Genomic DNA, 42901 nt, shown 5'->3' on the forward strand with positions numbered 1-42901 from the left:
AAACGCATCTACAATCATCGATAAGGCGATTCATATTAGAAATACAATTAATGAGAAGTTTGAAATCATTCATCCAGAGTATTCGTTTATAAGAGGATTAACACATGTTGAATTTTATACAGATCCTACTCATGAAAGTGCGCATGTGAAAAATACAGTTGTTGTTCCGCCAGGAGGAATTGATCGATCTCCATGTGGCACAGGAACATCAGCGAAGTTAGCTGTATTATACGCTCATAAAAAAATTGATATCGATGAAGAATTTGTTCATGAGAGTATTGTAGGTTCTTTATTTAAAGGGTGTGTTATGAATACAACATATGTAGAAAATATTGAAGCTGTAGTAACGAAAATTATGGGATCAGCTTGGCTTATGGGTATGCATAGATTTTTTTACAATGAAAAGGATCCACTTAAAGAAGGCTTCTTGCTAATTCCGCCGATGGAACATGAAACGGAGGATGTAAAATGAACATTCAAAAAATGTATACAGCAGTAGATGTGCACGTAGCTGGCGAAGCATTTCGTGTAATAAAGGACGTACCATGCAAATACTACTACAGTTTAGAACATTTAAATGAACAATTTTCAGGCGAATTAGCAGAAGAAATGCAGCTTTTATTAAATGAACCACGTGGTTTTATTGGGTTAAATGGATGTACTGTCGTTCCTTCTATTCATAAGGAAGTTGATGCAGCTGTATTATTTTTTAATCATGAAGGATCTATTCCTCTTCATTATGGAGGTATTGTTGCGGTAATAACAATGTTACTAGAAAGTGGATATTTAAAAAAGAGAGAGTCTAATCAATACAAAATTGAAACACTATCTGGAATATTTTCAGTCCATGCCTATGTAGAGAATGATGAAGTTATTTCGGTGTCGTTTGAAAGTAAACTATGTTATATGATTGAGAAAAATTTAAAGGTTGGTAATATAAGTTACTCTCTCATACAGGCAGATAAAGTATATGCAGTTGTAGAAAAGGATACGTATTCGCCAGAAATCAGTATTGAAAACATCTCTAAATTAAAAAAATGGGGTGAAGCTACACTTCAAGCTATACAAAAACAGTCATTAATAAAAAGACTTATTTTAGTAGATTCTATGCAAAAAGAAAAGAACCATATAAAGTCGATTACATTTCATGAAGATAACTTTATAGTGCGTTCACCAGGTTTTGTTTCTACTATTGTGTCTTATGTTCATGCTTTATTTAAAAATGAATATATAGCGGATAAAGCTTTTAAAAATGAAAGTATTTTTAATAGCTTTATAACAGTGGAACAAGTGAAGAAAGAAGAGCTAGGATACATTTTCCGTTTTAAAAGTAGAGGGTTTATTACAGGCATGCAGACGTTTCTATTAGACCCTACAGATCCGTTTCCAACAGGATTTCTATTAAAATAAAATGTTAAAGGGAGAGATAAAGATGCAAAATATTAAAGGGGCATTTCCAGTATTAATAACACCAATGGATGAGTTTCAAGAGATTGATTGGAAAGGTGTAAAGCAAAACGTAAACTACTTTATTGAGAAAAAAGTAGCTGGAATTATTATTAATGGAAGTACGGGAGAATTTGTTAGTTTATCAAAAGAAGAACGATTTAACATGGTAGAAACAGTATTAAAAGAAGTTGATGGCCGTATTCCAGTCATTGTTGGAACTGCTGCGGAGACGACGAAAGAAACGATTGAATATACGAAACATGCAGAAGCGCACGGAGCGGATTGTGCATTAATTATAAACTCTTACTATTGTAAACCGAAGGAAGAGGAAATCTATTTTCATTTTAAAGAAATCTCAAACGCTGTAAATATACCAATAATGTTATACAATAACCCATTTACTTCTGGTGTTGATATGAGTACAGAGCTAATGCTCCGTATTGGAAAAGAGTGTGAAAATGTTACACATATTAAAGAATCTAGCGGAGATATTCGAAAAGCGAGAGATTTAGTAAGACAAGGCGAAGGTGCTTTTCAAGTTTTCTGTGGGTCTGAAGATTTAGTTATGGAATCTTATTTAGTTGGTGCAACGGGATGGGTTTCAGTGGCTGGAAATATCGTTCCAGGTCTCGTTACGAAAATGTATGAGCATTTTCAAAATGGTGAATTAGAAAAAGCATGGGAAATAAACGATGCTATTTTACCTCTTTGTGAGTTTCTTGAAGGGTCTGGGAAATATGTACAAATCGTTAAACGTTCAATGGAATTACACGGGCAAGTCGGAGGGCCTTCACGTTATCCGAGATTAGGATTAACTGAAGGAGAAGATCAAAAGCTTCAAACGATTTTATCAGAAATTGCAGCTCATGCAGCTGTTTAAAAAAGGAGGAGAGCATATATGTTAACGACAAACATTGAGCTGAAACCAAAAGTGAAAGCGTTTTTAAATGAAGAAATTAAAATGTTCATTAATGGCGAATTTGTCCCTTCTATTAGTGGGAAGACATTTGAAACATACAATCCAGCGACAGAAGACGTTCTAGCGGTCGTATGTGAAGCACAAGAAGAAGATGTTGATATCGCAGTAAAAGCGGCAAGATTTGCTTTTGAATCAGGCCCGTGGGCAGAGATGACTACTGCTGAAAGAGCACATCTTATTTATAAATTAGCAGATTTAATTGAAGAACATAGAGAAGAATTAGCACAGCTTGAGGCTTTAGATAATGGGAAGCCATATCAAGTAGCACTTGATGATGATATTTCAGCGACTGTAGAAAATTATCGTTATTACGCGGGATGGGCTACAAAAATTATCGGGCAAACCATTCCAATTTCAAAAGATTATTTAAATTACACACGCCATGAACCAGTTGGTGTTGTTGGTCAAATTATTCCGTGGAATTTTCCGCTCGTTATGTCTTCTTGGAAAATGGGTGCCGCTCTTGCGACAGGTTGTACCATTGTACTAAAACCTGCAGAGCAAACGCCTTTATCTTTATTATATACAGCGAAGCTATTTAAAGAAGCTGGTTTTCCAAGTGGTGTCGTAAACTTTGTACCAGGTTTCGGCCAAGAAGCAGGAGCTGCAATTGTAAACCATCATGATATTGATAAAGTAGCTTTCACAGGTTCCACAGTTACAGGGAAATATATTATGCGTCAATCTGCAGAGACAATTAAACATGTAACTTTAGAACTTGGTGGTAAGTCACCAAATATCATTTTAGAAGATGCTGATTTAGAAGAAGCGATTAACGGTGCATTCCAAGGCATTATGTATAATCATGGTCAAAATTGTAGTGCAGGATCCCGTGTATTTGTTCATCGGAAGCATTATGAAACTGTAGTAGAAGAGCTTGTAAAAAGGGCAAATAATATTAAACTTGGAGCCGGGATGGAAACAGATACAGAAATGGGTCCACTCGTATCTAAAAAACAACAAGAGCGTGTGCTAAATTACATTGCACAAGGAAGAGCTGAAGGTGCTACTGTTGCAGCTGGTGGTGAGCGTGCATTTGAAAAAGGTTATTTTGTTCAGCCGACAGTATTCACAAATGTTACTGATGATATGACAATTGTTAAGGAAGAAATCTTTGGACCAGTTGTCGTTGTACTTCCATTTGATTCGACAGAAGAAGTAATTGAAAGAGCAAATTGCTCTTCATATGGGCTTGCTGCTGGGGTATGGACACAAAATATTAAAACTGGACATCAAGTTGCTAATAGATTAAAGGCAGGAACAGTGTGGATTAATGATTATAACTTAGAAAATGCAGCTGCACCATTTGGTGGATATAAACAATCAGGTATTGGACGTGAGTTAGGTTCATATGCACTTGATAATTATACAGAAGTGAAAAGTGTTTGGGTAAATATAAAGTGAAACGCTATTCAGTGAGGAGTTTTACTGCCTGCAAATAGTGGGATAATATAATATAGTAAGAGATGCGGACAACTGGAAGGTATGAAAAAGGTTGTCCGTTTTCTTATATATAAAATTGCTTTTTCAAAAGAATTATAAGGGGGATTTGGATGGAGCAGTTAGTAGAATGGTTAGTAGGGCAAGTATGGAGTATTGGTTTAGTTGTTTTCGCATTAGGAGCAGGAGTGTATTTTACAATTGCCACTCGGTTTTTACAAATTCGTTATTTTAAAGAGATGATTAAACTATTATTTGAAGGGAAGAGCTCGGAGACGGGAATATCATCCTTTCAAGCGTTTTGTTTAGCCTTATCAGGTAGGGTTGGAATAGGTAATATCGCAGGGGTAGCGACAGCTATCGCTTTTGGCGGGCCTGGAGCTGTATTTTGGATGTGGGGCCGCTAGTGCGTTCGTTGAATCAACATTATCTCAAGTGTATAAGAGTAAAGTAGGGAATGAATATCGCGGCGGTACACCATATTTTATTGAAAAAGGTTTAAAAATGAAATGGTTTGCAGTCATTGTAGCGGTCGTTGTAACACTTTCATATGGCGTTTTATTACCAGGTATTCAATCTAGTAGTATCGCAGTTGGATTTGAAAATTCTAATGGTATTAGCAAATATATAACTGGTATATTATTAGTTATATTATTAGCAGTGATCATTTTTGGTGGCGTAAAGAGAATTGCCGGCGTTTCGCAAATGCTTGTTCCATTTATGGCAATTGGTTATGTAATTGTTACATGTATCGTATTAATTGCGAATGTAACGGAAATTCCAAGTATGTTTGCATTAATTTTCTCTAGTGCTTTTGGTGTAAATGAAATGTTTGGCGGAATCGTCGGTGCAGCAATTGCATGGGGGGTAAAACGTGCTGTATTTTCAAATGTTGCTGGTGTTGGAGAAGCGACGTATAGCTCCGCTGCTGCTGAAGTATCGCATCCTGCAAAACAAGGGTTAGTTCAAGCGTTTTCTGTATATATCGATACAATTGTTGTATGTACAGCGACAGCGCTTATGATTTTAATAACAGGTATGTATAATGTAATACCTGAAGGGAAAAGCGCTATTGTAAAGAATATAGGAAATGTAGATGCAGGTCCAATTTATACACAACAAGCAGTTGAAACTGTTATGACAGGATTTGGTCCAATATTTATTTCAATCGCAATCTTCTTCTTCGCATTTACAACTTTACTCGCGTACTACTATATCGCGGAAACGACGCTTACTTATTTAGATCGTGACCTCAAATATAGCTGGTTAAAACCAGTATTGAAAATTGGGTTTTTAATCATGGTTTATATCGGTAGCGTAGAATCAGCGTCGCTATTATGGAACCTTGGAGATTTAGGAATCGGTAGTATGGCATGGTTAAACTTAATCGCGATTCTACTATTAAGTAAAATCGCATTAAAAGTGTTAAAAGATTATGAAGCACAGAAAAAAGAAGGGAAAGATCCAGTGTTTGATCCTAAAAATGTGGGAATTGAAGGTTTAACATTTTGGGAAGAAAAAAGTAAAGAAGTTGAAAGAAAAAACTCTACTGAAAAAGTAACAGTGGATGATAGTGTGAAATTTTAGGGTTTAAAAACTGAAAATTCAATCTTTTTAAGCGGGTAAATTCTATTTAACTGTAAAGAAACGACTTTAATGTAAGAGTGTGCAGCAAAATTAAAATCTTTAAATATAAAAAGTCTCTCCTTAAAATTAAATGAAAAGGGGAGACTTTTTATCCCGCATTAACGGGCAGCAAGCCCCCGCTTTAAAATTCAGCGAAAGCAAAGAAGTTAGATGGGGATCAACTGCCTGTAAAAGCCCGATTGGTTCAACTAGTAATCAGTGGGGGATGAACAAAACACCCACTGATTAAAGTTTCACTTTATTGTATTCTAATCTTTTCGAAATAGTTTTAACTGTTTCATATAGTCAATGGCCTTTGTTTTGTTTTTTGTTTAGATACATATTCGAATTCATTCTTATCTCTATAATAACTATTTATTATGTCTTCTGTAAGAACTCCGTTGGAAATAGCTTTTATAATTGCGCAGTGTGGTTCATTTGTATGAGTGCAGTTAGAAAATTTACATCTCTTAGATATCTCCTCGATATCTGCATAGCCAAGATCAAAGTTATCCTCATGATTTATTAAGTCAAATCCTATTTTACTAATAATTAACCCCTCCACTTTTCAATGAGTTCTTTAGAATTACACATACAAATTCTATCGTTTTCAAGTTGTATGTAATTTAATATTCCATATTTTGATAAATCGATTTCTCTACGTCAGGAAGAACTCTGTATATACTCTTACCGATTAATGATTCTAATTCATTCTTAATTGTGTAGAAACCTTTCCAATGTAAAGAGGAATGAGAGGTTGTTCCATGTCGTAAACCAACTGAAATCAATCTTTTTTCAAGAGTAGTAAAGCCTTCCGCATCAGCAAGTGCGTCACAAAGGGTAATCACCTTATTGTATAAGTCGTAGTCACTGTTTTTATTCAATATTTCAATTAATCTGCTTTCCATATAATCAGGAACAAGGCCCCACTCTGCCGCGATATCTAAATGCTCATTTTTGCAAGGAAATGAATGCGTCACACATATAATGGCGTTTCCTGTATACCCTAAATTATTCATATACATATAACCATCATAGGAATGAATAACAGATTTTAGTAAAACCTTTATATCTTCCTATATCATGCAGGAGAGCAGCGTTGTATGCTATGTCAGTATCTAGATCGTACCCATTATTAATAAGTTCAACAACTATCTTTTCAGTTGCAAGGGCAACATTACATGAATGTTCGAACCACGGACCTGGGTTTTGTTCATATGCCCACTGGAGTAATTCTCTTGCATATGTCCTATCTAATATATATTTCATATAGGTATCCTTTCTCTAAAAAATTATATATTTAATAATTTCATCTTAGAATTTAATTTTCCTTCTTTAAAAGTTGTTACAATGAAATAAAAGGGGGAAAAGTAATGCGAAATTTAGTAATTGAAGAAATTAAGCAACTAGAAAATGATATTGAAGAGCTTTCTAAACTATTGAAAACTGTAGTAGATGATGGGGCGTCAATTGGTTTTTTACCTCCACTTGAACAAAAAGAAGCAACAAATTATTGGCAAACTGTATTAGAACCAGAAGTGATATTGTATGTTGCTAAAATAAACAATGAAGTGGCAGGAAGTGTTCAATTACATTTAGTTACAAAGCCAAACGGAATCCATAGAGCTGAAATTTGTAAGTTAATGACTCATCCAAACTTTAGACGTAACGGCATAGGACGTTCACTTATGAAAAAAGCAGAGGAACGAGCAAAGCAAGAAAATAGGTCTCTTTTAGTGTTAGATACTAGAGAAGGAGATCCTTCAAATAAATTGTACAAATCATTAGACTATCGAGAAGTTGGAAAAATACCGGAATATGCAATTTCTCCAAATGGTGAGCTAGATGCAACGGTAATTTATTATAAAATGATTTAGTTTTTTTATTTGAAAAGAGGGATAATTTCAAACGACATGTTTGTTATTATGTCTGTGTATTGATTTGTAAAAAAAGATTGATAATTTCAAACAATGTTTGATACAACCCTGTATAATAGTGTTTTTCTTTTGACCCTTTACCTTCATCTGGAATGTTTAATTTAAAGGGACAGTCTGTACAGAGTTTTAACAGTTTTTTTTAGATTTTGATTTTGAAGTCATTTGGTGAATATTAAAATGTTAATCTAAAAAATGGAGGTTGTTGTGATGTTGAAACTGTTTCAATATAACTGGCAAGTTCGTGATGATTGGTTTACATTGTGCGAAGATATGTCGGCTGAAGAACTATTAAAGAAACGGGTTGGTGGATTTGGTAGCATCCTACATACCCTATTTCACATTGTAGATGTGGAATATATGTGGATTTTAGGTTTGCGAGGTGAACCAGTGCCTGAGGAGCCATTGTTTGAAGATTATGCTAGCTTGCAAAAAGTGAAAAATCTTTCGGATCAATACCACGAGAAAGTGAAGCCATTTGTGACATCTTGGACAAATGAAATGGATTCTCGGAAACTTTCAGAAACTGATTTCAATGAAGAACCGATAAGCTCTAGAGACGCCCCAATCAGGCGCAGAGTCATTGAATGTACACACGGAGAGATAATACGTCATGTCATTGTCCATGAAATCCACCATATCGGCCAGTTATCTATATGGGCACGTGAAATAGGAAAGGAGCCAGTTTCCGCAAATCTGAGAGGAAGAGGGCTATTCGATAATTAGACTGCCTTTGCCAATTTCGCATTTAACAACTTAGTGCAAGTACCACCTTTATTTTAACGAAAAGATAACTTTTGACCATCTAAATTATTTTAGATGGTCTTTTTTTGTGAAAACGATGAAAAATATAGAAGAAACTGCAATTATTTATAAAAAAATGTGTCTAAAATATTGTCATATTTGCTTCTTTAAGATATCCTTTTCATGAAGAGGTGGAAAACATGGAAAAAGTACTAGTTTTCGGGCATAAAAACCCAGATACAGATGCAATTTGTTCTGCGATTGCTTATGCAGAATTGAAAAAAGAATTAGGAATGAATGCTGAGCCTGTACGTTTAGGTGAAATCAGCGGTGAAACTCAATTTGCGTTAGACTATTTTAAAGTAGAAGGACCGCGTTTTGTTGAGACAGTTTCAAGCGAAGTGGACAATGTTATTTTAGTTGACCATAACGAGCGTCAACAAAGTGCTAACGATATCGAATCTGTTCGTGTGTTAGAAGTTATTGACCATCACCGTATTGCTAACTTTGAAACAAGCGATCCTATATACTACCGTTGTGAGCCAGTTGGTTGTACAGCTACAATCTTAAACAAAATGTACAAAGAAAATGGTGTTGCAATTCGTAAAGAAGTTGCAGGCTTAATGTTATCTGCAATCATTTCAGATTCTTTACTATTCAAATCTCCAACTTGCACAGAACAAGACGTAGCAGCAGCTCGCGAATTAGCGGAAATCGCTGGTGTAGATGCAGATAACTACGGCTTAGAAATGTTAAAAGCTGGTGCTGACTTAAGCGGAAAAACAATGGAGCAATTAATCTCCCTTGACGCTAAAGAATTCCAAATGGGTAACGCGAAAGTTGAAATCGCACAAGTAAACGCTGTTGATACAAACGATGTTCTTGTACACCAAGCGGAACTTGAAAAAGTTATCTCTACCGTAGTAGAAGAAAAAGGTTTAGACCTATTCTTATTCGTTGTAACTGATATCTTAACTAACGATTCTGTCGGTCTTGCGATCGGTAAAGCAGCAAACGTTGTTGAGAAAGCATACAACGTAACATTAGAAAACAACACAGCTACTTTAAAAGGTGTTGTATCTCGTAAAAAACAAATCGTACCAGTATTAACAGAAACATTCCAAGCTTAATATTATTGAGTATGGATAAACAGAAAGGACAAGTAGTCGGATTGGCTGCTTGTCTTTTTTATTATTAAGTTATAGACGATCCTATTGGATGGAAATAAAGAAGGATAGCAATAGCTATCCTTCTTATCGTTTATTCATAAGATCGCTTTTTATTTATATAAAATGTAATGATAGCAGTAATAATGAAAACAGGTATTGCGTACGCTTGCCCAACAAAGAATTTCCAACCTACAGTATTATAGCCGTCAGATGCTGGAAGGATAATCGCGATGATACAACCAATAATATAAGCGAATAATGCTGGGAGTATATTTTTCATACGTAATCACCTCCTTCTTATAATATATTTGCATATTGTACTATTTAATAGCGGTTGGAAGATTAATTGTACTCTTCACAAACTCACTAAAGGATGGGGTGTATGTATGCTGTATGAAAGTGACTTTAGTACGGTGTGTTTATGTAATAATATATATGCTTAATCAACTGTTCTAAAAGAAATCAAACTAAATATAGAAAATAATGTGATTTTTCCTTTCGGGATTATTATATATTATTCTGTAAAAAAATGTACTGAAAAATTTTATATTTCATAAAAAAGATAGAAGTGAGGTAAGAAATAACGATGAAAAGGTTATGCATAATTCCATGCGGAAAGAAGAAAATTTGGGATAAGTACTCAGATTACGGAGAGGCAGAGGCAAAAGATGTATATATTAGTCCATTCGGAAAAGCATGTCAGGCGTATGCAACTGAGTTTTTTGAGAATTGGGTTATATTATCAGCAAAGCATGGATTTTTAAGGCCAAATGATATTGTAAAGGAAAACTATGATCTTGCATTTGATTCAAAGAGTAATGAGATTATTAACATAGAACAATTAAAACAACAGATGATTGATAAAGGCTTACTTCAGTTTGATGAAATAGTTTTACTTGCAGGGAAGAAGCATAAAAAAGTTGTGACGAAGCTATATCCAGAAGAAATCATTACATATCCATTAGAAGGGTGTAAAGGAATTGGATATATGTTGCAGAGGTTGAAGGGGGCTGTGGAAGGGCATCAGGAAATATAGGCATGAATTAGTACTTGATTCAAATTATATCACATTTATACATTTAAATTAGACTATTAAACAAGCCGTTTTATACTTTCAATCATAGGATATGATGAATTCTATTTTATATTAGGGGGAATCATATTCATGTGTAATAATTGTGGTTGTAGACGTAGAGATTGTAATAGATTTTGGGATGATTTAATGTTTGGTAGATGTAGACGCAGAGATTTTGATGATTGTGGTTGTAGACGTAAACGTGACTGTGATTGTGATGATTGCCGTCGCAATCGTAAACGTGACGACGATGATGACAAATGCCGTAAGTGGTAAATTTCTTTGAAAGAGTACTTTGAAGTAAAGTACTCTTTTTTTGTATGAACCTTTTAAATTCCATTTTGAACGGATTTTTTTTCTATTTCCCATGAATCTTGCTTTTTAATTTTTAAAGATACATGGGTACCGTTAGCTTCTTTATAAAAGATATATCCGTGATTCGATTTTACGTAAGTTGAAGGTTCACCTATGCAATCTTGAGAACAAGATGTGTTAATAATTTCGATTAATGATAATTCACTCGGATCAGTTTTACTAGCATCTATAAGTGTATCAAGGTTCGTTTTGCGAAAGCCTTGTAAGTTTACATGGAAATTCTTTTCTATTTCTCCAGTAACGCTAGTATTCATTACTTCCACTGAATTTTTCTTTTCTAAAAGAAAACCATTTCCATAAAGGGATTTTGTATATCCAAGCCACGCGATTAAAAATAGTATAAAAAATACACCAACTGTTCTAAGTTTTCGAAGCCGTTTACTTACGATTGATTCTGAATATTTCATTCAGCCTAATCCTCCAATGTTTTTATTTTAAAGTATGCTTGGGTACATATATTTAGAAGGAGATGAAAGTTAGCGGGTTACTGATTCAAAAAAAGAAAGCATCTGAAGTTAGGTGCTTTCTTTTTGAATACTGTCCGCTATCTGTTAGTTACTTGTTTCATTAGAGGTCTTATTTCTTTAACAGGTGGTTTTTTATCATAGGCATCAACGTAAGAAAAGTAATAATTTAAATTTCTAAGAAGTCCCTTTCCTATTTTAGCGCTTAAGAAAGGGAATACTTGCCCAGTATAATCATCGAGAGATTTACAGTAGTATTTTTCATCTAAGTATATGCTGTATTTACATGTTAGTTCTACTAATGAGTTACCGTCATCATCAAATACTTCTTTAGAATCAATAATGTCTATTAATGCGAATTTTTCATTCAGATAAACTTTTTTCTTTTTCTCGTGCTTATTTGTGAGGATAAATACGAGACCAATTGCGTTAATCAAACTATTTCCTCCTATAAAAAACGGATATTAATAAAATATATCGATATAAGCTAAATGTAAAGAGGAGAGGTGTAAAATGTAAACTAGATAGAAACAATAATAAACCGATTTGCAGACAAATCGGTTTATTATTGAAATACTTGCGGAAATTGTTTTACGATTGCGTCTGTTATCATGTCGGCCATTTCTAATGCTTCTTTTTCAATTTTATCGTAAAGTTTTACTCCTGCTTCATAATCTTTATTTAGGAAGGCAAGTGCTTCTGCTTTCGTTAGTGCTAAATGTTCATAAAACATTTTTCTGAATTCTTCTTTATCTATATAGGGGTTGATACTGTTAAGAAATTCAGTAATTTCATCACCATTAGCGTACCATTTCTTCTCTATAGCGGTAGCTGCATTTTGATCACCAGCTTTTGCTGCTTTCACAAGATCGGCTGCAATTACTAAATGATCTTTAATTAATGCACTATATTTCTTTACTGCATTCTCGCCATAGAAGGGCTCAAGTGATAGTCCCATATGTGTTGCGTTTTGTAAAAGCCGTCCAACAGTAACATTAACATCTGGTAAATTAAATACAATACTTATAATAGCTAATCTCGTCCAAGCGACGTGTTGTTCCCATAAAGAACGCATATATCCTTTTAAAAAGTTTTCGTTTTTACTAACTCGGTAATTTCGTACAAATGAATCAAAGTTTCCATTAGTAATATGATAAGGGGAGTAATACGATTGCCAATAAGTATACATAAATAGTTACACTCCTTTGAACATGTATATCTCACAATATGATAAACGTTATTTTTAAGTTACGTGTCCAAGAGTTTTTTTGAGAGTTGGAAAAGGAGAGAGTTAAAGGGGAATAAAAAACACACTTATGATATATATGAATCAAAAGAATTTTAAAATAATAGAGGTCCTGCAAGGGAAATTGCAGGACCTTAAAAAGGGTATTGCCGAGATGTCGGACTCGACTACGTAATATTAACATAAAATTTTTTCGAAATAACCTGGTAAATGTGTCCAAATGAAAAGAGGACTATTTAAAGTAAAAGGAATCTGCTTCCCGCGGCAGATCCCTTTTACTAGATAATGTTGATGAGCAAAAACTCATCTAGAGTAACTTCATAGTAACAAATGAAATTCACTTTGTGTATTGAGAAAAAAATCAATTGCTTGTATGAATGTAAAGGATTTATATTTTGCTTTTTGGGATTATAATCATTTGTGGAGAGCAGAATAGGGTTCTAAAATGGAGAAAAGACTTTTCAATCAGGTTACGATATATAAGTATAAAAAAGACCTGCTAATTTAAGCAGGTCAACATAAGGGGTTTATCCAACAGATTATTATATAGGATAACAACTGTATTATAGTAAGTCTATAAGTTATATGTTGAGAAAATTTGTTTGAATGATATATATTTGGCACATGTATTAACGCCTAAAAAGTTGAGAAAGGAAATTAAATAGTTTTTTATAAGAAAATAAAGGCTGATACTTATAAAATGATTCATATTTCCACGCATCCTTATTAGAGAATTGGAGTTGTTTATTTGACGCTTTAGGTTTGTTGGAATTATTGTAACGACGCTTCATAATTTAACCTCCTCAAATTCATATGTATACGATTAGTAGTATTCTAGGAAGGTAAATTAAATGAATATTTATTTTGAAATTCTTTCTTCTTGTGTACTAGATTTGTTTTTTATGTTGGAAAACGTAGGAAGAAAATAGAACCCAAATACTTATAAAATTCAAAGTGGCGAGAATCAGTTTGATGATATAATGGGAATAGATGAAAGATAAAGAAAAGCAGGTGACTCTTTTTTGTTTACAAAAGCACAAGAACTTTTAGCGTCTTATTTCGGTTATTCGTCATTCCGAAGAGGACAAGATGAAACAATTAAAAATGTATTAGATGGGAAAGATACAGTTTGTATTATGCCAACGGGCGGTGGTAAGTCAATTTGCTATCAAATTCCCGCGTTAGTATTTGAAGGAACGACATTAGTTATATCACCTTTGATTTCACTTATGAAAGATCAAGTAGATACATTAATACAAAACGGTATTTCCGCTACATATATTAATAGTTCTATTTCTATTACAGAAGCGAATCAACGAATTCAATTGGCGAAACAAGGACATTATAAGTTGCTTTATGTGGCGCCTGAGCGACTTGATTCTATGGATTTTGTTGATCAACTTATCGATATGAAAATCCCGATGATTGCAATTGATGAGGCGCACTGTATTTCGCAGTGGGGACATGATTTCCGCCCGAGTTATTTACATATACATCGCATATTAGATTATCTTCCAGAAAAACCGCTCGTTTTAGCGTTAACAGCAACAGCAACACCACAAGTACGTGATGATATTTGTAGCACGCTTGAAATTAATCAAGAAAATACAATTATGACAACGTTCGAGCGCGAGAACTTATCATTTTCAGTAATTAAAGGACAGGATCGTAATGCGTATTTAGCCGATTATATTCGTCAAAATCAGAAGGAATCTGGGATTATTTATGCAGCTACAAGAAAAGTAGTCGATCAGTTATATGAAGATTTAGGGAAAGCAGGAGTTTCGGTATCGAAATATCATGCTGGTATGAGCGATCACGATCGAAATGAACAACAAGAACTCTTTTTACGAGATGAAATCAGCGTTATGGTAGCGACATCCGCGTTCGGAATGGGGATTGATAAATCGAATATTCGTTACGTAATCCATTATCAACTTCCTAAAAATATGGAAAGTTACTATCAAGAAGCAGGACGTGCTGGTCGTGACGGATTAGATAGTGAATGTATTTTGTTATATTCTTCTCAAGATGTGCAAGTACAACGCTTTTTAATCGATCAATCAACTGGAGAATCACGTTTTTCAAACGAACTTGAAAAATTGCAAAATATGACCGATTACTGTCATACAGAACAATGTTTACAATCATTTATTTTGCAATACTTCGGAGAAGAACCGAAGGAAGATTGCGGCCGTTGTGGTAATTGTACGGACGACCGTGAAAGTATTGATGTAACGAGAGAATCACAAATGGTTCTATCTTGTATGATCAGGACGAACCAACGATTCGGAAAACAAATGATTGCACAAGTATTAACGGGATCGAAAAATAAGAAAGTCATTGAATTTAATTTTCATACTTTGCCAACGTATGGTCTTTTATCAAACCGTAGTGTAAAAGAAGTCAGTGAGTTTATTGAGTTTTTAATTTCAGACGAGTTGATTGCAGTTGAACATGGTACATATCCGACATTAAAAGTAACGGAAAAAGGGAAAGAAGCACTACTTGGTAAAGTGAATGTTTTACGCAAAGAACGAGTAGAAACGAGACAAATTGTTCAAGACCATCCTTTATTTGAAGTGCTTCGTGAAGTGCGTAAAGAAATTGCGCAAGGAGAAGGTGTACCTCCGTTCGTTATTTTCTCTGACCAAACGTTAAAAGATATGTGTGCAAAAATGCCACAAAGTGACTCCGAACTCCTAACTGTAAAAGGAATCGGAGAACACAAACTTGTGAAGTACGGGTCTCACTTCTTACAAGCAGTTCAGCACTTCATTGAGGATAATCCAAACTATGCTGAAACAATTAAGACGGAAGTTGTTTCAGAGCGTAAAAAATCAGGAAAAGCTTCAGCGAATTCTCATTTAGAAACATATGAAATGTATAAACAAGGTATTGATTTAAATGAGGTTGCAAAGGAACGTGGGTTATCGAGACAAACGATTGAAAACCATTTAATCCGTTGCTTTGAAGATGGTATGGAAGTAGACTGGAACAGCTTTGTTCCAGCAGAGTATGAAGCTCTAATTGAAACTGCCGTACAAAATGCAGAAGGCGGTTTGAAATCTATTAAAGAACAGCTTCCAGATGAAGTGAGTTACTTTATGATTCGTGCTTATTTACAAATAAGAAAGTAGAGACATATAAAGGGGATAGGGATATATGCATCACGTTTTTGTGTATGGCACGTTAAGAAAAGAGCAAACGAATGCTCATTATATGCAAGATGCAACATGCATCGCAGAGGAAGCATGGACGTATGGTAAATTATTTGATACTAATGAAGGATATCCGGCAATGATTTGTTCAAACGGGGAAAAGGTATATGGGGAAGTTTACGAAGTAGATGATGAGGTTTTGCAAAAGTTAGATGAACTCGAAGAATATACAGGTAATGCAGAGACTGATTTATATGACCGGATAACGCAAACAGTATATTTTGCTGGTAAAGAAATACATGCATATGTGTATGTTGCTCAGGATAAAGAGATGTTGAAGAAGATTATTGATTTTGGTGATTGGATGGAGTATCAAAGAGAAAAATAAAAAATACTTATAGTTATGAGTAATATAAAACCTGGGTAGTGAACGCTTTGTAAAATGTTCATTATTCGGGTCTTATTTGTTTTTTAGTGTCAAGGTTACTTTTTGTCCTGATCCTGTATTAGTTCATTAATAGGGCAAGAGGACTTACGAACTAAACAGTGAATATATTTAAATAAAAGTTTTGACTAAAGGAAGGTGATGACAAATGGAAAGTTTAACAATACCTGAATTTTTCTTTTTATTAAGTATAGATGATGATACAGGAACGATACAAACTCCTTATCAATCTAATATAGAAATGTTAATAATGATAAATATTTTGTTAGAACTATATCTTCAAAAATTTATTTACATAGACCATGAATTTAATATACGGAGAACTGATAAGACATCAAATATTTCTTATTTGCAACAAACTTTAGATGCAACAGAGCATTTAGGAGATAAGCATGGTATAAAAGTATGGTTAATGATGATTTGCAGTAAACAACAATTAACTCACAAACTGTATAATTCAGTACTGGAGTGTATACAGCATAAAAAGCAAATAAAGATAATCGAAAAGCGTGTATTAGGTATATCTTTTCAAAAAAAATATAATTGTCTTCAAACGAAAGATCAAATTTTTACTTTTTTAAGACAAAGATCTTTGGAAGGTGAGAGACAATATTTATCTGTGTTAACACTTTTTCTCGTTATGGATTTGAACGGAATGTTAAAAAGTAAAATATTTCAAAGTAATTATGAGTATTTGATGCAATTAGAAGAATATAACGAGCAGCTGCAGGATGTTACAATTTTGCGCAAAGTAATAAGACATGTTAAAGAGGCATTGCCTAATCTTTTAATAAGAAAGCACGTTCCATTTTCGAGTATTTAAGTTTAGTTATTTAACATACTTTATAGATAGTATCATGTAATAGAGAAGTTGCAAGGAGTTTGGTTGTAATATTCAGTTTATTTTGATATTATATTAAATGTAGTTTAAAGGGAATATTTTACTATTTTTGAAATGGTAGTGTTAAGTGAAAGGGGATTATTATGGGTATCAGAAATTTAGTTTCTAACCTGTAGTAGAAAAAACTATTACAGGAGGAGAATAATAATGAACGAATTAAATGTGAAGGAATTTTACAAAAACAATTTGAACTGTCGAATTATGATGTAAATACAGAAAGCTGGATAGAGCAGGTTGCTAAAGAGGTGCAAGAACAAGTTGGATATCCGTTTCAAACGATGTTGGAACTTGGTGCAGGGAATGGTGGATTTGCACGAGCGATGTCTAAGTTACATGTGAGAATGACAACTGTTGAACTTGTATCAGAGTTGGTTTCCTTTGCAAAAGAACATTCTAGTAGTGATATTGCCATTCATTGTGGAGATTTTTATCAAATTAACTTTGAGGAAAAATTTGATGTGGTTAGTTATTTAGATGGATTTGGTGTAGGAACAAATGATGAGCAATTGTTTCTACTAAAACGGATTAAAGATTGGATGAAGGAAGATGGATGTGCACTTATTGATATTTATCAACCTTTGTATTGGAAAAAGGTAAGTGGACAAGAAATGCCATTAAGTTCAGCTATGAGAAAATATGAATATGATAGTATAAATGAAAGAATGTTAGATCATTGGTGGAACCCTAATCAGCCTAATGAGATTGTAACACAGTCTTTACGTTGTTATACACTTGAAGAGATTAGTGATTTATGTACTAAAGCAGGTTTAAGTATTGTAGGATTCTTCCCAGGGGGAGCATTTGATTTTGAAAAATTGCGATATAAAGAGCAAGCTTCTTTACATGAGTGCTTATCGTATCGTATAAAAGTAAAAAAGAAATAAAGAATAGATTTGGCCTCTCCCTCATACACATTAAGCTGAATTTATGTGAAGAAAATTTCAAATTTATAGAATCTAATAACGAAAATAGTTGGTATACAGTGTTGGCTGAGTGCTTCTATACTCATATAAATAGCTTTGTTAGCGTCTAAAAGACTGAAAGGTTGGGTTAATGAAGAATGAGCTATGTTTTGGCTAAATGAAACACAAAGGTATACTAGCTTTTGTGAAATATATTCACTAGTTTGTTAAACGAAACAAATCTTTCTAACTAATCACTTCAAATTATTAGGCGTCATATATCATTGTATGTCCTTAAAAACTAATACTAGTTCATTTGAAATCGATAAATTTATATTAAAAACGCCATCCTTTTTGTGTCTTTCTATAAAAAGAATAGCGTTTTTTTGTTATATGGATACAAGTTTACATTATCTTAATAATAGTAATAGGTTGAGAATCTATTATGTTTAACCAATAATAAAATGACACAATTGACAAAATATACATCGGTGTTATAATGATACATTGTTATCAAGGTAACAAAATAACGTTTTTACATTAAGGGTGTTAAATTATGAAACAAAATAATGAACAAATAAATGAAAAAACACAAAAATTAAAGTTGAACGTGTGCAAACTGGTATTAGGATGGAAAAAAGAATGGTAAAAGTTTTGAAAGCGATGGCAGAGTATCATGATATTTCACTAGGCGTTCTTCTTGAAAGAATCGTTCTACATTCTTTTGAAAATAAACCTGTGTTTAGCGATGAAAGTCTTGAAAAAGTTAAAGCTATAAAAGAAGTTTACGATATGGATTATGGGCTAGAAATAAGCCGTCAGTGGAATGATTCGGATAACTAGAATATTAATAATACCATTTAGATTTTATGTAAAAGATCTATGAAATATAGAAATGAATATAAAGTATCAGGAGCGATATTAAATGAAATTTAGTACATTAACCATATTTGATAATTACCCCAATCGATTATCCCGAACACCTATACAATTCTATAATGAGGTATTAGAGCAAGCCGTTCGGGCTGAAGAAGTGAATTTTGATGGGGTATGGTTTGCAGAACATCACTTCTCAGATTTTGGTATTAATCCTTCGCCAGCAGTTCTGCTCGCTGCGGTATCTCAAAGAACGAATAGAATTCGCCTCGGTGTGGGTGTTTCAGTACTGCCATTACACAACCCTATACGAGTTGCTGAAGATTATGCGATGGTTGATCTTTTATCAAACGGAAGATTAGATTTAGGGCTAGGTAGTGGATATGCACAGAAGGAATTTGATGGCTATAATATTTCATTGGAGGTCAAAACCGAGCGTTTTAACGAGTCATTAGAAGTGCTACGTAAGGCATGGTCAGGCAAGATTTTTTCTCATCAAGGGAACTTTTATCAATACAAAGACCTTAAACTTAGTGTTCAGCCCATACAAGCTCCGTTTCCGCCTCATTGGATTGCAACCTCTAGTGAAACAGGTGTTAGTCATGTTGCTAGTATGGGAAACAATTTCATGGGGCTTGGGTTTAGTAAATCACGAGATGAATTAGCAAAGCTGATTGATACTTACAAGAATACGTATCTAAAGTCAGGACACGGTAATCCAGAAGAGCTGGAAATCCCTGTTGCATTTCATGTTCATGTTGGTGAAACATATGCAGAGGCTGAATCTAATGCGAAAGATCCGTATCAACGATTTATGAATACTCCGCGTGGGACGAATATTTCATATGAAGACCTTAAATATCAATTCAATCCAGTAATAGGAAGTCCTGATGAAGTTATTAAACAAATTCAGTCCTACCGTGAAATAGGTGTTACGAATTTTATGGCAGTAATGAATTTTGGTGGATTAGAACATCATAAAGTACTTTCATCTTTAGATTTATTTGGTAAGTATGTAATTCCTGCATGTAAGTGAAAAATTGATTGTTCCCCAAAACAAAAAATGAATGTAATTCTCATAAATAAATATAGAGAAAAAATTTGCTTTGAGGATACTTCAAAATCTTAGCTGATGGGTATGGGCTTACCCTACCTTTTCTTTTTTTTTGGAAAATTCTCACTCGGACTATTGACTTTATGAATGGATTTTTAATACAATTATATCTCGACTGAAAAAATTGGAACGGACAGGAGGGAATCATCAAATGAATAACATTTTTGAAGAAGAGTTACAACAAATGAAAGATACTTTATGTACTATGGATGATCAATTAGAACAGCTTGAAAAAATTCCGGTTTATTATGGAGAAGATTTTAAAGAGCAAATTTTTGAAAGTATGAGGGAGTCTAATAGACAAAGTTTACGGATTGGTGTACAAGAGCCGTATTTTGGAAGATTAGACTTTCAGGAGGATGGCAAGGAAGAAGTTATGCCGATTTATATCGGTAAAGTAGGTGTTTCAGATAAAGATACGATGAAACCAATTGTAATTGATTGGCGAGCACCTGTCGCAAGTATGTTTTATTCATTTACCGGTGGTGAAGAATTAGCATTTTATCATTCACCAGACGGATTAGTAGAAGGCGATGTTTATTTAAAACGAAACATTTCCATTCGAAAGAGAGAATTAGAACGTGTTGTTGATACATATGTAAAAGGAAATGAAGATGTCTCGCATGCTGATGATTTTCTTCTATATCGATTAGGTGAGAATAAAGATAATAAATTAAAAGATATCGTTTCGACTATACAATCGGAGCAAAATGATATTATTCGTGCGGAAAGAAACTTACCATTATTAATTCAAGGGGTTGCAGGGAGCGGAAAGACAACGATCGCTTTACATCGCCTTGCTTTTTTAATTTATGAATACCGTGAACAACTAGAAGCGGAGAGAATGATCGTATTCGCTCCAAACAGTTTGTTCTTAGACTATATTTCGAGTGTACTTCCGGAATTAGGTGTAGGAAATATTAGTCAAACAACGTTTCCAGATTGGGCATTGCGTCTGTTAGAGGGTTCGGTGAAACTGAAGAAGACAGAAGAAAAATTGAAAGAAGCTTTTTCAATTAATCGCGATGAAAAAAAGGTTATGCTAGGTAAATTGAAAGGCACGTTGGAATTTAAGTCGTTTATTGAAGAAAGAATGATTCAATTTGAAAAAGATTTAGTGCCAACAAAAGATTTTGAGGCATGGGATAAAGCTGTTATTCCAGTGGAAGACGTTAAAAAATGGATGCAGGTTGAATATAAACACTATCCATTAAAGAAAAGAAGAGAACGTTTAGTCGGCCGTATGAAGCGCTGGATTGAAATTGAGCTTAAAAAGTTTGGAGAAACAAACGAGAAAAAATTACTAAAAAAAGAAGCGACAAAGAGATTGAACACATATATGAATTTTTGGCCGAAAATGAGCCCGCTTTCACTATATAATTCAATAATAAAGAGTAAAGAAATACTCGAAGTATTACCTGAAGAACTTGTTCAAGAAACAGAAAAGAATTGTCGTAAAAAAGAAGTGTATGTAGAAGACTTACCAGCTTTAATTTACATACATCATCGCATAACAGGAATTGAAATTGGACAAAAGTTCCATCACGTCGTTATTGATGAAGCGCAAGATTTCTCGCCATTCCAAGTATATGTATTAAAAGAAATTACACTAGGTAATTCTTTCACTATATTAGGTGATTTATCTCAAGCGATTTATGATTATCAAGGAATTGAAGACTGGGGTGCTTTTAAGGAAGTATTCCAAGAAACAGGTTATTATGAACTGACGAGAAGTTATCGTTCTACAAAAGAAATTATTGAATTCGCGAATGAAATAATTAAAAATGCAGAGATTCCAGTAGGACTCGCAACACCAGTTTTCCGTAGCGGTGAAGATGTGAAGGTGATCCATGCAGAAGATCAATTCACTGAAATTATGAAGACGTTAAAGCATCTACAAAATGAAGATGTGAAAACAATTGCGGTAATTGGAAGAACAGATGATGAATGCCGTGATATATATGAAAAATTAACAAATGCAGGGTTGACAGTCAACGTTATTGAAGCAGATCAAAGTAAATATGAAGGTGGTATTTCGGTAGTACCTGTATACTTGGCGAAAGGATTAGAATTTGATGCAGTACTTCTAATAGATGTTGATGAAGAACATTACAAAAATACAAAACACGATGCGAAGTTATTGTATGTCGGATGTACAAGATCGCTTCATGATTTATGGATTTTCTATAGTGGGGAAGTATCACCTTTAATTAAGAGATAAAAATATATAATAAATTCAAGAGGCTTTTCTAGTAATGTACAGAAGACCTCTTGTTTTTCTATATAATAATACGGGGGAGAAAATAACTATGATAACAAAAGTAATAACAAAAAGAAATTGGGAAATCGCAAAAACAACTGGAGAAATTAATGAAGCCTCTCTTAAGGATGAGGGATTTATTCATTGTTCATTATTAGACCAAGCCTTAAAAGTTGCTCAAAAACATTTTAATCATGAAGAAGATGTTTTATTACTTATAATAGATCCCTCTCTTGTAAGAGCAGAAATAAAATATGAACTTGCTTCAAATGGTCAAGAATACCCACATGTATATGGAGTAATCAATGTTGAGGCGATTGTAGAGGTTGTCCCATTTTCTAAAGAAAAAGGAGAGTTTATATTACCAGAGATACAAAGTTAAGCGTGTTATAGATATTTAAGTTGGCTAGAAAAGCACAAATCATATAGTTTGTGCTTTTAATTATGTATTTTTTGGTAAATAATCATTGTTTTTGTCACACTAATACTGTACGATACATAGTATAAAACATATACTGTATAACATATAGTAATGGAAATGAGGTGAATACATGGATGCTTTATTAAATTCGTTAATTACTGAGCTAAGAAGAGGGACATTGACATTAGCGGTTTTAAGTCAACTAAGAACGCCGCAGTATGGATATTCACTTGTTCAATTGTTAGAAAAATCAGGCGTTATAATAGATCAAAGTACTTTATATCCACTACTTCGCCGGTTAGAAAAGCAAGAGCTGGTGACGAGTAGCTGGGATAAAACAGAGAGTAGACCTCGTAAATATTATGTTTTAAGTGAATATGGATTAGAGATATTCTTGCAGTTGAAAAAGGAATGGATAAAGGATTCGAAAGAACTTTATAACCTATTAAAGGAGGAGGACGAAAATGAATTTAATTGATATTTACGTCCATGAAGTTGCGAAGAGATTACCTGAAAAAAATCGTGAAGATATTACGCTTGAGCTACGGTCGACAATAGAGGATATGTTACCTGATGATTATAATGAGGAAGATGTAAAGAGCGTTCTCGAAAAATTGGGGAGTCCGGTTTCATTGGCTAATGGGTATTTGGATAGACCGATGCATTTAATTGGACCACGTTATTTTGATGTATATACGACGTTATTAAAAATGATTATACCAATTGCAGCTGTTATTGCGCTCATTTCAATGGTTGCAGAAAATTTTATAGGCTATAGTGGTGATCAAGCAGTATTAGATGTTATTTTAAAATTGATAGGTAAAGGCATTGGGGAAATTGTCGAAGTAGGCCTCCATGTATTTTTCTGGTTGACACTTGTATTTGCTGTTATAGAAAGAACTGATAAAGAAAAGGATCCACACCCATTAACAACAAGTTTAAAAAAATGGACGCCAGATGATTTGAAAAATATTTCGTATATCCCGAAGAAAAAGGCGATCTCAAAGTTTGAAGTTTTTGGAGGTTTAATGTGGACGGCAATATGGGCTACACTTTACTTTTATGCGAATCATCTTGTAGGCGTATATAATGGTACGGAAAACGGACTGAAGTTTGTCGCGCCAACTTTTAATCAAGATGTTTTACTTCAGTACTGGCCGATCGTTGTGATAATAATCGTTTTCGAAATCGGTATATCTCTGTATAAGTTAGTGCAAGGACAATGGACGCAAAGAGTGGCAATAGGGAATGCTATTCTTCAAGTAGCTGGAACAATAGTATTCATTGTAATTGTAGTAAATCCGCATTTATTTAACGAAGGGTTTATTACGTATGTGGCAAATGTGTTTACTATTTCCCCAGAGGAATTTAAAACGTGGTTAATCGGCGGTGGAATTTTCTTTTACACGTTGTCCGCTGTGATAAATATATTTGATGGTTTCCGAAAAGCTAGGATTCGCATATGGAAATGAGTCTGAAATTTCTGTAAGATAAAAATAATAAAAAGATAGTGAAAGAAGATAATCACTATGAAAGGAAGAAAACAATGATAAGGGAAGCAACTAAAAGAGATTTAGCATATATTTTAGATATTTATAATGATGCAATCCTTAATTCAACAGCTGTATATGCGTACAAACCTGTAAACCTTGAAAATAGAATAGATTGGTATGAACAAAAAAAGGCCGATGGCTATCCAATTTTAGTCTACGAGCTAGATAATAAAGTAGTAGGATTTGCGACATTTGGCCCCTTTAGGGCATGGCCTGCCTATAAATATTCAGTTGAACATTCTGTGTATGTTGATAAGGAATATAGAAAAAATGGTATTGGGTCCTGTTTAATGGAAGAATTAATCACAATTGCAAAAGAAAGAGAGTATATGACCTTAATTGCTGGAATTGATGCGGAAAATGAAAAAAGCATTGCAATGCATAAAAACTTCGGATTTGTTTATTCGGGAACAATAAAAAAGGCTGGTTATAAGTTCAATGGATGGCTAGATTTAGCTTTTTATCAATTGGAGCTTAACGGGCCTGGAAATCCTATCGAAGAATAGATGTATTCGTTATGCGTAATAATTAATTTAAAAAGGTAGTGTGAAGAAATTTCATACTATCTTTTTCTTATTGTATTCGTGAATATCATTTAACAAAAAAGGATTCTTATATTCTATATCGAATTTTGAGAAGATGATAAAACGATATAAAAAGAGGGATTAATATGCAGGCTGTCATTGGAAAAATAAAAGAAATACAAATTGGTCAAGTTGGAATACTTGTTTATTCAACAAAGAATGGAAATATAGTTGCTACCCATAACGATGAGCTATACGTTCCGTTAGCATCAGCAGCAAAAGTTGCAATTGGATTTGCAGTAGCAAAGATGGTAAAGGATAAACTAATTAGCTGGAGTGATAAACTTCATCACATTAAGTATAATCCAAATGAAGATAGTGCGCAGTTATATCCTCACTTACAAGACAGAGCTACATTAACACTTAGTAAAGCTGTTGAAGTAATGATAGCATGTCACGACAGCTATATCGCTCAGTCAATTGTTATGCACTGCGGAGGATGGGATACTATCAGAGAATATGTTTCAACGAACTTTTCCAAGATTCATATACAGGAAAACCCTAAAGATGAGAAAAATATTGGGGAATTAAAACAAGTTCTTTCGCTTTTATTACATATTTTCCAAGGATATAAATCCGCACCAGAATTATGGGAACCAATTATAAGTGGAATGGTAAGACAACAAGGAAAGTATGAAGGTATACCGTATTATCATCTAGCACATATGACAGGTGGATTATCCACGGCTACAATAAATATTGGTATAATAGGAATGTTTCATGAATTTCCGTTTCTTTATGTAATTGGAGGTAAAGATTTACCTAATCGATTTAATAATAAAATGGTAGATGAAACAATTACAGAAGCTTTGAAGTGTTTGTACAAAGAATATAAAAAAGTATCGCGGGGTGAATGATTGAAAAGAAACTTAAAAACTTCAACGATTATCATTTTAATTGTAACAATTATTGCTTTGGAAGTTGGCATCGCGTTATATGATCGTACATTGTCATTAGATACTATTTACTTTGCAGCGATTCTCATTTGTATTGTATTGCTTTTTGGTACACGTGTTTCTGAAGTGAAAGAAAGTACATCGAAACAGAGACGAAGAAAAACAGCTCTTATATTTTGGCCATCTATTTTATTATTAATCGCTAGTTTTGCCGTTATAAGTTATGTGAGAACTGGTTATGTCTCTGTACCAGGGATAATTGGGTTTTCTTGCTTTATTATATATGGTGGATTTGTATTCATTAGTATATTAAAGAGAAGAAATAGAAATTAATTATAGTTTACTAAGTTGAAAGGAAGAAATATATGAAACGCATAGAGAATGGTACTCGCACTGAAGGAGAATACATAAAAAATAAAGTAATTCAATATAACATGTCTATTTTAACGGATGAAGTAAAGCAACCGATGGAACAAGTAAGCTTCGTAGTGAAAGATGAAGATGGAAAAATCTTTGGCGGGGTAACAGGAACGATGTATTTTTATCATCTTCATATCGATTTTTTATGGGTTGATGAATCTGTTCGTCATGATGGTTATGGTAGTCAATTGTTACATAAAATAGAAGAAATTGCGATGGAAAAAGGATGTAGACTCATTTTACTAGATTCATTTAGTTTCCAAGCACCAGATTTTTATAAAAAGCACGGATACCGAGAATATGGTGTTGTTGAAGATCATCCTAAAGGGCATAGTCAACACTTTTTTAGAAAAGAGATTATAATAATATTATGTATACTAATTGAGGGGAGAAAAAATGTACACGTATAAATTACAACATGAACAACCAATCTGTGTAGAAAAAATAAAGAAACTTTACGATTCTGTAGGCTGGTGGCCAGAAAGAAAAGAAGTCGATATTGAAAAGATGTTAAAGAATTGCATAGCAATTGGAGTATGGGAAGAAAACGAATTAATTGGATTTGCTAGAGTCGTTTCAGATGGTGTTTTTCGAGCGTACATAGAAGATGTTGTCGTACATGAGAGTGTAAGAAATAAAGGTATTGGAGAGAATATGCTTACAATGTTACTGAAAGAGATATCTCATATTGATATTGTTAGTCTATTTTGCGGAGAGAAACTAATAAAGTTTTATGGTGAACAGCAATTTCAAGCGACGAAGCAGATTGTGATGCATCGTAATCAAACAGTGAAAGAATAAGAGGTGCCAATTAGAATGAATGCAACAAGAGCGTATTGTTTATCGAAAAGAAAAGCGACAGAGGATTCTCCAGATGGCTGGAGTGCAACATGTATGAGGCTCAATAATAAAATATTTGCGATAGTAAACCATGAAGAAGGGGAAAAAGCTGCGATTACATTAAAATGTGATCCAGAACTCGCATTAAGAATAAGAGAAGATTACCCAGAAACAATAATTCCTGGATATCATATGAACAAAAAGCATTGGAATACAGTGTATATACATAAAGATGTAGGACAAGAACAAATTAATAAGATGATAGATTGGTCGTATGATTTAGTATTACAATCGTTTTCAAAGAAAAAGCAACAAGAGTTATTGGATTAAATACAAAGTAAAGTTGACTATAAATAGCTAGTAAAATGATTATATTTTACTAGCTATTTGCAGTTTTACATTATATATTAGGAGATTTTGAAATGAATACGAAACGAAATAGATTACTATATGCAATGTTTACTATAGTTGTTATTATTTTAGGTCTTAGTTCAAGAAAGTTTGCTTTTGCGTTACCTGATTTATTAAATGATTACTTAGGTGATGCTTTATGGGCACTAATGATTTTTACGGGATTTGGTTTCTTATTTCCTAAAATAGAAATGAAGAAATTAGCTTTTATTAGTTTGATATTTTGCTACGGGATTGAAATTAGCCAATTGTACCATGCGGAATGGATTGATAGCATTCGCGCAACGACTTTAGGTGGACTCGTATTAGGTTACGGATTTTTATGGAGTGATTTAGTGGCTTACACAATTGGTGTTGGAGTAGGAATGCTTTGCGAGTCTATGTTACGGAAAAAATAAGAGATTTAAAAAAGGGGGATTTGTATATGGAGCATGCACTGGAAATTGCAAAGTTTTGGTTTCAAGATAAAGATGTCACAGCTACTGAAATTCAACCAAACGTAACGAAGATTCATTGTAATAAAAAAGCGTATATTTTAAAGAAAAAGGGATCGATAAAACAGTTTTTAGTTGAACTAAATGTATTAGAACAGCTTCATGAAAAAGGAGTTAAAGTACAAAAATTAGTAAAAACGAGAAATGATGAAAGGTACGTATTTTATAAAGAGAAGAATTATTGTTTGTACGAATATGTTGCCGGAAGTGTACTAGAAATAAAAGATACAGAAAAGCTAAAAGTGCTAGGAAGCAAAATTGGAGAGGAAATAGCTAATTTACATCACGAACTAAATTCAGTGAATAGTGCTAACGAGTTAATAAAAAGAGAGTTATATAAAGTGGTATACGAATGGGCTTTACCGAATTTAGTAAAGAATGAGCATGTTCATCGGAATGTAATTCGAAAAATGGGTCAAATACATACAGCTTTCAAGGAAACGGTTCACTCATTACCGAAACAAATTATTCATCGCGATATGCACTTATCAAATGTAATCTTTAAAGAAAGTGATTTTCAAGGGTTTATCGACTTTGAGCTTCTAGAAGAAAACGTTAGAGTATTCGATTTATGCTATTGCTGTACAAGTATTTTAAGTGAGATATTTAGTGATGAAACATTAAGAGGGAAATGGTTACAAATTGTAAGTGGAATTTTTAAAGGATATTATAAGCAAAACATTTTAACGAGAGAAGAATTACAATCAATTTGGTATGTAATGCTTTCAATTCAAGTTATATTTATTACTTATTTTTTTCAGTTAAAAGATTTACTAAAGTTAAATGAAGAGATGTTTTTATGGATTTTTGCTAATAAGGATGATATTGAAGAATCTATAGAAAGAATCGTACTCATATGAAAAAAATTATATTAATTGGTTCTGGTGGTTCAGGAAAATCTACATTAGCAAGGCAGTTAGGTAATAAACTAAATATTAAGGTGCATCATCTTGATGCTTTATTTTGGAAACCGAATTGGGAAGGTGTTCCGAGGGAGGAACAAAGAACAGTTCAAAATGACTTAATTAAAGAAGAAAAGTGGATTATTGATGGGAATTATGGCGGGACAATGGATATAAGAATTAACGCAGCTGATACAATTATCTTTCTTGATATTCATAGAACAATATGTGTTTATCGTGCTTTTAAAAGAATTGTGCACTATAGGAATAAAACAAGACTGGATGTGAAGAAAGATTTGACTTGCAATTTTTTAAATGGATATGGAAATATCCTAAGTCGAAAAGACCTGTAATTATAACAAGACTGGATCAATTAAAAAAGCATAAAAGAGTTATTATTTTAAAAACACCAAGTGAGGTTCAACGATTCTTAAAGGAAGTACGGTAAGTATAAATTAGTGCATTAAAAGAATTAAATTATGTTCCATTTTGAATTGGAGGGATAATATTGAATGAAATCATTCGCTCGACTGATTCTTTTATGGTAAAAGTTCCAACAGGAGAGGTAGTATTAAGAGATGATCGAATAAAAAAGAATGGAAAGTTCAAGTTAAACCATTTCTTCTTGCAAAATATGCTGTAACGATGGAAGTATATGATGCTATTATGAATCATACACCAAGTATATTCAAAGATAATAATAAACCAGTTGTAAATATCTCATGGAATGATGCCATTACGTTCTGTAATTTACTTTCAAAAAAAGCGGGATTAAAAGAGTATTATTCTATTAGTGATAACGGTCAAAAGGTTAGTTGTAACTTAGATTCAAACGGCTACCGATTACCTTCTGAAGCAGAGTGGCAATATGCGTGTAAGGCAGGAACTACTGGATACATATATGGAGAGCTTAAAGAGATTGCTTGGTATAATGAAAACTCAGATGGACATATTCATGAGGTCGGGAGAAAAGAACCGAATGCATGGGGATTATATGATATGTTAGGGAACGTTTGGGAATGGTGTTATGATTTGTATGATGAAAAGGTGTATGGATCGTACCGGATTTTCCGGGGCGGTAGCTGGGCTGAAGAAGCGAGAGGGTGCGGTGCTACTTGTCGCCGCCGTAGCCATCCTACATTTCATATAGATGATCTTGGATTTAGGCTCGCTAGGTCCATTTAGAAGGAGAATAAAAGATAGGAGTATAGGAAGTCCTGTACTCCTAATGACATCATACAAATCATTTAACTTAAGGAGTGTTTAAAATGTCACGTGTATTATTTATTAATGCTGGATCAGAAGGTCATATTAATCCAACAATTAAAGTTGTAGAAGAACTTATTTCACGCGGGGAAGAGGTCGTTTATTTTTCAATAGAAGCTTTCAAGGAGCGTATTGAAAAAACAGGTGCTACTGTACGAACAATTGACGACCAAAAGTTTATAAAAGCTTTTCTTTCCGGTGGTCGAAATTATTTACCAGAGAGAATAAATGGTCTTTTACATACAGCAGATGTTATCATACCAAGTGTTCTTGAACAAATTGAAGGAGAACATTTTGATTACATCATTCACGATTCTATGTTTGGCTGTGGACATCTAATTTCTCAAATTCTTAAGCTACCAGCAATTAATTCATGTACATCTTTTGCGCAGGATGAAAAATCATTTAAACAAATGTTAGACCATCTTTCGAAAAATATCCCAGCGGAAGTTCATGATAAAATAAATGATGATTTTCAATACTTAACAAAAGGAATTGTAGAAAAATATGGTGTTGAAATAAAATCACCGTATGAAGTATTCTGTAATCCAGCGCCACTTACTATTGTGTATACAATTAAGGAGTTCCAACCTTTTGGAGATACGTTTGATGAGACATTTAAATTTATTGGACCATCTATTTCTACACCAATAGTAAAAAATAGTTTAGATTTTAATTTAATTAAAGAGAAGAGCCCGATTTATATTTCACTAGGTACTGTTTTTAATGAAGTGATTGATTTTTATAAACTTTGTTTTAAGGCATTTAAAAATAGTGAGCATACAATTGTAATGTCTATTGGGGGTAAAACGAAAATAAGTGATTTAGGTGATATTCCGAAAAACTTTATTGTGAAAAATTATGTACCACAAATTGAACTTCTTACATATACAAAATTATTTATTACACACGGCGGGATGAACAGTACACATGAAGGACTTTATAATGGGGTGCCACTAATTGTAATTCCGCAAAGTGCGGATCAGCCAGTAATCGCAAAGCAAGTTGAGAATCTCGGAGCGGGAGTTAAATTGCGAATGGAGGAATTAACTGTAAGTCAATTACGTGAAACAGTAGATTATGTGTTAGGAGATTCATCTTTTCATAAAGCTGTTGCGAATGTGAAGGATTCCTTCCGGAAGTCAGGTGGGTATGAGCAAGCTGTTGATGAGATTTTAAAGTTTAAAAGTAAATACGATATTTAATTCAAAAATTAAATTCATATAAAAACAAGTGTCTATATTACATGGTGTAGGCATTTTTTGCTAATATATATTAACAGTTTCGTGTTATATAAAGTGGTGCTACCCATTCATCCTTAAGTTGATGGGTAGCACCACTTTTTCGAATAAAAAGAAGAAATTTCTTAATATTAAGATATAAACTTAAATTTCTATGTTTGTTCCATATTACGCTTTATAATGATAAAATGGTATTTTGTGGTTATTAAAATTGTATCATCCTATTAAAATGCTATTTAAATAAATAGATATAAAGGGGTAATTAGAATATGGAAGAAGAAAATAATGTTTCAATTAAGAAAATGTGGAAGATAACTAATCCTTCTAAAATTCATTTTATCTCAGGATTAGTATTATCTATTGTTTCAAGTGTAATTTCATTGATCATACCTTTATTAATAAAAGATATAATGGATGAACTTTCGAAAGGGATATCTTTTGGTTTAATAATTCAAATTTCTATTTTATTAATTTTGGAAATAATTTTTTCGGCTTTTTCTCTTTATCTACTATCTAAAGTAGGGGAAGAAATAGTGAAAAACTTGCGTGATAGACTCTGGGATAAGTTATTAAAATTACCTGTAAAATATTACAATGATAACAAATCTGGTGAGATGGTAAGTAGAATAACTAGTGATACTACAGCAATAGTGAATATTATCTCATCTGAAATTGTTGATTTAATCACGAGTTGTATAACATTAATACTTTCTTTAATTATTTTGTTTACGTTAGATGTTCCAATGACATTGGTTTTGATTTTAGTAGTACCGATAACCCTTTTTATTGTAATTCCTTTGGGAGAGAAGGTATATGACCTTTCTTTTCAAGAACAAAATAAAATGTCTCAGTTGACGGCTTATTTATCACAAACTCTTTCTGAAATTAAGCTTGTGAAATCTTATAATACTGAATTGAAAGAAGCGGAAAATGGCAAAAAACATTTTGAGTTTCTTTATAAGAATGGAATAAAGAGGGCTAAAATTAATTCTATATTAACTCCAGTTTTAGGGACATTTACTACTATTGTTTTAATTGGTGTAATAGGTTTTGGCGCCTGGAGGGTAGATCAGGGGCTAATTAGTTCTGGTGAGTTAGTGGCGTTTTTATTGTATTTGTTTCAAATTATGTCTCCTTTTATACAAATGAATCATTTTTTAACGAGTTTTCAAGAAGCAAAAGGATCTATGAAAAGATTATTTGAAATTTTAGAAGAAGAAGAGGAAGTTCAAGTTGTTACTAAAACATGTATTGGATCTCCAACACAATTAGAGTTTAAAAATGTTTCTTTTAAATATGATGAAAAAGAGAATGTTATTGAAGATATTTCTTTTAAAATTAAAAAAGGAACTTTAACAGCACTAGTTGGACCAAGTGGTTCTGGAAAAAGTACGGTATTTTCGTTAATAGAAAGATTTTATGATCCAACTAATGGAGATATTTTATTAGATGATGTATCTTATAAAAATATACATGTAGAAGAATGGAGACAGAAATTTAGTTATGTTTCGCAAGATACTCCAATTTTTTCAGGTACAATTAGAGATAACATTTTATATGGACAAAATGAAAAGGTTACAGATGATATATTGGTAGAAATTGCAACATTTGCAAATGCACATGAATTTATTGGCAGTTTATCGGATGGTTATAATACGCAGGTAGGAGAAAGAGGTAATCAACTTTCAGGTGGACAAAAACAACGTATTGCAATAGCTAGAGCCTTAATGCGTGGTACAGATTTTCTATTATTAGATGAGGCTACAGCAAATCTCGATTCTGATTCAGAAAAACAAGTACAAAAAGCTATAAATACATTAATTCATAAACAAACAACTTTTGTAATAGCACATAGGTTGTCTACCATTATAAATGCTGATCAAATTATTGTATTAGAGGATGGTAGAATTACAGGTTTTGGAACTCATGATGAGTTATTAAGTAATCATGAGTATTATCAAAGAGCTATTAAACAACAATTCGAAAGACAATAATTTACAAATTTATGCGGATTTAATAGGGAAATTAAAAATCCATTACAGTGAAGAATAGGGTGCAGAAAGGGTATTATATGAATCCATAATACAGATTCATATAATACCCTTTTTATCCCTCCTAACTCCAACTTCAACGATCGGCTGTTAAATCGAAGGAGTTAGGAGGGATATTAACTGCCCGTAAAAGCCCGATAGGTGTGGCTAATAATCAGTGTGGATGAACAAAACCTCCATTGATTAAAGTTTCATTTTATTACGCCAATACTTTCGTCATAAGAATATGCGCAATTCCATCTTCCATAAATACATCAGAAGAAGTTTGATAGCCTAATTTTTCATAAAACCCTTCAGCTTGTGTTTGACCATGTAGTTTAACTTTGTTTGCTTCTTTGTTACGAGCAATCTCTTCTAGTGCTTTGATTATTACTTTGCCTAATCCGTATTTGCGATAGTCTTTTAAAATACAAATTCGTTCTAGTTTACCCATTCCGTCAACGAATCGTATACGACCAGTTCCTACAGGAAGCTCATTATAATAAACTAAAATATGTTTACATTTCTCACCGATTTCATCAAATTTATCGAATTCATCTTCAAGTGGGACACCTTGTTCTTTTACAAAGACTTCTTTTCGAATGTGAAAGGCAGTTTCTAAATCTGTAAGTTCTGTTATGAGTTTGGATTGCAAATTGTTCAGCCCTTTCTAGTGTGATATGAATGTGTTTTCATAGTATATCATACTGTAATGCTATAAAAGCAAAAAGAAAAAACTGACTTGCGAAAGTCAGTTTTTAAAATTGTTAATATTCTTTTATACCGTTTTCTGTTCCGATGATCGCTTTGCTCGTCATATTGATAAATAATCCTGTTTCAACTACACCGGTAATCATTTTTAACTTTGTATGTGTTTCATTTGGATTCAGTATTTTGTTTGGAAAAATACTATCAATAATTAAATTGCCGTTATCAGTTATAAATGGTCTGCCATCTTTCATACGTAAACGTGTTTCGCATCCTAAATCTTGCATTCGCTTTTCAGTTTTCTTCCAAGAGAAGGGGATGATTTCAATAGGAAGTGGAAAGACACCTAAGTGTGAAACGAGTTTGGATTCATCTGCAATAATAATAAGTTTTTTAGAGGAAGAGGCAACAATTTTTTCACGAAGTAATGCACCACCGCCGCCTTTTATTAACTGTAAATTTGAATTAATTTCATCTGCTCCATCAATTGTGAGATCAAGTATATCAATTTCATTTAAAGAGATTAGCGGAATAGATAATTGTTTTGCTAATACTTCAGTTTCTTTTGATGTCGGTACAGCTTGAATAGATAACCCTTCTTGTACACGGTGACCTAACTTTTGTATCGTCCAATATACGGTTGAACCCGTACCAAGTCCAATCGTCATACCATCTCTTACAAAGCCAGCAGCATATTCGCCTGCAAGCTGTTTTAAATTCATCATTTTACTCCGCTGGGCGTGGTCCAGCATCTAAACCGGAATTTTCAACTGTAAGTATAGGGCGAACAGTAATATCTTTATGTACACGCATTTGGCACGATAATCGTAAGTGGTCTTCAATTCCTTTTTCCGTAATAGCTTGTTTTTCATCATTTGTCGCCTCACAAAAATCACCTGCAATGACTTCAACTCGGCAAGTTGTACATCTGGCTTTGCCACCGCAACGATGAAGAATGTGTACACCGTTATCTTCAAGTGCTAATACTAATTTCGTTCCTTCTTTAATATCAAAAGTTCCGGTACCTTCCACTGTTAATTTTGGCAAATTGATTCCTCCTCATGTAAAATTCTATATAACATATTTATGACCCGTATCCATGAACATAAACATAAAATTTATTAAAAGCACCGTAACTTTTTATTTGTTCAATCGTTTAATAAGTAAGCGCTGAAAAGGAGTGGTTATTTTGTGCACAAAAGTAACTCAGGTTTTAAAGAATCATATCGATATGAATCATTCAAATATAAATTTATTAATTGAACATTATGCAGAGGTAAAAAGATACTGTACGTTTTTGACGAAGAATAAATGGGATGGGGAAGACCTTGCCCAAGAAGCAATTTGCAAAGTTCTTCAAAAGTATAGTGAGAAGAAAATTTGTATAACGCTTCTGTATAAAATTGCTCGAAATCAATGGTTAGATCAAATGAAATCAAAATCCGTTCAAGAAAAGTTAGAACAGCAAATTACATTTGAAGAACCACATGAAAAAATTGCAGATTTGCATGAAATGGTAGGGGAATTATTGTCTTCGTTAAATGTGCAACAGTCTGTAATTTTATTATTAAAGGATGTTTTTCAATATAGTATCGCGGATATTGCTAAAGTATGTTCGGTATCAGAAGGTGCAGTAAAAGCATCGTTATTTAGGAGTAGAAATAGGCTGAAAACTGTAAGTGAAGAAGGAATTGAAATAGTGGAGTACACGGATGATGTTGAAATCGTTGTAACTTCTATTCGTGAAGAAAGACCTGAATTGTTGACGAAACTTCTCCCAACAATAGACTTCACTAAGTTACCATCAATACAACCGGTGTTATTATTCAGTATGAAAAAACCTTCTTTTTACAGTTGTATGCTTAGTGCGGCATAAAATAGATGGAGGGATTTAATATGAATGCAATTCCTTACGTAGTAGAACAAACGAAATTAGGAGAACGCTCCTATGATATATATTCAAGATTATTAAAAGACCGAATTATTATGATTGGTTCAGAAATTAACGATCAAGTTGCAAGCAGTGTTGTAGCACAATTATTATTTTTAGAAGCGGAAGATGCAGAAAAAGATATATTCCTGTATATCAATAGTCCGGGTGGTTCAACCACAGCGGGATTTGCAATATTAGATACGATGAACCTTATTAAACCAGATGTGCAAACACTTTGCATGGGTTTTGCGGCATCATTTGGTGCGCTTTTACTATTAGCTGGCGCAAAGGGAAAAAGATTTGCGCTCCCTAATAGTGAAATCATGATTCATCAGCCACTTGGCGGTGTAAAAGGGCAAGCAACAGAAATTGAAATTACAGCAAAAAGAATATTAAAATTAAAACACGATATAAATAAAATTATCGCAGAGCGAACAGGGCAACCAGTTGAAAAAGTAGCACATGACACAGAAAGAGATTATTTTATGACGGCAGAAGAAGCGAAGGAATATGGAATTGTTGATGCAGTTATTGAGAGAAAATAACATGAAGCAGGCTAGAGAATATGCTAAATTCTCTAGCCTGTTTTTGTCATTCTTTATTCTTTTATCCATTCATCAACTAACGCTTGATTCTTTTCGATCCATTTTCGCGCAGCTTCTTCCGGATCTTTCGTTTTATTTAACATGACCATTAATGTACCAAGCTGTTCATCGTTCATTTTCCATTTATCAAAGTATTTCACGATATCCGGATGATCTTTTTCGAAACCTTTACGAACAGAGTAATAAATGTCATCTTTTTCACCATATACTTTCTTAGGGTCTTTTAAATATTTTAAGTCAAATTCTGAAAAGCCCCAATGAGGGTTCCAGAGTGTGACAGCGATTGGTTTCTTTTTCGTATATGCCTTCTTTAGTTCGCTCATCATCGCAGCTTCTGAAGATTGGACAAGTTTTAGTTTTATATCATATTCCTTCATTGCTTTATTCGTTAAATTCATAAGACTACTGCCAGGTTCAATCCCGACAATTTTATTTTCTAGCTCATCTTTATGTGTATTTAAGTCTTCAATGCTGTTAACGTTTTTCACATAAGAAGGGACGACTAAACCAAGCCCGGTACCTTCATACCATTTTGATTTTAAGACAATGTCATTTTTATATCGATTATTTAAAGGCTTATCCGTAACAGGTAGCCATACTTCTAAATTAGCATCAACATCACCACGAGCGACGCCAGTCCAAATTGCCGCTTTTTCTAAATACATGAGTTCAACTTTGTAGCCTTTTTGTTCTAATAACACTTTCCACATATTTGCGGTTGCGATATTTTCTTTCCAGCTTGTTACACCAAGTTTAATTTTCCCCTTCGAATTAGCATTTGTTGTATTACATGAAGTGAAAATTATAGTAATAAATAATGAAAGGCATATAAGCCATATTTTCTTTCGCATCGAAAACCTCCTAAGTAACGTTTGCCTTTTTAAATAAATGTATAAGTAAGCATTCTTATTATGAACGGAAATGAGAATTTTAAAGAAAGCTTATGAATGTCATTTTTATGTAATATTTCTTTGTAAAATCGCAACACTATGTAAATAGATGGGTAGGAAAGGAGTAGCTGTATGAAAAATACGAAAGTTCGTGTCGAGAACGTAACAAAAGTTTTCGGGAAAAATCCTCAAAGAGCCGTTGCTTTATTAAAGGAAGGAAAAAGTAAATCTGAAATTTTAAAAGAAACGGGAATGAATGTGGGTGTTAAAAAGGCAACATTCGATGTGTATACAGGTGAAATATTTGTCATTATGGGGTTATCCGGTAGCGGAAAATCAACGCTAGTTCGAATGCTAAATCAATTAATTAAACCGACAGCAGGGCATATATACATAGATGGTGAAGACATCGCTACGATGGGAAAAGAAGAGTTGCGAAGAGTGAGAAGAACGAAGATGAGCATGGTGTTTCAAAAGTTCGCTTTATTTCCGCACCGTACAGTGATACAAAACGTTGCGTACGGGTTAGAAATTCAAGGAGTTCCAGTTGAGGAACGAGAAAATAAAGCGTTAGAATCGCTACAGTTAGTAGGACTTGATCATCATAAAGATAATTATCCAAGTCAACTTAGTGGTGGTATGCAGCAGCGTGTTGGAATTGCAAGGGCATTAACAAATAATCCAGATGTATTGTTAATGGATGAGTCATTTAGTGCTTTAGATCCACTGATTCGCAAAGAAATGCAAGATGAGTTATTAGAGTTACAAGATAAAATGGAGAAAACAATCATTTTTATTACTCATGACCTAGATGAAGCCCTTCGAATTGGTGATCGAATTGCACTAATGAAAGATGGAGAAGTTGTACAAATTGGAACACCAGAAGAAATTATGATGAGCCCTGCAAATGAATTTGTAGAGAGATTCGTCGCGGATGTAAATTTAGGAAAAGTAATTACAGCAGAATCTATTTTAAAAAGACCAGAAACGTTATTAATCGATCGTGGACCACGTGTAGCTCTGCAAATTATGAGAAATGCAGGTGTCTCTACGGTATATGTTGTGAACAAAAAGTATGAGTTTTTAGGTATTTTAACAGCGGATGATGCAAGTAAAGCAGTAAAAAAACAGTGGCCAATTGCTGATTTATTACTTAACGATATTCCACATGTGTATTTAGATACTTTACTTGAGGAAACGTATGCAAAAATGGCGGAAATGAAATATCCGTTACCCGTAATTGATGAAAAGAAAAGGTTAAGAGGAATTATTAAACGTGAAAGTGTCATTCAAGCTCTTGCAGGAAACATCGAGGAAGAGGTGAAAGACGATGAATAATATTCCGCGCATTCCGTTAGGGGAATGGGTTGATACATTTGTTGCGAGTTTATATGAACACTTTGAAGGGTTGTTCCGAGGGTTCTCATATATTATCGGCGGATTCGTTGATTTACTCACTAATTTTTTAATAATAATACCAGCCATATTGATGATTATTATCCTATGTTTCCTCATTTGGTACACGACACGAAAAGTATCTTTAGTCATTTTTACCCTTATCGGTTTATTGTTTATATTAAATATTAATTATTGGGAACAAACGATGCAAACATTAGCACTCGTTCTTACTTCAGTTATTATTTCAATTATTGTCGGAATTCCAATTGGCATTTTAGCATCTCAAAATGAACGCTTCTCAAAGTTTTTAAAGCCCACATTAGATTTCATGCAAACAATGCCAGCCTTCGTTTATTTGATACCAGCCATTACGTTTTTTGGTGTAGGAGTTGTACCTGGTATTATCGCATCAGTAATTTTCGCTATGCCACCGACAATTCGTTTTACAGACTTAGGAATTAGACAAGTTCCAGAAGATTTAATTGAAGCTGCGAATGCATTTGGCTCTACCGCATCACAAAAATTATTTAAAGTACAATTACCACTCGCAACTGGAACGATTATGGCTGGAGTGAACCAAAGTATTATGCTTTCGCTATCAATGGTTGTAACAGCTTCACTTGTAGGAGCGCCAGGACTTGGCGTCGATGTATATCGCTCTGTTACACAAGTAAATATCGGAATGGGATTTGAAGCTGGACTAGCTATCGTCGTGATTGCGATTATATTAGACCGCATTACACAAGGATTTCATACAAAAAGAAAATAATGCAAAAAACACACTTTATACAACAAAGTGTGTTTTTTGCATTCGAATTACATACGAACAATAACAGAACCTCCAGCTGGTGCACAAACTTGGTTTTGCTGTTGTTCCATTGATTTAATTAAATGATTATTTTCCTCGATTAAAGAGATTAATTTAGCTAATTGGCTTTCAAGGCTTGCGATGCGCTGCATCATGTATTGCGAATCATAATGCAGTGTATTCCTTGCAGTATGAGGTGAGTAAACATATTGTTGATTTAAGTTTGGATTCCAATGAGGATGCATTTGAATCGTTCCTCCTTCAATGAATTACGAATCTTTCTTATAGTAAATGCCTATGTATATTTAATGGTTACTCGAAAATTTTTTCATAATAAGAGGAGTATGTACAGAAAATGGAAAAGTAATATATTTTAAAGTATATTTTTATGGAATATTCAAGTGAACAGTGAATATATTAGAATATCATTACGTTTGTGTAAATGGATATTAAACAGGGAGAAATGATGGGAGGAGATGCAATTTTGTCTAAAAATAAAAAAGAAATGATGCTATGACAATTGGTGTCGCTATAGGTGTTGTAATCGGTGTAATTCCTGGTGTATTTACTGATCATATAGCAACCGGAATAGCGATTGGGATTGCAGTTGGAATTGGGATTACGGTTTTGAAGAAATAATGTGTTGCAAACTTTTAATATGAAATTTGTTTAAATCGTAGAATGTAAATTTATAGAAAAAATGACGATTCAAGAGATTGAATTTTCGGAATATAAACCCTGTTTTTCCTTTTTATATGATATTATAAATGGAAAGGATGGTGATGGATATGTCAATAAACAATCAAGCAGAACAAAACTGCTTTATTTGCGAAAAACATAAAGGAAACATTACAGTTCCAGGTGGTGCTATATATGAAGACGATCTCATATACGTTGGACATGTTCATTGGGATACAGAAGAAACATATCTTGGTTACGTAATGATTGATATAAAAAGACATGTACCTGGTCTCGCTGAATTAACTGAAAATGAGGCAAAAGCATTCGGACTTATAACAAGTAGAATAAGTAAAGCGTTAAAAGAAAGCGAAGGTGCAGAACATATTTACACTTTCGTTTCAGGGAATGGTGTACCCCATATGCATATGCACATCATACCGCGTTATCCGAATACACCGAAAGAGTTTTGGTCACCAACTGAAGTAGCGGGATGGACAGGTGCACCGCATGGAGGTTCAGAGCAAATACAAAAATTATGTGAAAGAATACGAAAGTATATGGTAAATGAGTATGCATATAACAAATAATACACAATATTCATGGGTTGGAAGTAGAGAGATGTGTTTAGATGAAGTTTCGGTAAAGCAATATGGTGATATCGTACTTGGTAAATACGGCGGAAATATAAGTGCCAGAGCAAAAAAGAATGAAGACGGTGCATTAGTTTGGTCGAATGGTGATTGGGAATTCGCCGTTATATTAGACGGACATAATAGTGCAGAAAGTGTTGATTTAGTAGTAAATACAATCCAAAAAGAATATGAAAATATAAAAGCGATTATGAAAGAATCAATTAAAACAGTATTTCGATCTGTTGAAAATCATATACTTACAATTTTTCAATCACAATCATTTAAAGAAAAGTGCAAAAGAGTAAAAGGTGAAACAGCTTGCTTAATATGTATAAGAAAAGAAAATTATATATGGTGGCTATCTATTGGCGATTGTTTAGTTTATGTATTTCATGAAGAATTACATAAATTAGGACAATATACTTTGAATCAACGCCATTTTTATGAGTGGATTGGTAATGTTAACACATTTGATTTATCCGTTCCGTGCTATTCGTCAGGAGTTCGTGAATTGCGTACTGGAAAGAATCGAATTGTAATGGTGACAGATGGGGTATTAGAATGTGGAGAACGTCTATATGAAACACCTGTAAATTTGTATAATGCTATGAATAGAAATGATAAAACACTTAAAGAAAATATTCACAATGTTTTAGAACACGTGCATCATCAGTTGGGACAAGATAGTGCGACAATTATTAGTTGGGACGTCGAAAATAAAGGAAATGCTACGTATCCGAGTGATCAGCCGGAGAAAATTAAAGTGAAAAAATAAAAAAGGAGAGGGTTATCTGTCAATTACGAAAATATCCTTATTAATTTTATGGGTGCTATCTTTATTGTTTTTTGAAAGAATAGCGAGAAGACAGTTAAATGTACCGAAACAAAAAGGATGGAATAACCAATATGTGAATGATACACATAAGTGGGGAAATAGAATTATCATTTTCTCTTATATAGTTGTTATTACTATAAGCACTTTTCTTCCCATTCATATATTTATGGGCTATGTACCTCTTTTGTTTTTTATTACGTTATATGGATTTAAATCATTTGTGGAGTGGAAATATGATAAGGAATCGCGTGAGTTTTTGATTTCATTATTAGGAGTTGCAGCATTAATAATAACAGGGTGCATAATATATTTCTTTCTTTAATATATTATGAATTTAAAGCAAGAAGGAGAGAAGAAGTGAAAAGACCTTTATTACGTGCAGAAGCGATCATTTTTAATGAAGATCATTCAAGAATACTCGTTCAATAACCGTTAATATAGTCCACTTTATTTTAAACAATTCAATGAAGTAATAGGAGGGATGATATTGAGAACCTATACATTTTGGATTATAATTTTTGTTTTTTGTATATCGGGCTACTTTTTGGATCGATTTTTAAGAAAAAAATTGAATATGCCAAAGAGCGGGTTTTGGGGATATAATAAATATGTAAATAGCTTACATAAAAAATTGGAAATAGGACTGCTTTTTGTATATTTAATAATTAGTTTTATTTACATCTTTAAATTCGAAAGCACTAATATTTGGTTTATCATTTTCACTTATTTAGGGGTTACGTGGATCCTAAGGACATGGATGGAATGGAAGTATGATAGAGAATCGAAAGAATATATTTTTTCGATAATTGGATTATTTGCATTTATTTTTATGACTTCGATGCTATTTTACTTCGTTCCACCTGCTACATAATAAAAATATTGATGCGAGAGATATAAGAGGATGGATTATTTTGGATTTAACCGTAATTTTAAAATGGATTCATAAAAAATATAAAGAGCAATCACTTATAATAATAGGTATTGATGGTACAAATGTTGAAATCATAAAGTAAATAGTAACCATTTATCTGAAAGATGATAAATGGTTACTATTTGTGTTAAAGTTACATTTTCTTAAAACTCCTCAAAACAAGAACTCCACAATCTCCAAGGAAGGACTCTCTTCGCAAAGATCATAAATTTTACACCTTTCCCAATTCGGGTATCGTAATGTAGTACGCCTTGCTTCAGCA

45 protein-coding genes and 9 pseudogenes (1 of these 54 running past the window's edge) are annotated in these 42901 nt (G+C 33.3%); 41 read left to right on the top strand and 13 right to left on the bottom strand.

Translation table 11 applies throughout. The annotated features are described in order from the left end of the window. The 5 genes and pseudogenes from CDB3_RS10305 to CDB3_RS10325 all read left to right on the top strand — a co-directional run. Window positions 1–472: the end of a proline racemase family protein gene (locus CDB3_RS10305; RefSeq protein WP_128854397.1), read on the top strand. It extends 566 nt beyond the left edge of the window; only the last 472 of its 1038 coding nucleotides appear in the window; its start codon lies beyond the left edge, outside the window; the stop codon is at window positions 470–472. Then, window positions 469–1410 carry a proline racemase family protein gene (locus CDB3_RS10310; RefSeq protein ID WP_128854398.1) on the top strand — a complete coding sequence of 314 codons (942 nt, stop codon included), beginning with the start codon at window positions 469–471 and terminating at the stop codon, window positions 1408–1410. The genes CDB3_RS10305 and CDB3_RS10310 overlap by 4 nt, the downstream gene beginning before the upstream one ends. Before the next feature lie 22 nt (window positions 1411–1432). After that, window positions 1433–2329, top strand: coding sequence for a 4-hydroxy-tetrahydrodipicolinate synthase (gene dapA / locus CDB3_RS10315; protein ID WP_128854399.1), 897 nt, complete (start codon window positions 1433–1435; stop codon window positions 2327–2329). A gap of 18 nt (window positions 2330–2347) precedes the next feature. Continuing rightward, window positions 2348–3832: an aldehyde dehydrogenase family protein gene (locus tag CDB3_RS10320; protein WP_128854400.1), complete on the top strand. Its 1485-nt coding sequence runs from the start codon at window positions 2348–2350 to the stop codon at window positions 3830–3832. 149 nt (window positions 3833–3981) lie between these two features. Continuing rightward, window positions 3982–5455: pseudogene (locus CDB3_RS10325) on the top strand (alanine/glycine:cation symporter family protein). A 308-nt stretch (window positions 5456–5763) separates the two neighbouring features. Here CDB3_RS10325 and CDB3_RS32280 read toward each other — a convergent pair. Together CDB3_RS32280 and CDB3_RS10335 are read right to left on the bottom strand one after the other, a co-directional pair. After that, window positions 5764–6059 (bottom strand): annotated as a pseudogene (locus CDB3_RS32280) (hypothetical protein). A 61-nt stretch (window positions 6060–6120) separates the two neighbouring features. Continuing rightward, window positions 6121–6763: pseudogene (locus CDB3_RS10335) on the bottom strand (HD domain-containing protein). A 104-nt stretch (window positions 6764–6867) separates the two neighbouring features. On the opposite strand from CDB3_RS10335, the gene CDB3_RS10340 reads away from it, so the two are divergent. From CDB3_RS10340 to ppaC, 3 genes are all read left to right on the top strand, one after another. Beyond that, a complete protein-coding gene (locus CDB3_RS10340; RefSeq protein WP_128854401.1) occupies window positions 6868–7371 on the top strand; it encodes a GNAT family N-acetyltransferase in 504 nt (167 codons plus the stop codon). A gap of 267 nt (window positions 7372–7638) precedes the next feature. Further along, window positions 7639–8154, top strand: a complete 516-nt coding sequence (locus tag CDB3_RS10345) for a DinB family protein (RefSeq protein ID WP_128854402.1) — start codon at window positions 7639–7641, stop codon at window positions 8152–8154. A gap of 218 nt (window positions 8155–8372) precedes the next feature. Beyond that, complete coding sequence (ppaC, locus tag CDB3_RS10350; protein ID WP_128854403.1) at window positions 8373–9302, top strand: manganese-dependent inorganic pyrophosphatase; 930 nt, start codon at window positions 8373–8375, stop codon at window positions 9300–9302. Between the two features lie 130 nt (window positions 9303–9432). Here ppaC and CDB3_RS10355 read toward each other — a convergent pair whose 3' ends face one another. Next, window positions 9433–9621 (bottom strand): DUF4017 family protein, encoded by a 189-nt coding sequence (locus CDB3_RS10355; RefSeq protein WP_128854404.1) that lies wholly within the window; start codon window positions 9619–9621, stop codon window positions 9433–9435. 306 nt (window positions 9622–9927) lie between these two features. On the opposite strand from CDB3_RS10355, the gene CDB3_RS10360 reads away from it, so the two are divergent. Together CDB3_RS10360 and CDB3_RS10365 are read left to right on the top strand one after the other, a co-directional pair. Then, the gene (locus CDB3_RS10360; RefSeq protein WP_128854405.1) at window positions 9928–10377 is read left to right on the top strand and encodes a DUF6884 domain-containing protein; all 450 of its coding nucleotides are present in this window, start codon (window positions 9928–9930) and stop codon (window positions 10375–10377) included. A gap of 129 nt (window positions 10378–10506) precedes the next feature. After that, window positions 10507–10692 carry a hypothetical protein gene (locus tag CDB3_RS10365; protein ID WP_113734882.1) on the top strand — a complete coding sequence of 62 codons (186 nt, stop codon included), beginning with the start codon at window positions 10507–10509 and terminating at the stop codon, window positions 10690–10692. 53 nt (window positions 10693–10745) lie between these two features. On the opposite strand, the gene CDB3_RS10370 is transcribed toward CDB3_RS10365, so the two are convergent. The 4 genes from CDB3_RS10370 to CDB3_RS31625 all read right to left on the bottom strand — a co-directional run bounded on the left by CDB3_RS10370 (window position 10746) and on the right by CDB3_RS31625 (window position 13292). Beyond that, entirely contained in the window at window positions 10746–11198 is a 453-nt protein-coding gene (locus CDB3_RS10370) for a hypothetical protein (protein ID WP_128854406.1), read from the bottom strand. 137 nt (window positions 11199–11335) lie between these two features. Further along, entirely contained in the window at window positions 11336–11692 is a 357-nt protein-coding gene (locus CDB3_RS10375; protein WP_128854407.1) for a cytoplasmic protein, read from the bottom strand. A 128-nt stretch (window positions 11693–11820) separates the two neighbouring features. Next, entirely contained in the window at window positions 11821–12444 is a 624-nt protein-coding gene (locus tag CDB3_RS10380) for an acetylglutamate kinase (RefSeq protein ID WP_128854408.1), read from the bottom strand. A 686-nt stretch (window positions 12445–13130) separates the two neighbouring features. Beyond that, window positions 13131–13292, bottom strand: a complete 162-nt coding sequence (locus CDB3_RS31625) for a hypothetical protein (RefSeq protein WP_179139689.1) — start codon at window positions 13290–13292, stop codon at window positions 13131–13133. Window positions 13293–13523: 231 nt separating this feature from the next. Between CDB3_RS31625 and recQ the strand changes: the two genes are divergently transcribed. From recQ to CDB3_RS10490, 22 genes and pseudogenes are all read left to right on the top strand, one after another. Then, window positions 13524–15641 carry a DNA helicase RecQ gene (recQ, locus tag CDB3_RS10385; protein ID WP_128854409.1) on the top strand — a complete coding sequence of 706 codons (2118 nt, stop codon included), beginning with the start codon at window positions 13524–13526 and terminating at the stop codon, window positions 15639–15641. Between the two features lie 25 nt (window positions 15642–15666). Next, on the top strand, window positions 15667–16050 hold the full coding sequence (locus tag CDB3_RS10390) for a gamma-glutamylcyclotransferase family protein (protein ID WP_128854410.1): 384 nt from the start codon (window positions 15667–15669) through the stop codon (window positions 16048–16050). A 205-nt stretch (window positions 16051–16255) separates the two neighbouring features. Next, complete coding sequence (locus CDB3_RS10395) at window positions 16256–16930, top strand: hypothetical protein (protein ID WP_128854411.1); 675 nt, start codon at window positions 16256–16258, stop codon at window positions 16928–16930. 225 nt (window positions 16931–17155) lie between these two features. After that, window positions 17156–17892, top strand: a pseudogene (locus CDB3_RS10400) (class I SAM-dependent methyltransferase). A gap of 574 nt (window positions 17893–18466) precedes the next feature. Beyond that, window positions 18467–18753, top strand: a pseudogene (locus tag CDB3_RS10405) (hypothetical protein). Between the two features lie 82 nt (window positions 18754–18835). Beyond that, window positions 18836–19822, top strand: coding sequence for an LLM class flavin-dependent oxidoreductase (locus CDB3_RS10410; RefSeq protein WP_128854412.1), 987 nt, complete (start codon window positions 18836–18838; stop codon window positions 19820–19822). 229 nt (window positions 19823–20051) lie between these two features. Further along, window positions 20052–22121: a HelD family protein gene (locus CDB3_RS10415; RefSeq protein ID WP_128854413.1), complete on the top strand. Its 2070-nt coding sequence runs from the start codon at window positions 20052–20054 to the stop codon at window positions 22119–22121. 88 nt (window positions 22122–22209) lie between these two features. Next, window positions 22210–22542: a DUF952 domain-containing protein gene (locus tag CDB3_RS10420; protein WP_128854414.1), complete on the top strand. Its 333-nt coding sequence runs from the start codon at window positions 22210–22212 to the stop codon at window positions 22540–22542. A gap of 169 nt (window positions 22543–22711) precedes the next feature. Beyond that, on the top strand, window positions 22712–23059 hold the full coding sequence (locus CDB3_RS10425) for a PadR family transcriptional regulator (protein ID WP_128854415.1): 348 nt from the start codon (window positions 22712–22714) through the stop codon (window positions 23057–23059). Beyond that, window positions 23046–24053: an HAAS signaling domain-containing protein gene (locus CDB3_RS10430; RefSeq protein WP_128854416.1), complete on the top strand. Its 1008-nt coding sequence runs from the start codon at window positions 23046–23048 to the stop codon at window positions 24051–24053. The genes CDB3_RS10425 and CDB3_RS10430 overlap by 14 nt, the downstream gene beginning before the upstream one ends. A gap of 74 nt (window positions 24054–24127) precedes the next feature. Continuing rightward, window positions 24128–24640: a GNAT family N-acetyltransferase gene (locus tag CDB3_RS10435; RefSeq protein WP_128854439.1), complete on the top strand. Its 513-nt coding sequence runs from the start codon at window positions 24128–24130 to the stop codon at window positions 24638–24640. A 164-nt stretch (window positions 24641–24804) separates the two neighbouring features. Then, entirely contained in the window at window positions 24805–25575 is a 771-nt protein-coding gene (locus tag CDB3_RS10440) for a serine hydrolase (protein WP_128854417.1), read from the top strand. Further along, window positions 25576–25947 carry a hypothetical protein gene (locus CDB3_RS10445; protein ID WP_128854418.1) on the top strand — a complete coding sequence of 124 codons (372 nt, stop codon included), beginning with the start codon at window positions 25576–25578 and terminating at the stop codon, window positions 25945–25947. Between the two features lie 32 nt (window positions 25948–25979). After that, window positions 25980–26444 carry a GNAT family N-acetyltransferase gene (locus tag CDB3_RS10450; protein ID WP_128854419.1) on the top strand — a complete coding sequence of 155 codons (465 nt, stop codon included), beginning with the start codon at window positions 25980–25982 and terminating at the stop codon, window positions 26442–26444. Next, a complete protein-coding gene (locus CDB3_RS10455) occupies window positions 26431–26835 on the top strand; it encodes a GNAT family N-acetyltransferase (RefSeq protein WP_128854420.1) in 405 nt (134 codons plus the stop codon). The genes CDB3_RS10450 and CDB3_RS10455 overlap by 14 nt, the downstream gene beginning before the upstream one ends. Window positions 26836–26850: 15 nt before the next feature. After that, window positions 26851–27204 carry an MmcQ/YjbR family DNA-binding protein gene (locus tag CDB3_RS10460; protein WP_016091529.1) on the top strand — a complete coding sequence of 118 codons (354 nt, stop codon included), beginning with the start codon at window positions 26851–26853 and terminating at the stop codon, window positions 27202–27204. Between the two features lie 92 nt (window positions 27205–27296). Further along, entirely contained in the window at window positions 27297–27683 is a 387-nt protein-coding gene (locus CDB3_RS10465; protein ID WP_128854421.1) for a ribosomal maturation YjgA family protein, read from the top strand. A 26-nt stretch (window positions 27684–27709) separates the two neighbouring features. Continuing rightward, on the top strand, window positions 27710–28639 hold the full coding sequence (locus tag CDB3_RS10470) for a phosphotransferase enzyme family protein (RefSeq protein WP_128854422.1): 930 nt from the start codon (window positions 27710–27712) through the stop codon (window positions 28637–28639). Continuing rightward, window positions 28636–29129 (top strand): annotated as a pseudogene (locus CDB3_RS10475) (DNA topology modulation protein). Before CDB3_RS10470 ends, CDB3_RS10475 begins: the two are co-directional and overlap by 4 nt. Window positions 29130–29189: 60 nt before the next feature. Continuing rightward, window positions 29190–29866 (top strand): annotated as a pseudogene (locus CDB3_RS10480) (formylglycine-generating enzyme family protein). 83 nt (window positions 29867–29949) lie between these two features. Beyond that, complete coding sequence (locus CDB3_RS10485) at window positions 29950–31152, top strand: macrolide family glycosyltransferase (RefSeq protein ID WP_128854423.1); 1203 nt, start codon at window positions 29950–29952, stop codon at window positions 31150–31152. Window positions 31153–31457: 305 nt separating this feature from the next. Beyond that, window positions 31458–33182 (top strand): ABC transporter ATP-binding protein, encoded by a 1725-nt coding sequence (locus tag CDB3_RS10490; protein WP_128854424.1) that lies wholly within the window; start codon window positions 31458–31460, stop codon window positions 33180–33182. 256 nt (window positions 33183–33438) lie between these two features. Here the strand turns inward: CDB3_RS10490 and CDB3_RS10495 are convergent, their stop codons facing one another. From CDB3_RS10495 to CDB3_RS10505, 3 genes are all read right to left on the bottom strand, one after another. After that, window positions 33439–33873: a GNAT family N-acetyltransferase gene (locus tag CDB3_RS10495; protein ID WP_128854425.1), complete on the bottom strand. Its 435-nt coding sequence runs from the start codon at window positions 33871–33873 to the stop codon at window positions 33439–33441. Window positions 33874–33985: 112 nt separating this feature from the next. Then, entirely contained in the window at window positions 33986–34648 is a 663-nt protein-coding gene (gene rpiA / locus CDB3_RS10500) for a ribose 5-phosphate isomerase A (protein WP_128854440.1), read from the bottom strand. Between the two features lie 4 nt (window positions 34649–34652). Continuing rightward, window positions 34653–34973 (bottom strand): 2Fe-2S iron-sulfur cluster-binding protein, encoded by a 321-nt coding sequence (locus tag CDB3_RS10505; protein ID WP_001125405.1) that lies wholly within the window; start codon window positions 34971–34973, stop codon window positions 34653–34655. Between the two features lie 142 nt (window positions 34974–35115). On the opposite strand from CDB3_RS10505, the gene CDB3_RS10510 reads away from it, so the two are divergent. Together CDB3_RS10510 and clpP are read left to right on the top strand one after the other, a co-directional pair. Further along, window positions 35116–35802: an RNA polymerase subunit sigma-70 gene (locus CDB3_RS10510; protein WP_128854426.1), complete on the top strand. Its 687-nt coding sequence runs from the start codon at window positions 35116–35118 to the stop codon at window positions 35800–35802. 20 nt (window positions 35803–35822) lie between these two features. Continuing rightward, window positions 35823–36404, top strand: a complete 582-nt coding sequence (clpP, locus tag CDB3_RS10515) for an ATP-dependent Clp endopeptidase proteolytic subunit ClpP (protein WP_128854427.1) — start codon at window positions 35823–35825, stop codon at window positions 36402–36404. Window positions 36405–36457: 53 nt separating this feature from the next. Here clpP and CDB3_RS10520 read toward each other — a convergent pair whose 3' ends face one another. After that, a complete protein-coding gene (locus tag CDB3_RS10520; protein WP_128854428.1) occupies window positions 36458–37315 on the bottom strand; it encodes a glycine betaine ABC transporter substrate-binding protein in 858 nt (285 codons plus the stop codon). A gap of 171 nt (window positions 37316–37486) precedes the next feature. On the opposite strand from CDB3_RS10520, the gene CDB3_RS10525 reads away from it, so the two are divergent. After that, a complete protein-coding gene (locus tag CDB3_RS10525) occupies window positions 37487–38692 on the top strand; it encodes a quaternary amine ABC transporter ATP-binding protein (protein ID WP_128854429.1) in 1206 nt (401 codons plus the stop codon). Beyond that, on the top strand, window positions 38685–39521 hold the full coding sequence (locus CDB3_RS10530) for an ABC transporter permease (RefSeq protein ID WP_128854430.1): 837 nt from the start codon (window positions 38685–38687) through the stop codon (window positions 39519–39521). The genes CDB3_RS10525 and CDB3_RS10530 overlap by 8 nt, the downstream gene beginning before the upstream one ends. A gap of 47 nt (window positions 39522–39568) precedes the next feature. Here CDB3_RS10530 and CDB3_RS10535 read toward each other — a convergent pair whose 3' ends face one another. Continuing rightward, entirely contained in the window at window positions 39569–39805 is a 237-nt protein-coding gene (locus CDB3_RS10535) for a hypothetical protein (RefSeq protein WP_128280232.1), read from the bottom strand. Window positions 39806–40026: 221 nt separating this feature from the next. Here CDB3_RS10535 and CDB3_RS32045 point away from each other — a divergent pair. The 5 genes and pseudogenes from CDB3_RS32045 (at window position 40027) to CDB3_RS10555 (ending at window position 42579) form a co-directional block, all read left to right on the top strand. Then, window positions 40027–40199: pseudogene (locus CDB3_RS32045) on the top strand (glycine zipper domain-containing protein). A gap of 137 nt (window positions 40200–40336) precedes the next feature. After that, window positions 40337–40828, top strand: coding sequence for an HIT family protein (locus CDB3_RS10540; protein ID WP_128854441.1), 492 nt, complete (start codon window positions 40337–40339; stop codon window positions 40826–40828). Next, window positions 40812–41648 carry a PP2C family serine/threonine-protein phosphatase gene (locus tag CDB3_RS10545; RefSeq protein ID WP_128854431.1) on the top strand — a complete coding sequence of 279 codons (837 nt, stop codon included), beginning with the start codon at window positions 40812–40814 and terminating at the stop codon, window positions 41646–41648. The genes CDB3_RS10540 and CDB3_RS10545 overlap by 17 nt, the downstream gene beginning before the upstream one ends. 64 nt (window positions 41649–41712) lie before the next feature. Then, the gene (locus CDB3_RS10550; protein ID WP_128854432.1) at window positions 41713–42030 is read left to right on the top strand and encodes a DUF4181 domain-containing protein; all 318 of its coding nucleotides are present in this window, start codon (window positions 41713–41715) and stop codon (window positions 42028–42030) included. 165 nt (window positions 42031–42195) lie between these two features. Next, window positions 42196–42579 carry a DUF4181 domain-containing protein gene (locus CDB3_RS10555; protein ID WP_128854433.1) on the top strand — a complete coding sequence of 128 codons (384 nt, stop codon included), beginning with the start codon at window positions 42196–42198 and terminating at the stop codon, window positions 42577–42579. 193 nt (window positions 42580–42772) lie between these two features. Here the strand turns inward: CDB3_RS10555 and CDB3_RS10560 are convergent. Further along, window positions 42773–42901: pseudogene (locus tag CDB3_RS10560) on the bottom strand (short-chain dehydrogenase); the annotation flags it as partial.

It is taken from the genome of Bacillus sp. CDB3 (genome assembly GCF_002081505.1).
GTDB lineage: Bacteria > Bacillota > Bacilli > Bacillales > Bacillaceae_G > Bacillus_A > Bacillus_A cereus_AT.

What these genes read in the sequence shown, in the direction of transcription:
- CDB3_RS10310 (WP_128854398.1), top strand. Translation starts at nt 469, where the DNA reads ATGAACATTCAAAAAATGTATACAGCAGTAGATGTGCACGTAGCTGGC.
- dapA (WP_128854399.1), top strand. Translation starts at nt 1,433, where the DNA reads ATGCAAAATATTAAAGGGGCATTTCCAGTATTAATAACACCAATGGAT.
- CDB3_RS10320 (WP_128854400.1), top strand. Translation starts at nt 2,348, where the DNA reads ATGTTAACGACAAACATTGAGCTGAAACCAAAAGTGAAAGCGTTTTTA.
- CDB3_RS10340 (WP_128854401.1), top strand. Translation starts at nt 6,868, where the DNA reads ATGCGAAATTTAGTAATTGAAGAAATTAAGCAACTAGAAAATGATATT.
- CDB3_RS10345 (WP_128854402.1), top strand. Translation starts at nt 7,639, where the DNA reads ATGTTGAAACTGTTTCAATATAACTGGCAAGTTCGTGATGATTGGTTT.
- ppaC (WP_128854403.1), top strand. Translation starts at nt 8,373, where the DNA reads ATGGAAAAAGTACTAGTTTTCGGGCATAAAAACCCAGATACAGATGCA.
- CDB3_RS10355 (WP_128854404.1), bottom strand. Translation starts at nt 9,621, where the DNA reads ATGAAAAATATACTCCCAGCATTATTCGCTTATATTATTGGTTGTATC.
- CDB3_RS10360 (WP_128854405.1), top strand. Translation starts at nt 9,928, where the DNA reads ATGAAAAGGTTATGCATAATTCCATGCGGAAAGAAGAAAATTTGGGAT.
- CDB3_RS10365 (WP_113734882.1), top strand. Translation starts at nt 10,507, where the DNA reads ATGTGTAATAATTGTGGTTGTAGACGTAGAGATTGTAATAGATTTTGG.
- CDB3_RS10370 (WP_128854406.1), bottom strand. Translation starts at nt 11,198, where the DNA reads ATGAAATATTCAGAATCAATCGTAAGTAAACGGCTTCGAAAACTTAGA.
- CDB3_RS10380 (WP_128854408.1), bottom strand. Translation starts at nt 12,444, where the DNA reads ATGTATACTTATTGGCAATCGTATTACTCCCCTTATCATATTACTAAT.
- CDB3_RS31625 (WP_179139689.1), bottom strand. Translation starts at nt 13,292, where the DNA reads ATGAAGCGTCGTTACAATAATTCCAACAAACCTAAAGCGTCAAATAAA.
- CDB3_RS10390 (WP_128854410.1), top strand. Translation starts at nt 15,667, where the DNA reads ATGCATCACGTTTTTGTGTATGGCACGTTAAGAAAAGAGCAAACGAAT.
- CDB3_RS10395 (WP_128854411.1), top strand. Translation starts at nt 16,256, where the DNA reads ATGGAAAGTTTAACAATACCTGAATTTTTCTTTTTATTAAGTATAGAT.
- CDB3_RS10410 (WP_128854412.1), top strand. Translation starts at nt 18,836, where the DNA reads ATGAAATTTAGTACATTAACCATATTTGATAATTACCCCAATCGATTA.
- CDB3_RS10415 (WP_128854413.1), top strand. Translation starts at nt 20,052, where the DNA reads ATGAATAACATTTTTGAAGAAGAGTTACAACAAATGAAAGATACTTTA.
- CDB3_RS10420 (WP_128854414.1), top strand. Translation starts at nt 22,210, where the DNA reads ATGATAACAAAAGTAATAACAAAAAGAAATTGGGAAATCGCAAAAACA.
- CDB3_RS10425 (WP_128854415.1), top strand. Translation starts at nt 22,712, where the DNA reads ATGGATGCTTTATTAAATTCGTTAATTACTGAGCTAAGAAGAGGGACA.
- CDB3_RS10430 (WP_128854416.1), top strand. Translation starts at nt 23,046, where the DNA reads ATGAATTTAATTGATATTTACGTCCATGAAGTTGCGAAGAGATTACCT.
- CDB3_RS10435 (WP_128854439.1), top strand. Translation starts at nt 24,128, where the DNA reads ATGATAAGGGAAGCAACTAAAAGAGATTTAGCATATATTTTAGATATT.
- CDB3_RS10440 (WP_128854417.1), top strand. Translation starts at nt 24,805, where the DNA reads ATGCAGGCTGTCATTGGAAAAATAAAAGAAATACAAATTGGTCAAGTT.
- CDB3_RS10450 (WP_128854419.1), top strand. Translation starts at nt 25,980, where the DNA reads ATGAAACGCATAGAGAATGGTACTCGCACTGAAGGAGAATACATAAAA.
- CDB3_RS10455 (WP_128854420.1), top strand. Translation starts at nt 26,431, where the DNA reads ATGTACACGTATAAATTACAACATGAACAACCAATCTGTGTAGAAAAA.
- CDB3_RS10460 (WP_016091529.1), top strand. Translation starts at nt 26,851, where the DNA reads ATGAATGCAACAAGAGCGTATTGTTTATCGAAAAGAAAAGCGACAGAG.
- CDB3_RS10465 (WP_128854421.1), top strand. Translation starts at nt 27,297, where the DNA reads ATGAATACGAAACGAAATAGATTACTATATGCAATGTTTACTATAGTT.
- CDB3_RS10470 (WP_128854422.1), top strand. Translation starts at nt 27,710, where the DNA reads ATGGAGCATGCACTGGAAATTGCAAAGTTTTGGTTTCAAGATAAAGAT.
- CDB3_RS10485 (WP_128854423.1), top strand. Translation starts at nt 29,950, where the DNA reads ATGTCACGTGTATTATTTATTAATGCTGGATCAGAAGGTCATATTAAT.
- CDB3_RS10490 (WP_128854424.1), top strand. Translation starts at nt 31,458, where the DNA reads ATGGAAGAAGAAAATAATGTTTCAATTAAGAAAATGTGGAAGATAACT.
- rpiA (WP_128854440.1), bottom strand. Translation starts at nt 34,648, where the DNA reads ATGAATTTAAAACAGCTTGCAGGCGAATATGCTGCTGGCTTTGTAAGA.
- clpP (WP_128854427.1), top strand. Translation starts at nt 35,823, where the DNA reads ATGAATGCAATTCCTTACGTAGTAGAACAAACGAAATTAGGAGAACGC.
- CDB3_RS10520 (WP_128854428.1), bottom strand. Translation starts at nt 37,315, where the DNA reads ATGCGAAAGAAAATATGGCTTATATGCCTTTCATTATTTATTACTATA.
- CDB3_RS10525 (WP_128854429.1), top strand. Translation starts at nt 37,487, where the DNA reads ATGAAAAATACGAAAGTTCGTGTCGAGAACGTAACAAAAGTTTTCGGG.
- CDB3_RS10530 (WP_128854430.1), top strand. Translation starts at nt 38,685, where the DNA reads ATGAATAATATTCCGCGCATTCCGTTAGGGGAATGGGTTGATACATTT.
- CDB3_RS10535 (WP_128280232.1), bottom strand. Translation starts at nt 39,805, where the DNA reads ATGCATCCTCATTGGAATCCAAACTTAAATCAACAATATGTTTACTCA.
- CDB3_RS10540 (WP_128854441.1), top strand. Translation starts at nt 40,337, where the DNA reads ATGGTGATGGATATGTCAATAAACAATCAAGCAGAACAAAACTGCTTT.
- CDB3_RS10545 (WP_128854431.1), top strand. Translation starts at nt 40,812, where the DNA reads ATGCATATAACAAATAATACACAATATTCATGGGTTGGAAGTAGAGAG.